The organism is Pseudoalteromonas sp. 20-92 (genome assembly GCF_030847595.1).
GTDB classification, from domain to species: Bacteria; Pseudomonadota; Gammaproteobacteria; order Enterobacterales; family Alteromonadaceae; genus Pseudoalteromonas; species Pseudoalteromonas fuliginea.
On the sequence record NZ_JANJGQ010000011.1, the window covers coordinates 57,672 to 115,342 of the forward strand.

Consider the following 57,671-nt stretch of genomic DNA (forward strand, 5'->3'; position numbering starts at 1 on the left):
ATTGAGTGCCCATTTTGTCAGTAACAAAATCGATCTCGGCTTCTTCTAAAAATGGCGCACTTTCTGCATCTACAACAGCATCAAAACCATTGAAATTTAGACGAATATCGCTGGCTTCAACAGCGTCTTCTGGACAATAAGACACACCACATTCCGCTTGTGATGAACCAGGGTTTACAACAAAAACACGAATATTGGTTTGTTGTGATTGATCTGCTAATAGTTTAGCAAAATGCGCTTGCGCTGTTTCGGAAATAGAAATCATAAAAACGGCTTTATACCTGACTAAATTACTCGGATACTGCATATCATACTCCGCTCATCGTGTTGCGGCTAGTGTTGAGCGTAAAAAGTTGGCATCTATTTTAAGCAATGGTAGCGTGCAATTAACAAACATTTTTAGAGTGATTTATATGCGGTTCATGTTAACAATAATGGTGGTACTACTGAGTTTTTCAAGTATGGCAAAGCCACTATCTTATTATTTTGAGCAAGATGTTCAATTTGACCCTACCATTCCCACCCCTGAAGCAGTGCTAGGTTATCAAGTGGGGGAGTGGCATGTAAGACACGACCAGTTAGTGCGCTATATGGAAGTACTTGCGAAAAAAAGTGACCGCATAAACTTTGAAATTATTGGCCGTACACATGAGCAACGCCCGCTTGTGATGCTAACAATTACTGCCGCCAACAAGTTGCCAAACATAGAGCAAACTCGCCAAGCTCATTTGGCGCGTTTAAGTAACAACAGTGACAAAACTAAAGACCAACCTGCTGTTGTCTGGATGGGTTATAGTGTACACGGCAATGAATCATCGGGCAGCAACGCTTCATTATTGGTAGCCTATTATTTAGCAGCTGCTCAAGGTGCTGAAATAGATGAGCTATTAAATAATACGGTTATTTTACTCGACCCTTCACTTAATCCTGATGGGCTTGCTCGTTTTGCTAATTGGGCCAACAGTAACCGAGGTATGAACTTATCGTCTGATCCTAAGACCCGTGAACATGTTGAAAATTGGCCAAGTAGCCGTACTAACCATTATTGGTTTGATTTAAATCGTGACTGGTTATTACTACAGCATCCTGAATCGCGCGCGCGAATTGCCAAATTTCATCAGTGGAAACCAAATATTTTAACTGACTTTCATGAAATGGGGCCAAATAGCAGTTACTTTTTTCAGCCAGGTATCCCAAGTCGTAAACACCCAATAACACCAGATGAAAATGTAACTTTAACGAAAGCGATTGCCAACTATCATGCAAAAACGTTAGATGAAAACAACGCACTTTATTTTACAGAAGAAAGTTTTGACGATTTTTACTACGGAAAAGGCTCGACCTACCCGGATGTAAATGGTGGTGTAGGCATTTTATTCGAGCAAGCGAGTTCTCGTGGGCATATTCAAGAAACTATAAACGGACCTTTAAGCTTTGCATTTACTATTAAAAATCAGCTATTAACGAGCTTATCAACCTTTAAAGCAGCCATTGATAATCGCCAGGCGTTACTAGATTACCAAGCGAAGTTTTATAATCAGGCAGCTGATTTAGCCAGTGACGAGAGCTTTGAAGGTTATGTTGTTGAAGGCGCGAGCGACAACACCCGTATTAAGCACTTTTTAGAATTACTAAAACAGCATCAAATTAACGCTTACCCACTTACTAAACCATTAAAAGCAAATGGAAAAAGTTTTAGTACTCATAGTTATTTTGTGCCATTAGCGCAACCGCAATACCGTTTAGTAAAAGCTATTTTTAGTGAGCAAAAAAACTTTGCTGATAATACATTCTATGATGTTTCGGGTTGGACTCTAGCGCATGCTTTTAATTTACCGTTTGCAAAAGTTAAAAGCAATTGGGGCTTAGATGTTGCAGATACTGCTTGGAATAAAGCGGTAAAAACATCTTTTTCCGATTTAAAAAATGGTTATGCCTTTGGTTTTGCATGGGACGATTATTTAGCCCCTAAAATGCTCAATACTTTACTTAAACAAGGTATTAAAGCGCGCGTTGCATTGAGCTCATTAACTGCTAAATCAACATCGGGGGAGGTAAACTTCGAACCAGGTAGTATTATTATTCCAGCAGGCCTACAAACAAATATCGATTGGGTTGCCCAGCTTAGTAAAGCACAAAGTGAATTTGGTATTGCAATTAAACCAATTACATCAGGTTTAACAAGTAAAGGCGCTGATTTAGGTTCACGATCAATGGCCGTTGTTAGTGCGCCAAAGGTACTGCTTATTGGTGGGCAGGGCGCGAGCCAGTACGAAGTAGGCGAAGTGTGGTATTACCTAGATCGCTTTGTTGGCGCAGCGCCAACAATTGTTGAAATGAACCGCTTTAGCTCACTTGAGCTAAGTGATTACAGCCATATTGTACTTGCTCATGGCAATTACAATAGCTTATCTGATGCCGACAAAGTGGCAATTAAAAGCTGGGTAAGAAAAGGTGGTGTTATTTGGGGTCACAAAGGCGGCGCTAAATTTTTAGTTGATCAGCAAATTCTTAAAGCAAGTTATCTATCACGACAAGATGTAGCGAGCGCATTTAATACGACAGGTTTAAGTTATGGCGACAAAGATCATTTAGCTGGACGTCAGCGCATTGCAGGTGCCATTTTTAATACCAACGTAGATTTGACTCACCCACTTAGCTTTTCACTTAATCGTAATACATTACCGGTATTTAAAAACAGCACATGGTTACTTGAAGCTTCCGATGCGCCGTTCGTAAATGTACTTACCTACACTAAAAAACCTTTATTGGCAGGTTTTACTGATGCCGTTAATGTTGAGCAAGTTGCTGGTGGTGCTGGCTTAATTGCGCACTCATACGGGCGAGGCACTGTGATTGGTATGACCGACGATCCTGTATTTAGAGGTTACTGGTATGGTACAAGCCGTTTACTTAGTAACGCTTTATTTTTTGGTCATACCTTTAGAGTGAATGGTGGGTAAAATTATTTTGTACTTTAATATGACATTTGCATGAATTTACAATGCAGGCGCATTTTAGTTCGTCATTTTAATTTACTATCTACCCTCTTTTAAAAGCATTATCGCTATAGGTTTAATTATGGTTTCCAGAAGACAGTTTCTTTTAAGTGCAGGTACGCTCGCATTTATCGGCCTTTCTAAAAGCGCATTTGGTAAAGTTACTTTAGCTAACTTAGCAGATAGCGTATATGCATACGGTGGTTTAATTCCTGATACAAAAAAACTACTCGATTTACCTGCTGGTTTTAGCTACAAGGTTATTTCCCAATTGGGCGATACTATGGATGATGGTTTAAATGTACCGGATAAAGCCGACGGCATGGGCTGTATTGCACTTGACGGCGACACTGTAGCGTTAGTTCGTAACCATGAACTTTCACCTAAAAATATTAAGCACGCAGCAACGAGCATTAAGTTGCATAAAACGCCTTTAGCTTACGATATATTTGATGATGGCGTAGCGCTCCCAGGTGGTACAAGTCACATAATTTACAACATTAAAGAGCATAAAAAAGAACAAGAATTTCTATCGCTCTGCGGAACAATAAGAAATTGCTCTGGTGGTATTACACCATGGGGAAGCTGGCTTACCTGTGAAGAAACCGTGGCTAATCAGGCTGATGGATTAGGTAAATCTCACGGCTATATATTCGAAATACCCGCTACTGCAAAAGGTTTGGTAAAACCAGAACCACTTGTTGCAATGGGACGATTTAACCATGAAGCAGCTGCAATAGATCCACGCACAGGCATTGTTTATCTTACTGAGGATAGAGGCGATAGCTTATTTTATCGATTTATTCCCAATGAATTTGGCAAGCTTAGTAAAGGTGGCAAGCTACAAGCAATGGTTATTAAAAAACACTCGCAATTTGATACCCGCAATTGGAGTGAATCAACAATGCTTAAACATACACCGATGGATGTTGAATGGATTGACTTAGATGAGCCACAGAGCCCAAAAGATGATTTAAGAATTAGAGGTTATAAACAAGGGGCTGCACTGTTTGCTCGTGGCGAAGGTGTACACTGGGGCGAAAACGAGCTTTATTTTTGCTGCACGAATGGTGGTAAAGAACAGCTTGGTCAAGTTATGAAATACCAGCCATCAGAGTTTGAGGGTAGAGAAAGTGAAGGCTCTGCCCCAGGTAAGATAGAGTTGTTTGTAGAAAGTGAAGATGAATCATTATTTAATTTTGGTGATAATTTAACAGTCGCACCGAATGGCCATCTTATTGTTTGTGAAGATCAGTATACCGATATTGTTGATAACCATTTGCGTGGAGTAACGCCAAATGGAGATGTTTATACATTTGCTCGCTTAACCGAACAAACAGAGCTTGCAGGCGCGTGTTTCTCTCCTGATGGTAATACACTATTTGTAAACGTATATTCACCAACTAAAACATTAGCAATAACGGGCCCGTGGAATAGCTTTAAAGGATAAAAGGTTAAACCTGTTGAGTTGATAATTTTAGAATCGATTAACAGGTTTAATGTACATGATAGATAAAAAGTAAATTAATTTATCGACATAAACACCTGTAACGTTATAGTATATCTATTATGCCGAGATTTACATTACATTCACTTCGAAATCAAACAACACTAATAAAATATGCATTAGTGCTTGTTGTGCTATTCAGTGTTTTTTCTGCTTGGCACGATACTTCTCACGTATTAAAGACAGATCAAGAATGTGAACTCTGTTTAAGCTCTATTGATTTAGAGCATTCAATACCTGCTAAAGTGACTCTGTTTGAGTCAGACTTTCATTCTTTTTCTTCAATAAAATTAAATAGCCAGCACTTTCACAGCGTGTTTGTTGCTATTACAGGTAATAGAGATCCACCGTTCGTTATTTTTAATTAATCAGTTAAACGTATTTTAAACGCTCGTTATTTAACAATAGTGAGTGAGTTTTATTGTGTATTTTTAGAGATAACAACATGAAAAATAACTATTCACCTTTAGTGCTAGCCTTATTAACGGCAATGAGCAGCACCGCGTATGCAGCCGACAAAAACCTTCAAAAAGATGAAACCGATATAGAAAGAGTCTTAATTACAGCGTCGCCAATAAAGCGTACGGTGCTTGAGTCAAGCACCCCTGTAACAATTTTAAGTGGCGAAGAGTTAGATCAAAATCAAGCTGCAACGTTAGGCGATACTTTGAAAAATGTACCCGGCGTACATAGCTCTTATTTTGGACCGGTTGCGAGTAGCCCAATAATCCGTGGCTTAGACGGGCCACGAGTCAAAGTTGTCCAAAACGGTTTAGGTGCTTCTGATGCTTCGCGTGTAGGGCCTGATCATCAAGTTTCAACCGAGACCTCTACCGCCACTCAAATTGAGGTATTAAGAGGCCCAGCTACACTTCTCTACGGAAGCGGCGCTATTGGTGGAGTGGTAAATGTGGTTGATAACCGCTTACCCTCACAAAGGCAAGAAGGCGTAAGTGGTGAAGTATTTGCACAGTACGATAATGTTGCAGATGCTAAAACTGTTTCAACAGATTTAAATGCAGGCTCAGGTGACTTTGCTTTCCATGTTGATGGATATACTCGTAAAACCGACGATTATAAAATTCCGCTACCCGCAAATATAGATGAAGAGGGCGGTAGTACAACTCTTGCAAACTCAGACATTGATGCCAGTGGCTATAACTTTGGTGCGGGTTGGATAACAGATGATACGCGAGTTGCTTTTTCGTATGGTCATATGGACTCTGAATACGGTTTACCGGGCGAAGAAGGCGTATTTATAAAGCTAAACCAAGATCGCTACCAAGGCGTAGTTGACTGGAATAATTTGGATGGTTTTATAAAAGCCGTGCATTGGCAAAATGCCTATACAGATTATGAGCATTCTGAAATTGAAGGTGTTGAAATTGGCACTACGTTTAAAAACGAAAGCATAGAATCGAGATTATGGGCTGAGCATGCACCTGTATATGGCTGGAAGGGTGTTGCTGGCTTACATTATAATAAAAGTGATTTTGAAGCGATTGGTGAAGAAGCATTTACCCCGCCTACTAAGACAGACAGTATTGCTGCATTTTTAATGGAAGAAAAAGAAGTTGGTCCACTTTTATGGCAATTTGGTGCACGTGTTGAGCAATTAACGCATGATGTAAATAATGACTTTTTCACAGGATTAAGCGGTTCAAATAGTGTTTCGTTTGATAACAAAGATTACACTGCGGTATCAGGGTCAGCTGGGGTTGTTTGGAGTATTGATGATAGAAACTCTTTAGCTTTTAATTACGCGTATTCACAGCGTGCACCATCGGCTTCAGAGATATACGCATACGGCCCTCATATTGGGTCGGGCACTTATGAAATTGGCGGTGGTTTTGAGCTTGACGACGACAATGGGCAATATAATGTTGTTCAAACTGATGAAAGCGTAGAAAAAGAGATCTCAAACAATATAGATATTACTTATCGTTATAACGCGGATACATGGAATGCGAGTGTTAGCGTATTTAATAATGAAGTAGATAACTATATTTTTGAAGATTTTACCGATTTAGTTATCAGCGATGGGGCTTTTATTACATCAGCTGATTTTGAGGATCAAGTTGCTATATCAGGAGGGTCGGATGAAGAAAGTGACGGCTTGCCAGTCGTTTTGTTTTCACAGCAAAACGCGCGTTTATATGGCTACGAAGCACAAGTTGATTGGCATTTAAACGATGACTGGCGCTTAGAGGTATTTACTGATTATACCCGCGCTAAATTAGATTCAGGCGGTAATGTACCAAGAATGCCACCAATGAGATTTGGATCATCTGTTCACTACGAGTATGGAAATTGGCATACCGAAGTCGAAGTTATTCGTAACGCTAAGCAAGACAAAGTAGCCGAGAACGAAACGCAAACAGATGGCTATACAATGCTATCTGCCTCAGCTAATTATTACCTTGATTTAGGTGATGTCGATATGACAATTTATATTAAAGGCGATAACTTAACGGACCAAGAAGGTCGAGTGCATTCGTCATACTTAAAAGATGAAGCACCTCTACCTGGTCGTTCAGTTAGCCTAGGTATAAGAGCTCGTTTTTAATCGTTAAAACTAAATAGGTGTTAAACACGTTGTAAAAGCCCAAACGTGTTTAGCGCCGGCTTGCTTTAAGGCGTATGTAGCTGCATTAAGTGTTGCACCTGTTGTCATTACATCATCAACAATAGCGACGGTTTTACCGCGCATATCCTCTGTACAAATAAAGGCATTTTTTAAGTTTTTAATACGCTTTTTTTTTGATAGTTTTGACTGAGCCTGTGTTTTTTTGTCGCGAATAAGTACGTTACTCAATGGTAAGTAATTAGTTAAACATGGATACCATACTTGGCTGACTTGATTAAATCCACGGTCCAAAAAACGATTTTTATGCAGTGGTAAAATAACAAAAGCATCAGGTAAGTTTTGGCTCTGAGCAAACAGTTGTACAAGCTGTTTTTTAATGACTTGCTGCAATGCCTTTTTATAATGAATTTGGTTATTAAATTTAAGTTGTTTAAGCCAGTGCTCAAATGGAGGTTGATAAAATGCGCATGCAAATAACATATCAAACTCACAATTGGGAAACATTTCAACAATATCGGGTCGGTGCAGTAAATTAGTATGCTTACTAAAATCAAATAACGGTAAATCTTCAAGGCAATAATCACACAGCCCTAAATTAGCTGTAATCGGGCTTTGGCATTGCACGCAATAAGAGGGAAATAACCAATTTAAAATGGCTTGTTTCATTGATTCACTCCGTGCATTACAACCACCTATTTAAACGTTATGATAAGCCTAAGTTTGGTAAAGGTTAGGCAAATATGCAAAACGAATTAGTGTTATTACATGGTTGGGGAATGAATCAGGGGGTATGGCAGTTGGTTCAGCCAGAGCTTGAATTTTTATATTCAGGGAATGTACGCAGCCTTGACCTACCTGGGTTTGGTAATAGTATTGCTTGTCCAAGCCCTTATACACTCCATGATGCAGCCGCACTTTTGAGTGAACAACTAAAACCACAATCAATTTTAATGGGCTGGTCATTAGGTGGCTTATTTGCACTGTATATTGCTAAGCATTGGCCTGAAAAAGTGTCAAAAGTAATATTGGTTGCATCAACGCCATTTTTTGCAGAGCAAATAGATTGGCCTGGTATTAATTCCAAAGTATTAGAACAATTTAAAGACCAACTAGTTAATCATAGAGAAAAAACGATAGAGCGATTTTTAGCAATTCAAGCGATGGGAAGTGAGTCGGCAAGGGATGATATAAAGCAACTTAAACTATTACTAAATCAGTACAGCGCACCAAATACTGAAGCGCTTATGGCAGGTTTGGATATTTTAAAAAGCGAAGACCTGCGTGAGTTATTTACTCGTTGCCCGGTCTCTATTAAAGGTATATTCGGGCGTTTAGATGCACTTGTACCTTATAAAGCGATTGCGGAAATATCAGCACTAAATACTGAGTTTGAATATGAAGTGCTTGATAAAGCATCGCACGCCCCATTTATTTCTCATAAGAGAGAGTTTTTATCTGTCGTTAAATCAATGCTTTAAAATTGAGCTGAAAATAGCGCAGTTTAAAGCTTTATTTTGTGCATAAACTGAGCGATAATTAAGCAATGTTAATTTGGTGGAGGTTTTAATATGCCAATCGGATCTGTATTTAATAACGGTGTTGAAGGATTTAATCGTGCTAGCCAAGGTATCGAAAAGGCCAGTGCTGAGATTAATCGTGCCAATATTGAACAGCAAGACGACGCGCAGTTAGCGCAGCAACGTCAGCTTACGGCAGCACGCCCTGAAGAAGCTATTACAGCACCAGTAGCACAACCAGCCCGTGTTGATGAAGCACTTGTTAATTTAAAAGTTGAAGAGTTTAACGCTAAGGCAAACACGCAGTCAATCCAAACCGCCGATGATGTACTTGGCACGTTAATCGATATTAAAGTTTAATATTATGAATATTGTCACGCCATTTCCATCTATTAATATAAACACAGCAAATGTTTATACGGAAACTGCACGACGTGACAACCAACTACGCGAAGTCATTCCTGCACCAGCATCAAGTAGCGCAAGTAATACCGAAACTAAAGCCCAAAGTGACGCTGAAAAAGCGAAGTTGCCAGGTGGAAGTGATAGCGTAACATATGATGCAACGGGAAAAACAACAGACGAAAAATCAGTTCAACAACGCGATGAAAACTCAGAAAACCCTGAAGGCTCTGAACAAGAAAACGAAGCAAGTGAGCAACAAGAATTAGAGCAAGAAGAGCTGCAATTAGAGCAAGAACAGCTACAAATTAAAGAGCTAAAGGCTCGAGATACCGAAGTCAGAATACACGAACAAGCGCATGCCTCTGTAGGTGGACAACATGCAGGTTCGCCAAGTTATGAATATCAACGCGGGCCCGATGGTACTAATTACGCAGTTGGCGGAGAAGTACAAATTGATGTATCAGAAATACCCGGCGACCCACAAGCGACGATTGATAAAATGCAAACGGTGCGCGCTGCTGCATTAGCACCTGCTGAGCCTTCGGGAGCTGATCGCTCTATTGCTGCAGATGCTACGCAAAAGCTAGCAGCGGCTCAGGCTGAGCTTGCACAACCTGAAAAAGAAGATGACGAAGACGCAAAAAGTAAACTTGAAGCTTCATTCTCTAGCGATGAAAGCAGCGATACAAAAACAGCTAAAAGTGACGAGCAAACACGTGATGCCGATGTTGAGGCACGTGCAGGGCGTATTGCTAACTTTTATCAAATGGCGACATCGCCAGCGAGCCAAAGTAGTTTTTCAGCGTTAAGTTAATAATCTAGCAAAACATAACCACAAAAAAACCGCTTACGCGGTTTTTTTCGTTTTAGCTTAGCTGTACAACTATTATTTTTTTACTTTAGCATTAGCGAACGCATCGGCAAATGCATTACCCATTAACGCATTACCATTGTCACGTTTAGGCTTTGCAGCACGAGTTTGTGGCTTTTGCGTAGCTGGAGCTGCTGACTTATTACTTGTGTCAATTTCGTCATCTAAGCGCATAGTAAAGCTTATGCGCTTACGTGCAGCGTCTACCTCAACTACTTTAACCTTTACAATATCACCAGCTTTAACAACTTCACGCGGATCTGATATAAATTTATTCGTGATTGCTGAAATATGCACTAAACCATCTTGGTGAACACCTACATCAACAAACGCACCAAAATTAGCAACGTTTGAAACCACGCCTTCTAAAATCATACCTGGTTTTAAATCACTAATTTTTTCAACACCGGCTTTAAACTCAGCTGTTTTAAATTCAGGACGAGGATCTCGACCTGGTTTATCAAGCTCAGTAATAATGTCGGTAACGGTTGGTAAGCCAAATTTTTCGTCAGTGTAATCGTTAGCAGCAAGTTTAGTTAAAAAGTCGCTGTTACCAATTAGGTTACTGACATCGACGCTATTGCGTTCACAAATACGTTTAACAACAGGATAAGCTTCAGGGTGAACTGATGAGTTATCTAGCGGATCGCTACCATTGTTAATACGTAAAAAACCAGCCGCTTGTTCAAATGCTTTTGGCCCTAAACGCTCAACCTTTTTAAGCTCACTACGTTTAGTAAATGTGCCGTTAGCATCGCGATAATTAACGATATTTTGCGCTAATGTTTTGTTCAAACCAGATACGCGTGTAAGTAGCGGTACCGATGCCATGTTTAAATCTACGCCTACTGAATTTACACAGTCTTCAACAACGGAGATAAGGCTTTGGCCTAATTGGCTTTGCGATACATCGTGTTGGTATTGGCCAACACCAATTGATTTTGGCTCAATTTTAACAAGTTCAGCAAGAGGATCTTGTAGGCGGCGCGCAATAGAAACAGCGCCTCGTATAGAAACATCTAAATCTGGAAATTCATTAGCTGCAAATTCAGAAGCTGAGTAAACCGATGCACCCGCTTCGCTAACCATAATTTTACTAAGTTTAAGTTCGCTGTTTGCTTTGATAATTTCAGCAACTAACTTATCTGACTCGCGTGATGCAGTACCGTTACCAATCGCAATTAGCTCAACTTTATGCTGACGACAAAGTTGCTCTAACGTACGCACTGATTTATCCCAATGATTTTGTGGTGCATGAGGGAAAATAGTTTGTGTAGCTAGTAATTTACCTGTGCTATCAACAACGGCAATCTTACAGCCAGTTCGAAGGCCTGGATCAAGACCTAAAGTAGTACGAGGGCCTGCAGGTGCTGCCATTAATAAATCTTTTAAGTTTTTAGCAAATACGTCGATTGCACCAGCTTCTGCTTTTTCGCGCATGGCTGCAAAAAATTCGTTTTCTAAATGCAGCCCTAATTTAATTTTCCACGCCCATTGCACAACGTTTAATAACCAAGGACTTGCCGCTTTATATTTAATATCTAAACGGTAATGCTCAGCAATCATGTTGGCACAAAGTTGCGCTGAATTTTCAGCACTAGGCTCAGGGTTAACATTTAACTGAAGTACACCTTCATTTCGAGCTCTCAGCATTGCAAGTGCGCGATGCGAAGGTACTTTTTTTAGAAGCTCTTGGTGTTCAAAGTAATCACGGTATTTAGTGCCAGCTTGTTCTTGGCCTTTAATAACGGTACTTTGAATTGCGCCATTTTGGCTAATGTGGCTTCTAAATTTAGCAAGTAGTTTTGCGTCTTCAGCAAAGCGCTCCATTAAAATAAACTTAGCACCTTCAAGCACTGCCTTTATATCAGCAAAGCCTTTTTCGATATTTATAAACTGTTCAGCTTGTTGTTCAGGATCAAGGTTAGCATTTTTAAACAGTGCATCAGCAAGTGGCTCTAATCCGGCCTCAATTGCTATTTGGCCTTTAGTACGGCGCTTCGCTTTATACGGGAGATATAAATCTTCAAGTTCAGTTTTGCTTTGCGCAGTACTAATATCTGCCTTTAACTCTGCTGTTAATTTATTTTGAGATTCGATGGTTGATAAAATAAAGCTGCGGCGTTCTTCTAGTTCACGTAAATATGATAAACGCTGTTCTAAAAGGCGTAATTGGGTGTCATCTAAGCCACCGGTTACTTCCTTTCTATAACGAGCAATAAAAGGCACAGTTGCACCTTCATCAAGTAACTTTGTTGCAGCAACAACTTGCTGTTGTTGTGCATTTAGCTCACCGGCTAAACGTGCAGAGATATCGCTCATGCAAAAACCTTTTTAAACAAAAATAAGACCAGTTAGTAAGTTAACTGATACGACTAATTGCTTGAATAATATCACACGAGGTTGTAATAAAAAGCTCTTAAAGCAAGCTATTTTCCTTGCTTTAAGATGGTTGGCTTGATTGGGTAATTATAGCCTTAAAAGAGCCCCTAGTGAGGGTGCTCTATGTTTTCTAATACTTCACTGAATGAATTAGCTATGGGGGTAATATGCAGAGGGATATGTAGCGCTTTAGTAATTTGACGTGCTGAGATTAAACCGCAAATTTCATTGTCAGTTGTAGTCACTAATAAAAACATCACCCCTTGATGCTCCATTGTTTGCAACGCATCACCAATACATGCGTAGCTTAAGCTTTGCATACTTACACTCATTAACTGACTTATTGGTGTCATTATGTGGCGTAAGCTAACTTCATTACGCGGTGTATTTAAACGCTGGGCAATAATCGTGATTTTTGAGCTTTGTAAATCAGCACTTGAAACTATTCCAATTAATTTTTGGTTGTCGTCCGTTACTAAGACAAAATCAGATTGTTGAGCGCTAATCTGTTTTAGTGCTGCTTCAATTGTTGTTTCATACTGGGCGCGGACAGGTGTTTTTTGAGTGAAATTATTTACCACTTTTAATGCCGGAGAGGCTAAATCAATTAATGGTTGGTCATCTGCAAATGTGCTTGCAATAACGCCGTGAGAAATGCTTTGAGTACGTAATTCTTTAAAGTTAGACATAGTAGTCACCTTAGTCGTTATAAAATTTAATTAAGTTGTAAAATAATGAATTAAATTAAATAGCTAGGTGGTCCGCGTTGGTACGCAGTGCTAAAAGGTCTGTTTAGATTAGTGCTCTTATAAAAAGAATCTACGACATTAGGAAGTGGTTGAGGCGACCTAAAGGTAATAGTATTAACGTGAGAGTCTACGTCAAAATCGAGGTTTGCCTGGTCAGGAATATCACAAGCAATAAAGTGATTAGATAGTTTAGCGTTATCAAGGTTTACTTCAGTGTTATTGGCATGCAGAGTCAAACTTACACTCATTAAAAGTGCAAACAATACGGCATTATTTAATATGCGCTGTACTATGTTTGACATACCCACGACCTTAATTAACTGCTTTCAAATTAAACAAATCAACTTGAATAATTCATTTATAGCTTATTGACCTAATTTACACAATCAAAAGTTAACATGATCTGAATCAAAACTTTTTATTTCTTTTTTTGGTAATCAATACTGTTTACATACCATTGCTTTTTACCCTGAGGAGTAGGTACTTCAAAGTCGTCATCTACTTGCTTTTTAATCAATGCACGCGCCATAGGTGAGTCTATTGATATGTAATCTTTTCGGTCGTAAATTTCATCAGGTCCGACAATTCTGAATTTTTTAGTTTCACCTTCTTCGTTTTCAATTTCGACCCATGCACCAAAAAACACTTTTCCATCTTGAACGGGAGAGTAGTCGATGATTTTTAAATCAGGTATGCGTTTGCGTAAATAGCGTACACGACGGTCAATTTGGCGTAGCAAACGCTTGTTATATTGATAGTCAGCGTTCTCAGAGCGATCTCCGAGACTGGCCGCCCAGCTGACTATTTTTGTTACTTCTGGGCGTTTAACGTTCCATAGTTGGTCGTGTTCTTGTTGTAATTGTAAGTAACCTTCGCGGGTAACTAAATTTGTTTTCATGGTGAATTCTTTATTAACTCTAATGGTGTGCACGTTATTAAATTTGCCAAAACTTGTCGAGCGTAAAATGTAATAAAGTACGAGCAAGTAAGCTTTGAAATGTTCAGTAACAATCTAAGCAAGTAATTAGTTTTTGATTATTCAGTTTTTCATTTATATTAACTAATAATTGGATATAAAAATAAGAAAGAGATTATGGGACACGAGACCACAAAAGTATTAGTTGTTGATGACGATATGCGCTTACGCAGTTTGCTCGAACGTTACTTAGTAGAGCAAGGCTTTATTGTTAGAACCGCAGGAAATTCGGAGCAAATGGACAGACTCCTTGAGCGTGAAAATTTTCATCTAATGGTTCTCGATTTAATGCTTCCAGGTGAAGATGGATTGTCAATTTGTCGTAGGTTACGCCAAAAAGAAAACGAAATCCCTATTGTTATGCTCACCGCTAAAGGCGATGAAGTAGATCGAATTATAGGTTTAGAGCTCGGTGCTGACGATTACATCCCAAAACCATTTAATCCACGGGAATTACTTGCGCGTATTAAAGCTATTTTACGCCGCCGCGCAAAAGAAGTGCCAGGCGCCCCTGCTGCTGAAGAAAACTTGATCGCATTTGGTAAATTCACCCTTAATTTAGCAACGCGCGAAATGAGTGAAGGGGACAAAACAATATCGCTTACCAGTGGTGAGTTTGCAGTGCTTAAAGCGCTTGTTTCGCATCCACGAGAGCCACTTAGCCGCGATAAGCTAATGAACTTAGCGCGTGGGCGTGATTACAGTGCGCTTGAGCGAAGTATTGATGTGCAAGTGTCGCGACTTCGACGCATGATTGAAATTGATGCTGCCAATCCGCGTTATATTCAAACCGTATGGGGTTTGGGGTATGTATTTGTTCCTGATGGTGAAAAGTAATTTATATGGGATTTTTTCCGCGTAGTGCGTTTGGACAAACGGTTTTTTTGGTAGCCGCATTATTACTAATAAACCAAATAGTGTCTTACGTTACAGTAAGCTTATATGTTGTAAAGCCTACAATTGAGCAAGTAAATTTAATGCTCGCAAAGCAAATAAAAACTGTATTTATAGATTGGGAAGACGGCATTGAGATAAACGACGAGGTTTCAGAAAAGTTTTTTGAAATCACTGGAATTGAAGTAATGACTCAACGTGAGGCAATGCGTAATGGGTTAGGGCAAACTCGTGAGTATTCGGGGTTATCGCGCAGTATGACGAAACAGTTAAATGGCTTCTCGCGTGTGCGCATTAGCCAAACTGGTCCACTCATATATTGGGTCGAAGCCCCCCAAGCTCCAGGTTACTGGGTTAAAGTACCGTTAACTGGTTTCCAAGAGAATAATTTAGAATTTTTAACTTTTTATTTATCAAGCATCGGATTTTTAAGTGTGTTAGGTGGGTGGTTGTTTGCAAGGCACCTCAATAGGCCGCTTAAAGCGTTACAGCAAGCTGCAATAAAAGTTGGTAAAGGTGATTTTACTACTAAGTTAGCAGAGGAAGGTTCAACAGAAGTGATAGAAGTAACGCGCGCGTTTAATCAGATGTCGCGGGGTATTGCTGCACTAGAGAATGACCGCCGTTTATTAATGGCTGGTGTGTCACATGATTTACGCACGCCGCTTACACGCATTCGTTTAGCGACTGAAATGATGGCTGAAGCTGATGAGTACTTACGCGAAGGTATTATTTACGATATTGAAGACATGAACGGTATTATCGACCAATTTATCGAGTACTTACGCCATCATAAGCGTGAAGAACTAACCTGTGAAAATATAAATGCACTGGTGGCTGAAGTTATTCATTCGGAGCTAAAGCATCAACGTGTAATTACGTTTAAAGAGAACCCAAGTATTGGCAATATACCGCTAAGCTCTGTGGCTATTAAGCGTGTAATAACAAACATGATTGGTAATGCGCTGCGTTATTCACAAGATGATATAGAAGTACTTAGTTATTTTAGTCCAAATAAAAAATATGTCGTTATTGCAGTAAACGATAATGGCCCCGGCATTCCTGAAAGTGAGTTAGAGTCCGTGTTCGAACCATTTAAGCAAGGTGATGCTGCTCGAGGGAGCGAAGGCAGTGGTTTAGGGCTGGCAATTATCAAGCGTATAGTAGATATGCACGATGGAAAAGTGATGCTTGAAAATCGTCCCGAAGGCGGGCTAAGTGCGCAAATATACTTGCCTATAAAAGTAACTAACCAAGCTGTTTAAAGCGAATAGCTGTGTAGTTACTAACTGTAAACTAAGTGTTTAATACCAAATAGACTTACAAGGTATAAGCCATATGATTACCTCCACATATTTCAAAATACATGTGCTATGTACGGTCAGGCATTAATCGTTTTTATTAGGGTATTGTATACAGCTTTTTCGTAGTGTTTTTTATAATGGAGCAAAATAGAGTGTTTGTATCGCTTCTTAGCATGCTTTTGAGCTGTTACATCATTAATACATTAATACCAATTCGTAATAATCTTTGAGCAATTTGAGAGCTTAAACTTGACGCTAACTGTGTTAAATATTTCTTATATAGAACAACTAAATAACGAATTTTTGCCTTATTATCGACACTGTTTTCTTACCTCAAAATAGCTTACTTAATTAAGCAGATTGGTATTACGAAGATTAAATAGTGACCTTACTTTTTATAGCTACTTGATTTGTAATTATTCGAGTAGTTAGAAAAATTATTAGCATTGGATAGCTAATATATATTTTTACTCCCCATAAATGCCAAACATGCTCAGCCCTTTGGGTTTGCCCTAGAGACGGTTTACTTTTACTTAGCCCACTAGGTTGCAAACTTCCTGCGATAACTAAATCACCCCTAGCTAAAGTAGCTTTAGTCATGAAAGATCAACACTCTAGCGTAAAAATAATCATGGTTATGCTTTATATTGATGTCTGCGTTGCCAAAAAGGCATTTTAGACCAGCGCTGTTCTTGGTTATAAAAGAAATGTTGATGGTGTAAATAATGACGCCATATTTGCTCTATTTGCTGTTGGTAAGTTTTGTTAAAGTGCTGTTGTATATCATTGTCGATAATGTTTAGTATATTTGATTTTTTAAGCAGTAATGCGAGTTGCATCGCATTTGCCATTGCGTTAAAAATTCCTTGTGATGACAAGGGATCAAAGCTTATAGCTGCATCACCTAATGCGGCCCATTGTTGACCTGAAAAGTTGTTCAAACGTGTTGAGTTAGCACTTACAATGCCCTGTAAATTTAGCGTTTTTTGATTGTCATTTAGTAATTTTGCGAGTGATGAGTGTTGTTGAGCATACTTAATAAAGTATGCTGGATCGCGATGCAGCCCCTTAGGCATTAGGTCTGAATCAGTTTGGAAGGCTAAAACACGCCGCTGGTTTGGAAGTGGAGCACTGTACCACCAACCATTATTAGTTGAGTGAATATTGCCCAGTTTATTTTCGCTATTGTCATCTAAAGTTGCCCAGCATGATATGAGGCGATCACTTTGCTGGCGATCGGTATACTTTTTGGCAAAATGTGCTTGGCGACCAGTTGCATCAATAACGAATGGACATACTATGCTTACTTCCTGATCTTCATTTAAGTCTGAATTTATAAGTGTAATATGCCAAGAGTTTTCTTTGTATTGACTGTTAATTAATTTAGCGGGCCAAATGCATTCTACGCCTCGCTGTTGGGCTTTTTCACGTAAAAACAACTCAAACCTTTTTCGGTCTAGTCGCCAGCCGAAACCATCAGGGTTATTGAGGTTATCTGCAATGTGCAGGGCTTCTTGACCCCAACTTATTTGCATTCCGGCATTAGGCAAATGATGAGGAAGTGCAATATCCGTTTCTAATCGGCTTTCAAATTCAGTTAGTAAGTTGAGTTGTTTTAAAATTCGTCTTGCTGCGGGTGCTAAGCACTCTCCAATACGTTCTTCAGGAGATGCTGATTTATCGATAAGCGTCACCTTATAAGAATCGCACAAAGCAAGCGCGGCAATACATCCAGCCACGCCAGCACCAATGATCACAACACTGTTTTTTGCGTCCTCATTTTTAATCATTGGCATAGCGATTTCAACGTCCTTTGATGCGATGAAAACGGTTGGCTTTTTCGGTCACGCCTAAATCTACTTTGCTTCGATTATGAGTCAAATCTACAGAGAGAGTAACGTTACTATGTTGTATTGCTTTACTGGCTAAGTTAACTAAACCTTCGCCTGCTTTATTATGAGGTAGCATGCCTACCTGCATAGTGTTGGGGAATTGTTCGTCGTTAATAGCACCAGTATGTGTTTGTACAATAGCAAGTTCTGCAAAGTGCTCAACCATACTATTTATTTGGTTGGTATAGGTTGCAGGGTTACCATGTAGGGGCAAGTCATCAAGCCAATCTGTTCTATATGCAAACGCTTGCTGGCGGGTACTATCAGATAATGATGTATCAAGAACCTGTTGATAGCGTCGTTGATTCATTATTTGATTGGGAACACGAGCTGGCCAAAATGTGGGTAAAAATGGGTCATACTCAGAGCTATAACCATCGCGACAACTGGCCGTGTCAGTTTGCCATGGAATAGCCATCCAACGTGTGATCCCTCCTGCTACTTGGCCACCAAACAAAGGGCCTTTTGCTAAAGTATAAATATCATGATTCATAATAGGCCCATAATAACAATGATCACTTTGTGTATCAGGTAATGCATGTTTTAGTCGAAATGGAGACATATACATTCCGGCCGTTCGCATTGGCCAAGTCATCTCACAGCCTGGATGAAATGCATCAGCAAGGCAAAACTCCATTGCACCACGCGTTAGCTGTTCAGGCTGTTCGGCAACAGGGTAGTCATCAATAGTTGGTGGCTGAGTTGGCACAGGGCAGCGTGATTGTGGTTTGTAATCATTAATGAAATCACCTTTTACCCACTGGTCTAAAAACGACAATTGTAAATTAGACAAAGTCGCATGCTGGCGTACTGAGCCTGTTGGAGGGATGCTAATAGCGTCACCATATAACCAAGGCCATAGTTGAGGTGCTTGTGCACCTGATACATCAGTTCGACGAAAGTTATTAGATAAAGTCCGGCGGAGCTCTTGATATGCAGGTGATGGGTCACTAAGTTTTGCCAACCATTCTGGAGTCGTATAATCAAATTGACCACCCCAGCCGAATGCACCAGCAAAGCCGCTATTAACCCACTGTAAATTGGTCATCCTAGAAAATATAGGTTGAATATCCTCTGTGAATGATGGGCGTTGTGGCCGTGCTAGCATGCTACTATTAACAGCAACATCGCGCATTAAATCCCACATAGTACGAACTGATTTTTGCATAGGCGCATAATCAGGCGGCGCACAAATGACCCAAGCTGGTTCAACTCTTAATGCAACACCATTATGAGCAACCTCGGCAGTAATTGGGCCATCGGATATATCGTCATACCAACCTTCGTTGTTGGCGAAAGTTACCGCAATATCGCCTTTTAAATTACGGGCAACACCATGTCCTCCTAACATTATTAATCGACCGTGGTTATCGCTGCGCATCTCGCCTAAGTAGACATCTTCGTCCATAAACTTACCAATAAAGTTATGTTCGTTTTTGCTATTTACGTTTTTACCACTTAGCTTGCGCTGACCACCATTAATATGAAGTTTATCTCGGTCTGCTACATTATTATTACGCAGTAGCGAAGGTGGAGCGTCTGCGGCTTCAGGAATATCTAAAGCAATTTGAAACTCGTACCAAGATGATTTTTGATTGGCGAGTTGGGCGTGCCATGTGATATCTGCATTATCTAGTGTAAGCTCTTTTATAGCCTTACCTGCAGCGTTAAAACCATAAATTCTAAACTCTGCAGCTTGGCGTTTAAGTGCACCGCTTTTATCGCGATACGCATATTCGTCACTATTGGGAACTGGTTGAGGTTGCTGCGGACCAATAAAATAATCGTCCTTGCTGTTGCCAACGCGCATTACGCCAATAGGAGGGTAAATTCCGGCATAAACAATACATTCAGAATCCGCTTCTTGTGCTTGTTCTGGATTGAAGTTAGTTAATTTAGTTGGCTCTTGTAGCTGTTGTCCGTTAGCTGTGTGACGTGCTTTTGCACTGGCTGCATAGGCTGACTTTCGTGCAAGTGCGATACTGCCAAGTGGTTCATGGGCGGCTAAAGTACGCCAAATATTAAATGCCAAGTTACTACCAAGTTCGGCTTGGCCAATTGCTGTAATATTTTGTTGTGCTAGATGTAGACGAGCAATACACACATAAGGACTTTGTTGAGTGCTCCATACTGCTTGAGCGTCATCGAGTGGCATTGTTTCTGGATTTGTACGTAGTTGTACCTCAAATCGGAATTTAGCACTCCCTTCTCGTAATCGTCGCTGTAAATCTAAAGCAAGGTAATTGTTATCAACGCATGGCGCGCCGACTTCACTCTCTTCAGGAACTAAGCGATATTTAACAATTTGTTGATCACCTAGCTTGAATGGCAAAATAGCCCAATATTTGGCACTTAAGCAGCTCGATTCAACTTTTTGCATGTCGTTTAGGATGTTAGCAACGTCACTATTTTTAGGGTCATTTAGGTAAGCATCATAATCTTTATCAATCACACCTGCTGTTGTAAATTGGCACATCTGTTGCGCATTTTTAGTGAAAAAACGATCCATATTTTGAAAAATAAAATCAGCGGTATTGCTTTCACCAATTAATTTATCTCCATTGACCGCAAACAACTTCATTGCTAAACCAAGTGTGCTGTGTAAATCGGGGGAGGAAGGAGTGGTATCACTCGAAAAACGTATGGCGCATTCATATTCACTTTTAGAAAAAATACCAATTTTGAATTGCGGGTCTATGTCTGGATTAATTTTAAACTTACCGTATGCGATGCCATGTTGCTTTCTAAAAACGGCACGTTGCGCAGGTTGTTGACCTTTATCAATACGTGGTACTTGGCCGAGGCCAACAAACATCTCAGTTAAACGTCTACAGGCTTGTTCAACACTTTCATTATCTGACCAACAAGGTATGTTGTTAGCTGATGGTTTTGTTGGATTTTCTTTTTTAGCCATTGTAAGTATTCCTTTTAAGCTATTGAGATATAATTTGGTTTTGAGAAAATATTGTATTTTTATTAATTTCAGCTGCGTGATTTTTACGAAAAAAAGAATAAAACTACCGTTGTTATTTGTTTTCAATATTGCATTCGGAATGCTGTGAGATTGGCAATCGAGATTGCAAGAAATAGGTATTAAATGCCTAAGCTGTATGAGTAACCACTTTTTATGTTTTTCTTCGTTTTAGCTGCAACTTAGGATTATTGTTATCCAATACTAATTTTTTTATGTGGAATTATTGATAAAGGTAGATGATGCAGCTAAAGAAATCTATTACAGAGTATTACAGCAAATAGCATATCTAAAAAAGAATAGGTGAGGCTGACAAAGGGTTATTTAAAAAGTGTGTGTTTGGTTTGTAGGCAAGGCTGCGCCTAATGTACATGGTTATCCCTCATAAATACCAAGTAAGTGCACGCTGCCATTTAAGTTACAAGCTTCGCACCGCGATTAAATAGCATCTGGGTTGAATTTCAATCTTGAAAAGCCAATAGCCCAGGTTACTTGGTATATTTTTTGTGTTATTTAAAGTGCTTTAAAGCGAATTGCTGTACCACCACTTGTTGCTAGTTTTAAAGTAAGCTTATCGTTTGCAGTTACAATACGTTTCTCGATAGTTAAATCGTATGGGTTATTTTTCCACTCGGCATTTTCACCGTCTTTATAAATTTGTGCTTCAAATTTTTTGCCTTGCTCTAAAAAATCGAGTTTTACTTTAATCGTACGGGCTTTTTCATCGGTAACGGCACCCAAGTACCAATCGTTTCCTGAGTATTTACCACTTTTACGCTCTTTGCGGGCAAATACAATAAAGTCTCCTACTTCGCCATCTAGGGCAATACTTTGCTGCCAATCGGTGGGAACATCTTGGATAAATTGAAATGCGTCGGGCTTCGCTAAGTAATTTTTAGGTAAGTCGGCCGCCATTTGAATTGGGCTATACAAAACAACATAAAGCGCCAGCTGTTTGGCAAGTGTAGTTTGTGGGCGATTTGTGTCATCACCTAAGCCATTAAAGCTCATATCAAAAATACCAGGTGTAAAGTCCATTGGGCCTGCAAGCATGCGGGTAAAGGCAAGCATTGGTATGTGTTCAGGTGGGTTAGGCGGGGAGCCCCATGCGTTAAATTCTTGTCCACGTGCGCCTTCACGCGCAATCCAATTGGGGTAGGTACGGCGCAGGCCCGTATCTTTAATCGGCTCGTGGGTATTTATACTAATTTTATGCTTTGCGGCAAGTTTTATGTTGTAAAGATACTCGTTAACCATAAACTGGCCGTCGTGCCATTCATGACGAGCTATGCCGTTTTCATCTATGCGTTTAATATTCCCGCCATCAGCTACGTAACCTGTTTTTACCTGGCTTACGTTTAATTTTTCGTAAAGAGCAAAGGCGTCTTCCATTTGATCACGATAGTTGCTCACATTACCTGACGTTTCGTGATGACCAATGAGCTGAACGCCTTTTTCTTTGCCATATTGTGCAAGTGTTGCAATATCAAAATCGTCATAAGGTTTTGTAAAATTAAATACATCGCCATTAAAATACCAATCACCATCCCAGCCAATATTCCAGCCTTCAACTAATACGCCATCAAAACCGTGTTGTGCTGCAAAATCCATATAGTATTTAGTTGTTTTTGTGGTTGCTCCGTGTTTTTCGCCGCTCCCCCACGTTTGTGTTTCTATGTGCATTCCCCACCAAATACCGACGTATTTACCAGGTTTAATCCACGATACATCGTCGAGCTTATTTGGCTCGTTTAAATTTAAAATAATATCCGAATTAACTAAATCAACAGCATGTTCGCCCATTTGGATTGTACGCCACGGGGTATTGAATGCGCCTTGTTTTTTAACTGCAATACCGTCTGACCAAGGTGTTAAATCTGCCTGAAATGTACCAGGGCGACGCTGATTAAGCACCATGGCGGCGTAATCAACAAGTGCAGCTTCGTGAATACTTAAATGTATGCCATCTTTATTTTTAAAGGTAAATGGAGTGTGCACTAAAGCTGCGTCATTAAGCGGGGTGGTGTTATAAACATACTCATAACGGTTCCAACCACGAGCAGGTATCCACCATGCTGTTGCATTGCTACTGTCGGCTATTGCAAACTCGGTAAGCTCTTTGGTTATTTCTGTTTTTTCGAAACCTATTTGTTCAGGCACTTCGTACCTAAAGCCAATACCATTATTAAAGGCTCTAAATTTTACGGTGAAAGTACCACCTTGAGGCTGTGATTTATTAAATGTTACGGCAACTTCATTATGCTTATCAGTCACTGTTTGGCGCTCACCCCAAGGCAGCTGCCATTGAGTATTAACGGTTTGTTTTTGGGTTTTTGCTATTTTAAAGCCTTCGCTAAAAGGTGCTTGTTGTTTAAATTCAAACCCTAGAGCGGAGCTTGTTATTACTGGTCTGTTTTTAAAATCAATAGAATATGTTGGAGTATTTAGTTCGTCTGATATAGTTATTTTTATATTGCCATTAGGAGATTGCAACGTCGCTGTTTGAGCAAAACAACTGCTCGAAAAAGCTAAAAGTAAAAGTGTTGATGTTCTCATTATGAGATCCTTGGTATGCCAGTATGAATTAACCAGCATAAAGGCAGTTATTAAGGAATACGAACTTCTACATACGTATTCAATGTTATAAAAAATAGAAAGAAATAAGTAATCTAACCGGTCTATAATATAAATAAGTTGAAAATAAGAATGGTAAGCGAATGATTAAGTATTTAATTTTTATAATATCAATGGTTTTAAGTTGGCAAGCAGCGGCAATTCAAATAACAATTAAAAATACAAAAGATGAACCAATGGCGAATGCCGTCGTGTGGCTAACTGCAAAAAACACTTCAGAAGCAATCATTGCACCGGATGCGCCTTATGCAATGAGTCAAAAAAACAGAGAGTTTACACCACGCATTTTAGTTGTACCGCAAAACGCTAAAGTGGAGTTTCCAAATGCAGATTCTATTATGCATCATGTGTATTCGTTTTCTAAGGCTAAAACATTCGAATTAAAGCTATATAAAGAACAACCTAAAGCGCCCTTGGTGTTTGAGCAAACCGGTGTTGTAGAGCTTGGGTGTAATATTCATGATTGGATGCTGGGTTATATCGTTGTGGTTGATAGCACTATTTTTGCTATTACCGATATAACAGGAAAGGTTGATTTAGCAGCACCTTTAGGAGAATACACTCTCAATGTATGGCATTCAGGATTTGGTGATATTAGTAATGTTGAATCAGAGAGTGTAACTGTAAATTCAGCCCCACTTACTTATAAAATAAAGCAAACTATAACCGAACAGATTGATTTTGCCACGGACGAATTCGATGATTACTAATAACTTACTAAAGCTGACACTGCTGTATTGTATTGTATTTTTTAGTGGTGCGCTAAGTGCACAGGTAAAAGGCTTAATACAAGTTAGAGCAGTGCAAGGTGATGATACGCTTAGTTTTCAAGAGGGCGGTATTGGATTGTATCGGCACGATGCTAAAAGCGATGAGCTTATTTTATCACAAGGTATTTTAGATTTTAATGTTGATTTAGCATCTAGTTGGTCGGCTCATGGTGTACTGAATATAAATCAAGACCCTGATGTGGCTTTAGGTTTAACGCAAGCTTACATAAAGTACCAACCGTTATCTAACAGTAACTATAAATGGCATGTACGTGTAGGTGGCTTTTATCCATTAATGTCTTTAGAAAACCCAGATATTGGCTGGACGTCGCCATATAATTATACAAATTCAGCAATTAATAGTTGGATTGGTGAAGAACTACGTACTGTCGGAGTTGAGGTTACTATAAAGCGACCTGCAAAGCGTTTTAATAGTGCACATGGCTTTAGTGTTATAGGAGCTACATTTAAAGGAAATGACCCGGCAGGTACATTGCTCGCATGGCGTGGTTTTGCATTACATGACAGGCAAACAACATTTAACGAAGGCGTCAGGTTTGCACCTATAGCAGCATTAAATGAATCCCAATTACGTTGGCAAGCTAACCAAGTATTACCGTTTGAAGAGGTGGATGGTCGCTTTGGTTATTATGTGGGTATGCACTGGGATTACTTAAAACAATCACAATTTCGAATTTATTATTATGATAACAATGGCGATCCGACCAAACTTAATATTAGCTCAGGACAATATGCGTGGGATACTCGGTTTACCAGCGCCGCATGGCTCTATAAGTTAAATAAAAAAACACGCCTCATTGCGCAAGTATTAAGTGGTAAAACTGAAATGGGATATAATGCGTTAATAGACAATACATACTATAGTCATTATTTAATGATGAGTCATAAAGAAGGTAAGCACAGAGTATCGTTGCGTTATGATTATTTTAAAGTTACAGATAACGATACCACTGTATTTGACCCTAATGGCAGTCATGGTGAAGGTCTAACTGCAACATGGCGTTATCAGTTGAGCGAAAAGTTACAAATAGGTGTTGAAGGGGCTACTCTTAAAAGTGTAGTTGAAAATAGAGCTGCAATTGGCTTTAAACAGTCTATTTCACAACAGCAAGTAATGCTTAATATGCAATGGAAATTATAAATTTAATGCATGTGTTGCCTTTTTAAAATTTAGTTATAGTGTGTAATCCCGTCAGGAGTGATAAATGAATTTGCATAGTATTCGCGTTAAAGTTTCTTTTCCTATAGTGATTTTAGGAATTGCAGTATTGTCGTTAATTATTGGCTACACCCATTTAATTAATCTACAAAAAAATGCATTGGATGTGCAATCTGAAAAATTTATTAAGGCAACTTCACTCGCATTAAATGCGGATCGTGACTTATATCAAGCTAAGGTCGCAGAGCTAAATCTTGTTACGCATACTAATAATATTGAAAAATATAAGGCAGAACACAAAGAAAATGCAGCGCAAGTAATACAAAAATTAAAGCAGTATTTGGATCTTCTCACGGATTACCCAGAAATCAAAAATGAATTTAGAAGTTTTGATGCTACTTTTAATGCTTGGCATAATGCCTCTAACGCTCATATGGCTGATAAGAGTGAGGCAAAGCAGTTTGAATCGGAACAGACATTTGCTGATTTAAGAGTAAGGCTTGACCGCGCTGGAGAGTTAGCTGAAAAAACTTCCGAACAAGAAATTAATAAATTATCCGAAAAAATAGAGTCGACTAAGTTGATGATGTTAGTTTTCGTTATAATTATTTTATTAATAGCCGTTTGGTTTAGCTACATAATACCTAAACAGTTAACGCAACAAATTAATTATGTTACAGAACGTATTAATGATATTGCATCGGGGGATGGTGATTTAACGGGGCGTATACAAGTAACATCTCAAGATGAGTTTGCAGATCTTGCTACTAGTTTTAATGGCTTTTTAGATAATTTACAGCAGCTCATTCGCGATATTTTAGAGCAATCAAAAGAACTAAATACGCTAGGTGCAGAGCTAAGTAAGGTTGCGAATCAAAATAACAGTGTAAACCAAGCTTTAGGTCAGGCTTCTGAGTCTATAGTCAGTGCTGTACATGAAATGAGTGTAGCAAGTAGAGAAGTTGCAGGAGTTGCTCAACAATCTTCGAGTGAGGCTGATAACTCTTTAAATTTGGCGCAACAAGGTTTAACTGCCGTTGCTAATTCGAGCGCTCGTATTGTTTCTCTTTCACAAAATATGGATCAGGCGATGGCGCGCTCAACTGAACTACAACAAAGTTCAGATAACATAGCCAAAGTATTAGAGGTTATTCGTGCTATTGCGGAGCAAACCAATCTATTAGCATTAAACGCGGCAATTGAAGCAGCACGTGCTGGCGAATATGGCCGAGGGTTTGCTGTTGTTGCTGATGAAGTCAGAACGCTTGCAACACGTACACAGGTCAGCACTAACGATATTCAACAAATGATTGAGCACTTTGCGACAAGTGTTGAGCAATCTATAAAAGCAATTGATGAAGGAAAGCAGTTTGCTGATGATGCTGTGGGGTCATTTACTCAAACTAATGATGTACTTAATGCAATGCAAAGCTCGTCAACTAAAGTGAACGATATGGCAATGCAAACAGCGCAGGCTACAGAAGAGCAAACTACGGTCGCCGACGAAATAAGTCAAAATTTATCATCACTAAATGATCAAACTGTTGAAGGTGTTGCACTTGCACGAACAACTGAAGATGTATCTAAAAAAATGGAACAATTAACCGATGAGTTAAATCGTTTAGTGCATCGTTTTAAAGTTTAAACAGTGAGCTATTAAAACAATCAGGGGCCTATTAGGGCCCCTTTTTAATGCAATTTATATCTAAGTGAATGGGACTATTTTTTATCGAATGCGCGTTTCATGTAGTTAGGTGTAGCGAGTGCACCATGGTGAATACCGCTGTTGTAGTATTCACTTTGCTCAGCTATTTGTGCTGCGCCGTCTTCTCTGAAACCGTCAAATGCTTGTGATTTACGTGCAAGTGTTACCGACCATAAACCGCTTGGGTAAATTGGTTGTGGGAATGGCAGTGTTTGTAAATCGTTAAAGCCTACGCTTAGCATTGCTTCGCGCATTTCAACTAACAATGGCATATGCATAAGTGGCGATTCACTTTGTTGTACTAAAATACCACCTGGGCGCAGTGCATCTAAACAGCTTGTGTAAAACGCATGGTTAAATAAACCTTCACCTGGACCCACCGGATCGGTGCCATCAACAATAACCACGTCGATAGATTCGCCAGCGGCTTCGCGCATGTATTTAATACCGTCGTCAAACATAACCGTTGCACGGGCGTCGTTGTTAGATTCACAAAGCTCTGGGAAGTACTTTAACGACATTTGCGTAACTACTTCGTCTATATCTATTTGCGTTACAGTTTCTACGCCTGGGTGTTTTAATACTTCGCGTAAAGTACCGCAGTCGCCGCCGCCAATAATAACGACGTTTTTAGGGTTTGGGTGCGCTAAAAGTGCAGGGTGGCTGATCATCTCATGGTAAAAGAAGTTTTCGCGGGTTGTTACCATAGTACACCCGTCGATGATCATTAAATTACCAAAGTCTGTGGTTTCAAACATTTCTACCTTTTGAAAAGGAGACTGTTTTTCATCTAACTTTTTATTAATACGTAATGAAAATGCGCTGCCATCGCGGTCGCTAATTTCAGTAAACCACTTACTTTGATCTAAATTTGCCATAGTTACTATTACACTTTTTAGGTTGAGTATGAAAAAGGGGCAATTCTGCCAGTGCTTGGCGTTTTGCTCAATGACATTTTAACTGATTTGACGAATAAAGTTAGTTAGGAGTGAGTGAAAGTTCAATTTTTGTTAGCCTAGTGGATAGTGACGTATTAAAATGCGCCTTTATACCTAATTGACTAAAGAAGAGTTGCCATGACCTGGGGTTTAGAAACAGCACGCGCCACTTATAACGTTGCTCATTGGAGTGATGGTTATTTTGATATTAACGCACAAGGCGAACTGGTGGCTTACCCAGATGGCGACCAAGCAAAACCGGCCATTTCTTTAACGCAATTAACTGAGCAGTTTAAGCAACAAGGGTTAACGTTGCCGGTTTTAGTACGCTTTACCGATATTTTACAAAATCGTGTAGACACACTTACTAACGCGTTTACGCAAGCGCGAGCAAATCGTGAATATAACGGTAAATACACCTGTGTTTATCCAATTAAAGTAAATCAGCAGCGTTCTGTAGTAAGTAAACTATTAGCGCACCCAAGCGGACTTGTTGGCTTAGAAGCAGGCTCAAAGCCAGAACTTATGGCTATTTTGGGTGTAGCAAAAGAGCCAATCACAATAGTGTGTAACGGCTATAAAGACAGTGAGTTTTTACGCCTAGCGTGTATTGGTCAAGCAATGGGCCACAGCGTAAAAATTGTGGTAGAAAAGCTTTCAGAACTGACCACACTACTTGAAGAAATAGACAACCTAGGCATTGAACCGGCTATTGGTATTCGCATTCGCCTAAACTCAGTAGGCAAAGGCAAGTGGCAAAACACCGGTGGCGAAAAAGGCAAGTTTGGTTTAACGGCAGGCCAAGTATTAAGCGCTGTTGAAGTACTGAAAAAGCATAATAAGCTGCACTTAATGCAAATGGTGCATTTTCATATAGGCTCTCAAATTGCCAACATTCGTGATATTCACCGTGCTTTACGTGAATGCGCACGCCATTTTGCTGAGCTTACACAATTAAATGTACCGTTAAATACCGTTGATGTGGGCGGCGGCTTAGGCGTTGATTACGAGGGCTCTGGCTCGCGCAGTGCGTGTTCAATGAACTACACAGTAGAAGAGTACGCGCGTAATGTAGTGAATGCATTTGCAGAGGTGTGCGACCAACATAACCTTACGCATCCGGCTATTATCACCGAATCTGGGCGTGCTTTAACCGCTCACCATGCGGTATTAATTACCGATGTAATTGACGTAGAAAAAGCGCCAAATCATTTAAATCCAGAGCCACCGCTTGAAAATAGCGCATTAGTGCTTGATGAAATGTGGCAGTGTTTACAGCGTTTAAACCCGCGTATGGCATTAGAGATTTATCACGACGCTATGCACTTATTTAGCGAAGCGCACGATCAGTACGTGCATGGCTTAGTAAGCATGCTAGAGTGGGCAAAAATAGAGCAGCTTTATTTTACTATTTTACATCGTGTACGTGCATCGCTTAGTAATAACGCGCGCGCGCACCGTGAAGTGCTCGACGATTTAAACGAAAAGTTGGCTGATAAACTCTTTGTTAACTTTTCATTATTTCAGTCATTGCCTGATGTATGGGGTATTCAGCAGTTGTTTCCGGTTATGCCAATCGAAAATTTAACTCAGCCATTGACTCAACGTGCGATTATTCAAGATATTACCTGTGACTCTGATGGGCAAATCCGTGAATACGTTGAAGGTGCTGGTATCGAAACTAGCTTACCCATTCCAGAATATAAACATGGCGAGCAATACCATATTGCGATGTTTATGGTGGGCGCATATCAAGAGATTTTAGGTGATTTACATAACCTATTTGGTGATACCGATTCGGTGCATGTAGAGCTTAACGACGAAGGTTATGTGTTAACCAATGCCATAAAAGGTGATAGCGTTAAGGATGTATTAAAGTTTGTTGACTATGATAGCGCTATTTTAGCTGACAACTTTGCGTACCAAGTTAATAAACTTGATGTATCGACGCAGTGTAAACAAGGTTATTTAGCTGAGCTTAATGCAGGCCTTGAAGGTTATACCTATTTTGAAGATTAATTTGTAAGCAACTGAAAGCGCAGTATTAGTTGCTGCGCCATGTTTAAAGGAAGTAGAAGTAATGTCAGTTATTCGCGGTGTACTTAGTATTATTTTGTACGCAATAAACACACTCTTTTGGTTTGTGCCTATTTTTATTTGTGGGCTTATAAAGCTTATCCCTATTAAGCCACTGCAAAAATTAATGAGCTGGGTTGCTAAACAATGTGCAACTATTTGGGTGACTTTTAATAGCTTAAATCAAATGTTATTTACGCCAACAAAACTTAACGTAACTGGCCTTGAAGAACTAAAACTAAAAGATTGGTACCTAGTAATAGCAAACCACCAAAGCTGGGTCGATATTTTAGTATTACAGCGCGTGTTTAATCGTAAAATTCCATTTTTAAACTTCTTTTTAAAAAAGGAGCTTATTTATGTGCCCATTTTAGGCTTGTGTTGGTGGGCGCTTGATTTCCCGTTTATGACGCGCACGAGTAAAAGCCAATTAAAAAAGAATCCAAAGCTGCGTGGTAAAGATTTAGAAACTACGCGTAAAGCCTGCGAAAAATTCAAAGAGATGCCAGTAAGTGTGGTTAACTTTGTTGAAGGCACTCGTTTTACTACGCAAAAGCATGCGCGCCAAAATAGCCCGTTCCCACATTTATTAAAACCAAAAGCGGGCGGTATTGCTTTTGTAATGCAAGCAATGGGCGAGCAAATTACTAAAGTGGTTAACATCACAATTCATTACCCCGATGGCATCCCTACTTTTATGGATTTTGCTGGTGGTAAGGTAAAAAATATCAACGTACACGTGGAAGTAAGGCCGGTAAGCGAAGAGCTTATTGGTGACTACACCGGTGATTCTGAATTTAGAATTCGCTTTCAAAGTGAGTTAAATCGTTTATGGGAAAATAAAGAGCAAACATTGCAATCGCTCGAAAAACCATAAAGAAAAGGTAAAAAATATGAGCTTACAGTTATGCTAAAAAAGTGGTTACCAAATTGGCTTAACGGCTTAATTGTAGGCTGCGTGTTGTTTTCTAATGTCATACTTTTTGGCTCGCTGGTATTAATGCTGGGTCTTATTAAGTTATTGCTTCCTTTACCTATTGTTAATTCTATATTGCACAGCGCTTATCGTGGTTGGTGTAACGGCAATCGTTTAGGGCTTTGGTTAGGTTGCCCTAATATTGTGGTTGATATAAGTGGCGACTTAAACTCAAAACGTTGGTATTTACTGATTTGTAATCACGCGAGTTGGTTAGATATAACCGTACTTAGCTCATTACATGCTTTGCCTGCCCCTAAGTTCTTTTTAAAAGATGAATTAAAATACGTTCCTTTTATTGGCTCTGGTGCGTGGGCTATGGGTATGCCGTTTATGAAACGGGTAAGCAAAGCGCAGCTTGTTAAAAACCCTAAACTCAAAGGGCTTGATGTAGAGCGAACTAAACATAGCTGTCGTAATTTCCGTCATCATCCTACTACCATCATTAATTTTGTTGAAGGTACACGCTATACGCCAGCCAAACATAATCTGCAACAAAGTCCTTTTAAGCATTTATTAAAACCCAAAGCGGGCGGCATTGCTTTTGCGCTTGAAGTATTAGCCGATCAATTTGATGCCATGCTTAATACAAGTTTAGTATATAGCGGCAAAACAGATCATGTTTGCCGTAACTTGTTAAAAGGTGAGTTAGATTCTATTTATGTTTCAATAAACGTAATGCCCATTAATGACAATATGCAGGGCAGCTATCAAAGCGATGACGTATTTAAAGTTAATTTTCAACATTATGTGAATGAGCTATGGGTTGCCAAAGATCAGCAGCTTGCCGATATTTATGCTCAACAAGATTTACCTGAACCACAAATCAGTAAGGAAATTGAAACACTATGACCAACACCCACCTACAGGAGTTAATTACTCCTTGGTTTGATAAAGTGCCCGATGCAGATTTCCTGAGCTCAATTACAGCTACTGCGATTGGCGTATGTTCTCTATTAGTACTGTATTTATTTACGCGTCGTTTAATGTTGCCAGGCATTCAAAAAATAGTAACTAAGCTTTCTCCCGAGCGGATTGGTGCACTTTCTCCAATGTTAACCAAGCTCAACAAACGTATTGCAGGGTTGCTTTGTTGTGTTTTATTTTTAGCGACCTTCGACAGTGTTTATCCGGTTAACGAATTGGCCGCCGAAATATTAAAAACGGTGGGGCAGGCTTTATTAATTATCTACGTCGGCTTTATTATAAGCAGCATAGTGAGTATTGCTGGCGCTATTTATAACCAACTTGAATTTGCTCGTGAAGTACCTATTCAGGGCTTAATTCAGGTTGTTAAGCTAATCACCTTTATTGTGTGTGCAATTTTAATTGTGAGCATTTTTCTTGAGAAGTCACCCACTTATATTCTCTCTGGTTTTGGTGCTATTGCTGCGGTTACATTATTAGTATTTAAAGACACCATATTAGGCTTTGTAGCGAGCATTCAAATAGCTGCAAATCGTTTAGTAACGTATGGTGATTGGATCCAAGTAGAAAACTACGGCGCCGATGGCGAAGTGATTGATTTGGGTTTAAACACTGTGAAAGTGCGTAACTGGGATAACACCATCACAACTATTCCAACTTATATGCTAGTTGCGGGTTCGTTTAAAAACTGGCGCGGGATGCAAGAGTCGGGCGGTAGGCGTATTAAGCGCTCACTCAATATTGATATGCACAGTATTTGTTTAGTAAGTGATGAGTTTAGAAAGCAAATTGATGCGGCTATTCCGCTACATGACTATATCCGAGTAACGACACTACCTGCGCAAGTTTCTAATTTAGGGCTGTTTCGTCGCTATGCTGAAGGCTATTTAAAACAGCACAGTAAAATTAATACGTCGCTTACGTTAATGGTACGGGAGCTGCAACCACTAAACCATGGTTTACCTATTGAGTTTTATTGCTTTAGTGAAGATAAGCGCTGGATTTCGTACGAGCATTTACAAGCCGAAATAATGGATCATTTACTTGCGGTATTACCCGTGTTTGGGCTTAGAGCGTATCAAAGTGTAAGTGGACAATTAAGCCCACCGAGTGAGCAACAAACAGATAAGCCAACATTTAGAGTGATGGCAAATAGTGCTGCAAAAGACCCACAGCAATAAATAAAGCTAAGAGCCTCCAAATAGGTGGCTTTTTAAATCGCAGCCATGCAAATGTAATTATTACTAACGCAACTTGCCAAAAGTTATGCACAGCCGATGTCCAAATTGGCGAATACAGTGCAGCCGCTAAAAAACCGACTACCGCGGCATTAAGCGCCGCTATTGAGCTTGCAAAACGTGGCTTACTTGCCAAATTAATCCAACTCTTTTGGAATGCGAGTATAAGTAAAAAACCAGGCATAAATATAAGCAGTGTAGCTACAAGGGCACCCACTAAAGGTTGCTCAGTAGTAAGTTGTGCGCCTAAGTAAGTAGCAATAGTAAACATAGGCCCGGGCACTGCCTGCGCGCTCGCGTAAGCACTTAAAAACTGATCACCACTCAATGCTGGTACGCCAGCTTGAAGTACCGGCAGTACTACGTGTCCGCCGCCAAACACCATTGCACCCGCTTGGTAAAAAGGGGTAAACAAAGCAAACTCATGCCCTAGTGGAATAAAGCTAACACCAAGTAAGAGCGCAAATAACCCCAGTGCAATCCAATTAATATTACTTTTTGTACTGCTAGCATCTTTTGCTACTGTGCCAAGTTTTAATAAAGGCCATATAGCACCTATTATGGCAGCGGTGATTAAAATTGCTATTTGAGTTCCCATCATTGGAAATAACACCAAAGCAAGTGTACTCATTACCGCAAGTAACTTAAGCGCAGCACTTGTACAAAAGCTTTTAGCCATACTAAGTGTTGCATCAGCGACTATAACAACGGCAAATAACTTTAAGCCTGCAATAATAGCAAAGTAAACAGCGTCAAACTGATGGGCACTAACCGCAAGCAGCACCATTATTAAAAACGAAGGCAGAGTAAAGCCTACAAAAGCAGCTATACCACCAAGTACCCCAGCCCGCTCAACACCAATCGCAAAACTAACTTGGCTAGAGCCAGGCCCTGGCAGTGCTTGGCTTAAACTAATAAGTTGTGCGTAACGCGTGTTAGTTAACCAATTTAATGTATCTACAAAGTGGCGTTTAAAATAACCTAAATGCGCAGCAGGGCCGCCAAAGCTCATGCACCCTAGTAAAAAAAACTGTCTAAAAATAGCAATTAACATTGCGCTCATATCCTTTGTGAAATTCATTAAATTGTCACAAGGGAGTATGACATTTTTATTAAAACGGCACATTAGTTTGAGGTCTGTTTAACAATCAAGCAAGATGCGCTGCTTTTAACACTCTCTTCATAGTTTGTTCATACGTGTATTTGCATACTCCTGCTAAATTCTTATTGAATAGGTAACATCATGACTTTAACTAAATCACTTTTAAGCGTAACCGTATTAGCTGTATTGCTTTCAGGTTGTGAAATGAATAACGCAGGTAAAGGCGCAGCAATTGGCGCTGCCGCAGGTGGCGTATTAGGTAAAGCTACGAGTAACCATAAAGATAAACGCTTTTTTATTGGTGCAGCAATAGGGGCACTTGCGGGCGCTGCTGTTGGCGACTACATGGATAAACAAGAAGAAGCATTTCGTGATGAACTTGCAGGCTCTGGGGTTGAAGTTGTGCGTGAAGGCGACAACTTACGTTTGGTTATGCCATCAAATATTACCTTTGCGACGGATCAATCGTATATTTCATCAGGTTTTAACGACACGTTAAATGCGATTGCAAAAGTAATGAATAAGTACGAAAAAACTTACCTTAGTGTAGAAGGGCATACTGATAGCACAGGTAAAGATAGCTACAACATGAACTTGTCGCGCGAGCGTGCACAAAGTGTAAAAGACTATTTAGTGAATCAACAAATTATGGCTGCACGAGTTAGCACTAAAGGCTATGGCGAAACTCGTCCAATTGCGACTAATGAGAGTGCAAATGGTCGTGCTCAAAACCGCCGCGTAGAAATTCAGATAGTGCCTAATACGCAAGGTTAATTTGTAATTTATCAGATGGCTTCCTACTGTAAGCAAACTCAACGTAGTTAACGTTGAAAATAGTGACTTGAGATAGTTTATTATTCTCAGTTGAAGTTGGTTATAAACCGCGCTAATGCGCGGTTTATTTGTTTACTTAATGGCACTTTTAAACCTGTTAGCTGTCATAATTAGTTCTTTCACAGGGACATATTTATGGCAAAGTGGCGTTCGACAATTATTTTATCAATACTTTTACATGGATTATTGTTGTTTTTTTTAGCAACTTTAAAGGTACCTGAAATAAAGCAGCCGCAATCACCGCCAATTAAAGCCTATATGGTAAGTGTGCCAGCCAAAATTAAAGCAACACAGCAAGCGCTTCAACAGAGTGTTAATAAAAGTGTGCGCATAGAAAAAAAGCCAAGTGAGCCGGTAAATAAAACAGTATTAAAATCAGTAAGCTCTTCTAGTAAAAAAGCAGAAAAAACGGCTGAACCGGTAAACTCCACTATAACAAGCTCGACCAAAATAAATGCCCACTCTGCAGCATTAACGCCATATAAAAAAATCGACTTACAAAAAGGCCTTAATAGCATTTTACAGCAACAAATAGGATCTTTACCTGCTAGTACAACCTCTACTGGTACAACAGCTGATGAATACGCAACGGTAAAGAGGATCACAGTTCCAAAAGTACACTCTGCAACGGTAAAACCACTATTACAAATAGAGCAGCAAAGTATGCAATCTACTACCTATCGTAAAGGTGATACCTGTTTTAAAAAGGTGTCTATTGGCGCAGGCGTTATGACAAAAAATGAATTACCAGATAGTTATTTAACCGCAGGGCAATTGTGCGGTAAAACTAAGTTAACAGAGGCTTATGATGCGGCTATGAACAAATGGTTTAGCAAAAAGTAGCAGCAAAGCCGCGGCTACTTTAATTTATTTAACCTGAACTCTGGTTAAGGGATTTACTAACATATTGAACCATAATGATATTTAAATTTATTTTTCTCTAGCTAGTGATTCTCAGTGAAAACAAGGCGAATTTACGCGTCAATAGCTAGCCTATTGCAAGTAAATTCAACGCAGTTAGCGCTGATAATAGCTGCTCGAGATAGATTTATTATCCAGAGTTCAGGTTAATTAATTACTTGTACCAGCTCAATCTTTATTAAACTGTAATTCACATAGTTTTTGATACAGCGGATTGCTGGCTAATAACGCTTGGTGAGAACCCGTTGCTATTATTTCCCCATTTTCCATTACCACAATCACATCAGCATGTTTTACCGTGGCCAGCCTATGGGCAATTATTAACGTTGTTCTGTTTTGCATTAGGTGTTCAAGTGCCGCTTGTACGTGGTGCTCACTTTGTGCATCTAGTGCGCTGGTGGCTTCATCGAGAAGGAGTATTTCTGGGTCTTTTAATATAGCGCGGGCAAGCACAATACGTTGCTTTTGCCCACCAGATAACCTAACGCCTTGCTCGCCTAAAAAACTGTGATAGCCTTGTGGCAACTGTTTTATAAACTCATCGGCGTGGGCGTGTTTTGCAGCGGTATACACTTGCTCATCGGTTGCATTTGGGTTGCCGTAGCGGATGTTATGCATTACGTCGGAGCTAAATAAAATAGGGTTTTGCGCTACCATGCCCATTTTATTACGCAGAGTATTAAGTGATAGGTCTTTAATATTTATATCTTTAAACTTAATAGCTCCGCTGGCCGGATCGTAAAAACGTTGTAGTAATTCAAATAATGTAGTTTTACCAGCGCCGGAAGGGCCAACAATAGCCACAGTTTGGCCTTGCTCGATATTTAGGCTTATTTTATTAAGAGCACTTACGTCGGGGCGAGAAGGATAGTTAAAGCTAATGTTTTCAAGCGCAATTGCAGGGCTGCTACTTTCTTGCAGTAAATTACTATCTTGTGGGTTTAACGGGTTTTCTATTTCACTTTTAACAGCAAGTAACTCAAGTAATCTTGCAGCCGCGCCTGCTGCTCGTTGTAGTTCGCCATACACTTCAGCAACGGTAGCCACCGACATTGCCACCATAATAGCGTAAAACACAAATGCACCTAACTCGCCGCCGGTCATAGTACCCGCAAGTACATCGTTACCACCCACCCAAAGCATTGCGCTAATGGCACTAAAGGTTAAAAAAATCACTACGGCTATTAAAAACGAACGTTGTTTGATACGTTTTTTAGCCACGTTAAAGGCTTTTTCGGTCTCGAGTGCAAAGGCATGTTGCTCTTGTTCTTCGTGGCTATAGCTTTGCACTACTTTAATATTTTGTATGATTTCGCCTGCATAGGTACTTATGTCGGCAATAGCATCTTGGCTAGAACTTGCTAGTTTTCGTACCTTGCGACCAAATATCATCATTGGGACAAGTACTAGCGGCACACAGGCCACAACCACTAAGGTGAGCTTTAAATTAGTAAATAACAGCATAGCAAGCCCACCAATCAGCATAAGTACACTGCGCAACGCCATTGAAAATGATGAGCCAATAATTGATTGTAGTAATGTGGTGTCGGTGGTTAAACGCGACATAAGCTCGCCACTGCGGTTTTCTTCAAAGTAGCTAGGGTGTAGCGTTACAATACGATTAAACACGGCTTTTCGAATATCGTTACTTACTCGTTCGCCAATCCACGACATTAAATAAAAACGGCTAAAAGTGCCTACTGCTAATAAGCTGATTAAACCAATAAGTACTAATACGGCCTGCTGTAATTGGTCCTTTGATCCTGCAATAAAGCCATGATCAATAACAAATTTAACACCTTGCCCTAATGACAAGTTAACGCCTGCGGTAACTAATAACGCAGCTAGGGCGGCGACTACCATCCATTTGTACGGTTTAATAAACGCAAAAACAGGTAATAAACTGCTAAATGCAGCTTTTTCGGCTATAGATGTTTCTTTTGACATAGTGGATTCTTTTTGAAGGTTAAGGTATAGATATGGCATCATCGAATTAAAAATCAATAGTATTAAATATCATCAATAAGGATTCGTTATGACTACAAATATAATAAACGGTGAATTTACAGTCACTTTAGCGCCCATTGAAGGTTATGCCAAAGGGCAGCAAGGCATTAACTTAGGACGCATGTCGATAGATAAAACATTTAAAGGTAGCTTAAATGCCACCAGCCAAGGCGAAATGCTTAGCGCCATGACGCCTACGCAAGGCAGTGCCGGTTATGTTGCCATAGAGCAAGTGTTAGGTGAGCTTGACGGCAAAAAAGGCAGTTTTGTATTACAGCATTTTGGCACTATGGATAAAGGCCAAGACAGCCTAATTTTAAATGTAATTCCCGATTCAGGCACTGGCGAACTTGAAGGCTTAAGCGGCAGTATGAAAATTCGTATAGAGCAAGGTATTCATTACTATGACTTTGAATACACTTTCGATAGTAAATAACCTCAATTCTGGATAATAAATCTATCTTGAGCAGCTATTTTCAGCGCTAACTGCGTTGAATTTACTTGCAATAGGCCCGCTATTGACGCGTAAATTCGCCTTGTTTTCACTGAAAATCTCTGGCTAGAGAAAATAAATTTCAATATCATTATGATTCAATACGTTAGTAAATCTCTTAACCAGAGTTCAGGTTAAATAAAAAAGCATAGGTAAATACTTATGCGGATTAGCTATTGAAAACCATAAGTTATAAGGGATATAAATGGCTTTATCCGTTTGGTTGAGTTTAGCATTGGTATGCATGATGGGCGCGATGTCGCCAGGGCCAAGCCTTGCAGTGGTGTTAAAGCACACGCTTAGTGGTGGCATGAAAAACGGTATGCTTGCCGCGCTCAGCCATGGTATTGGCGTTGGACTTTATGCTGCAGCCTCATTACTTGGCTTAGGTGCATTAATGGCTCAATTTCCAACACTATACCAAATATTGGTGTATTTAGGCGCTGCGTATTTAGCCTATTTAGGTTTAAAAATATTGCTAGCAAAACCAAGTAATAACGAGCTGCAAGTACAAAAGAGTGAAGTAAGTGCGAGTAAAGCGCTACAAGATGGATTTGCGATTGCTTTTTTAAACCCTAAACTCGCGATTTTCTTTTTAGCGTTGTTCTCACAATTTATAGATCCGCAAAATCTCACTTTAAGCATTGGTATTATTATGTGCTTAACCGTGTTTGTAATTGATACTGGTTGGTATTTATTAGTTGCAGTGCTAACTGAGGTATCTAAAAACCGTTTTGGTTTTACCAAGCAAAATCCATGGTTAGACAAAATACTGGGTGTTGTGTTTATTGCCCTAGCCATAAGGGTGGTAATTGGTTTGTAGTTTTATAATCAGTTGTTGCTGAATTATTTGTACAAAATAGCTACAGCCAAAGCCCTCTATGATGCATACGTATTCATCACAATTTGATTACCTTTTAGTTACACTTTGTTGGTTATGTTTTAACTGCACTGACTGACATAACGCATAACAATAACTAAAAGGTACGCACACATGAAAAAATTCAAATTAAGCGCGCTAATGCTGGCATTATTTGCTGCAAATAGCGCAATAGCGAATGAAAGCCAAACTAAGGACGAAAGTAAACCTGAAAAAGTTCAAGCAGACTTAGAAGTAATTGAAGTGAGCGGCTTTAGCCGCAGCTTAATACAGTCTTTGAATCAAAAGCGCTTTAGCGATACGGTATCGGAGCAAATATCAGCGGATGACTTAGGTGCTTTACCTGATATATCAATGGCTGATGCACTGACGCGTTTACCTGGTATATCGGCGGTAAGAACCGGCGGCCAAGCTGCACAAATTAACATCCGTGGGCTTTCGGGCGGCTTTGTTTTTTCGACATTAAATGGTCGCGAGCAAGTATCGACCAGTGGTAGTCGTAGTATTGAGTTTGACCAATACCCTTCTGAACTTATTAGTTCTGCTGCGGTATATAAATCACCCAAAGCATCCTTAATTGAAGGCGGTGTAGCGGGCACTGTTGAACTTGAAACAGCGAGCCCATTAAATAATTCACAACAGCATAAATTTGTAGCCAATGTGCGAGGCATGTATAACGACCGTGCGTCAGAGGTATTTGATGCAACGGAGTTTGGCGACCGGATTAGTTTTTCATATCAAGGTAAATACCTCGATGACACACTTGGCGTAGCACTTGGTTATGCGCGATTATTTCAGCCAAGCGTCGCAACTCAGTTTATTGGCCTTGCTTACAATGATACTAAAGATGTTGATGGGCTCGCTAACGACACTAATGGGCCAACGCAAAATCCAGCAAACGAATACATAAGTGAAGGCTTTGAACTACAGCACTCAGGTGGAGAAGAAACTCGAAATGGTTATTTAGCCGCAATAGAGTGGGCACCTGTTGATAACTTTAAACTTAAAGGGGATGCGTTTTTATCTCGATTTGATAAAAAGTCATTTGCTCGTGGTTTTAGGGTGAAGTTAGGTGGCCCTTCTGCAGCATATGCAAATCCTCAGCTTGATGGAAATACAGTTATTGGCGCTGCTGTAAATCGAACTTCACAAAGCTATACTCGCGTTGAAATAGTAAATGATGATAACCAAGATTTTGACGAAGTAGATAGCTTTGGTGTTAACGCTGATTGGCAAGTGAATGATCGTTTAAGCGTTAATGCAGACGTGTCATTATCACGCGCTAAAAGTAACTTTAGAAATGGTTTGTTATGGAGCTTAGTAGCTGAAGATGCCAACGCAGAAGCCCCTGTGTTTGATACGAACGTTGCGATTAACTATCAATTAAATGGCCTAAGTTTACCCGATGTTGGCTTTAATCAAGCCGCTGCATTTAGCGATATAAACCGCGTTATGGTTAGTAAATACGGTATTTACCCGGATCAAACCGAAGATGAAGTAACCGCATTTAGGCTCGACTTTAAATACGAATTAGAAAACGATATATTTAGCTCTGTTGAGTTTGGTGCACGCTATTCTGATAGAGAATATAGCCGTAAGCGTTCGGTATTTGAATACGGAAATGATGGCGCATTTTCATCAACACAGCCTCCAATGCGTTTAACAGACGAGATGACCTCAATTGTTGATTGGCAAGGTGAGTTTAGTTATTTTCCCTCTTATTTAGCCATTGATTTAGACAAAGCGCTAAACGCATGGTTTCCAGATGGTACACCACAACCAGTGCAAACATGGGGTAATGCAGACGGTGTTGATGACGCCCAAGGATATACTAGTAATTACTCCTGGACATTATTGCAAAGTGGTTCAGTGTTTGAAGATGTATTGGCCGCTTACGTGATGGTGAATATAAATACTGAAGTTGCTGGTTTAGCGTTGTTAGGTAACGTGGGTGTACGTCGAATTGAGACAGACCAGTCGGCAACCGTACTTGAAAACGTAAATGGTGATGCCCGCTTGGGAGCACAAAATATTGTCGACGAAAACGGGATTATTAACGACCTTTATGCACCCAATGTACTAGGGACAAAGTACACCGATTATTTACCATCACTTAATTTAAACCTGCAATTGAATGACAATTCTCAATTGCGGTTTGCTGCCGCTAAAGTGATGTCGCGAGCACCAATAAACCGCCTTGCCGGTGATGCCAGTGCTAACGTAAGTGATGATGGGGTCATTAATGGTTCGAGCAATAACAACCCATTTTTAAAGCCATTTTATGCTGACCAATATGACTTATCTTACGAATATTATTTTGAAGAGAGTAACGGGTCTGTAGCCGCAGCCCTATTTTATAAAAACATAGACTCGTTTGTTGAAACCTTATCAATCGAAAACTTCGACTTTAAAGGCAATGGTTTTAACGTACCTGATTTTATTGAAGACCCAATAAGTGGTGAACAAGTTGCCACAACCAATGGGATTTACACCACCGCCGTTAACAATGGCAAGGGCGGTTATATTAGAGGGTTAGAGTTAGCTTATACCCATGTATTTACGTTTTTACCCGAGCCATTTAATGGGTTAGGGATCAACGGTAGTTACTCTTACACCGAGAGCGAAATCTCGTCTATTACCAGTTTAGGAGGCGATACCGTATCGCAATCTTTACCTGGGCTTTCAAATAATGTAGTTAACGCGACTTTGTTTTATTCAAATAACAACTTCGAAACACGTTTAAATGCACGTTATCGTGATGAATTTGTATCTGAGCAAGTTGCTATCAACGAACAAGTTGTTAATTTTGACTCTGAAACGGTGATAGATTTTCAAACGTCATACAAACTTACTGATTCCCTCACAATGCTTTTGCAAGTTAATAACCTGACAGACGAACCGACCCAAAGCTACTTTGGCACAAAGCAACGCACCGGTACGACTCAGTACTTTGGTCGTCAGCTTTATCTTGGTTTTACTTATAGTCATTAATTTAGCAAGTTGGAGCGTTTAAAAATGAAAAAAATTAAAAAATATAGTTACTTCTTAGTCGCCTTAAACTTAATGCTATTAGTTGGATGTGGCAGTGGTGATGATGTGAAATCGGGGCAAGTGTTACTCACTTGTAATGTACCTCAAGTACCAAACGAAACTGGCACACAGTGTGTCGATCCTGAGCCGATTGAATGCGCAGCGCCAACGGTTCCCGACGAAAAAAATGAAAGCTGTATTGTTGGCGCTGATCCAACGTTACCTGATCCTGTTGTATTTCCTGGCGATAATGAGGCAATTTTATTTTATAACCGCGTAACAGACGCTAACTATGAAGGTTACCGATTGCATTCGTGGAATAACGATGTGTGCGATGCTTTTGCACCGCCTTTTGATACGAGCGATTGGGAAAACGGCCATGTGCATGATGGGATAGATCCGAATTATGGTGCTTATTGGATTATAAAGCTCAAAGCCGATTACAACGAGTGCGCTAATTTTATTATTCATATAGGCACAGAAGGTGATGGTAAGGCATTTGGTGATGTTGATTTAACAATGCCATTAATGCAAGACGACGAAAAATTTCAGCGTATGAACTTTACTTTACATGGTGAGCCGTCTGTTTTTGAGTTTCCTATTTTAAATTTAGGTGAGCGTCCGGTTGCTATTGCAGGGGCTTCTGCACATTGGATAGATTTAAATACAGTATTATACAAACCGAGTAATGAACTGAGTCAAATCATTAAATTATATAGCTCTGCAAGCGCAGATTTAAAGGTTGATGAAGAGACTGGATTAAATGGTCAAAGCATTGAGTTGATACAAACCAACTTAACCGATGAGCAAGCACTAAAAGTACCGCACTTGAGTGATTGGACCGCTTATCAAGGTAACTGGGATGCAGAGGCCGCTAAGCAATTAATTAAACAACAACTGCTAGTGGCGGGTTTTGATGTTGATGGCAAACTTCTTGAAGCAAGTTACGTTCAAACAGCAAAAGCACTAGATGCGCTTTATACGCAAAATGAAAATGATGCTAACGAGGCGCTACTAGGCGTTAATTACAATAACAATGCAATTGATGTATCAGTATGGGCACCTACGGCCAATAATATGATACTTAATGTGTTTGATGCCGATAAAGCACAAGTGCATAGCAGTGCAATGTTATTTGATAGTAATACTGGCATTTGGTCTATCAGCTTAGATACTAAATACGATCGCCATTACTACCGTTTTGCGTTTGATGTATATCACCCAATCACTAAAGCGATTGAAAGTTTATGGAGTACAGACCCCTATTCACTCAATGTATCAAGCAATGGTTTGTATTCGCAGCTAATCAACCTAAATGACGATGACACCAAACCACAGGGCTGGGATGAACGCAGCATACCGACCGTTACCAATCCAGAAGATGCGATTATTTATGAAGGGCATGTACGTGACTTTAGTGTGCGCGATACCAGTGTTAGTGCACCAAATCGCGGTAAATACCTTGCATTTACAGAGCGCGAAAGCGTGCCAATGCAGCATCTTAAGCAGTTGGCTGATAAGGGTTTAACTCACTTTCATTTACTACCAGTGACAGACATTGGCACTATTGAAGAAAATGCCGCAGAGCGAGTTGAAATAACCGATACGTTAGGTAAGTTATGTGAACGTATAAATGATGAAGCAGACGCTTGTAAAACAGAAGACAAGAACAGCACTATTGTCCAGTTGCTGCAAAGTTATTTACCAGGCTCTGACGATGCCCAAGCACTTGCCAGTGCTATGCGTGACCTAGATGGTTTTAACTGGGGTTACGATCCGCATCATTTTATTGCCCCTGAAGGGTCTTATGCCTCAACGGCTGAGGGTATTGCTCGCGTAGTTGAAACGCGCGCTATGGTGCAGTCGTTACACGAAATTGGATTAAGAGTCGTGCTGGATGTTGTTTATAACCATACAACAGCATCAGGTATTTGGGATAAGTCGGTATTTGATAAATTAGTACCCGGCTATTATCACAGGTACAACGAAGTGAGTGGTGGCATTGAGCAATCAACATGTTGTGAAAACACCGCCACTGAGCATGTCATGATGGATAAGTTTGTCACTGATTCATTAGTGATTTTAGCCCGTGACTTTGGTTATGATAGTTTTCGCTTTGATGTGATGGGGCATATGCCTAAGTCATCTATTTTAGCAGCGCGTGAAGCGGTTCAAGCAATCGATGCAGATAACTATTTTTATGGCGAAGGTTGGGACTTTGGTGAAGTAGCTAATAACCGTTTATTTACGCAAGCAAAACAAGCCGATATGGCGGGTTCAGAGGTGGGTACCTTTAACGACCGTATCCGCGAGGCTATTCGAGGTGGAGCATTGTTTAGCAATAACCCAACCGATGGCAATTTAGCTGAGCAAGATACATTGCGTTTATCGCTTGCTGGGAATTTACAAAATTATATTCTAAAAGACTTTAAAGGTAATTCAGCCAAGGGCAATAGCTTTACGTGGAATACTCAGCCAACAGCATATGCACTTGACCCTGCCGATAGCATTAACTACGTCTCTAAACATGACAACGAAACGCTATGGGATCAATTACAATATAAACATGCTGCTAGTATGAATATTGAAGAGCGTGTACGTGCTCACAATATGGCGCTCGCTATGCCGCTTGTAAGCCAAGGCATACCATTTATGCAACTGGGCGCTGATTTACTGCGTTCAAAGTCAATGGATCGTGATAGTTACAATGCCGGAGATTGGTTTAATGCAGTTGATTTAACTAAGCAAAATAATAATTGGAATATTGGCTTACCTAATGCTGAGAAAAACCAAGAGAAATGGTCTGAAATAATGCCTATTTCGGGTAACCCTCAAGCTGCTGCACAACCGCAAAATATTGCTTATGCTGGTGGTGTTTTTCAAGAGTTTTTAGCTATTCGCAGTGCTAGCCCATTATTTAGATTAACCACAGAGCAAGATGTAATAGAACGTGTTGGTTTTCATAATGTGGGCAAAAACCAGCAACATGGCTTAATTGTTATGAGTATTGATGATGGCGAAGGATTAACCGACATTGATGCAAACAACGATGCGCTCGTTGTGGTTATTAATAGCACCGAGCAGTTGCTTACTCATAGCATACCAACGGCGAATGGCTTTGAGTTACACAGTATACTTAAAGATAGTGTTGATCCAATGATGGCTGCAGCTTCTTTTACTCAAGGAGATGGTGAAGGTAGCTTTAACGTACCAGCATACACAATGGCGGTATTTGTTAAGCCGCAAGACGATGGCCAAGGTGTAGGGTTAAGTGCTAATGCAACGGTGGGCGCCCCCGATGTAGTACCTTTTGCGAGTACTGCCGTTTATGTGCGCGGCTCGTTAAATGATTGGGGTACTCGTGATGTACTTGAATATGTTGGTAATGGAGAGTACCGCTTAGCTGTTACGCTTAGTGCGGGTGACTATGAATTTAAAATAGCCTCAGAAGATTGGTCTACTGTCGATTTTGGTGCGCTATCAGATGCTGATAAAGAAGTAATTGAAAGTCAAAGTGAGCCCCTAACAGCTAGTGGGTCTAACATGACTTTTACTGCCGCTATTGATGCCACTTATGTGTTTGTATTTGATGCTAGCGATAAGGAGAGCCCAACACTTAAAATTTATAACGAAGAGCCATTTGTTGGTAATGCCATTTTTGTGCGAGGTACATTAAATAATTGGGGAGTCACAGACGAACTGATTTACAAAGGAAAGGGTATTTATACTTTTACTAACACTCTCGCTGCAGGGAGTTACGAATTTAAAGTTGCCTCTGAAGACTGGAGTTCGGTTGATTATGGCTCTGCTGATAGCGATGTTAGTGCAACTTTAGGCAAAGCTAAACTATTAGCACTTGGTGGCGCAAATATGACTATAGATATTGCTAATGATGGCGAATATCAATTTGTATTGGATGCGAGCGATTTAAGCGCCGTTACATTAATCATTTTAAATGCGGAAATGTTTGCTGATACGCAAGTATTTATTCGAGGCAATTTAAATGAATGGAGTACGGATAACCCACTTATTTATCAGGGTAATGCTACTTATACAACGTCATTAGCTTTAGAAGCGGGTGATTATGAGTTTAAAGTGGCTTCTGAGGATTGGAGTACCGTTGATTACGGTGGTGTAGGTGAATCCCCAATTGTAAATATAGGTGAACTGACTTTACTGGAAGCGGTGGGTACTAATATAGCTTTGAGCGTTGCTGAGCAGGGTAATTATACATTTAGCGTTATTGGCCCTGATAGAAATAATATAAAGGTAATAATTAATCAACAATAGCATTTAGAGGCCGAGCATTATATATGCTCGGCTTCTATGTTTTAAATTAGAACTGATAGCTAACCGACATCATGGCAGTTGAGATACTCGACGTATCTATAATTGGCGAGTCTTCAATATCAGAGTCTAGTTGTGTGTAGTTAATCATAGCACTCACATTCCATTTTTTATTAAGCTGGTAGCTGAGTAGCATACCGGCATTATAATTCACTGTAGAGCCTAATTCGTATGCATCAAAAGTGTTTGATTCGCCCTTTGTAACACCGTAATAATAATTTGATACTTTGCTACTGCTTAGCTCAACTCCAAATGAAGGTATTAACATAATTTGTTTAGAAAGTTTGAATGGGTAGCTATAGCGAGCTTTTAATTTTGCGCCATCGCCATGGCCCAATATATCGTGTGACGCACTGGCACTTAAACTACCATACCCTGTGGTATAACTTACTTTAGAACCTGCATAGAGAGATATTTTGCGATCGTCGAGTGCTTTAATCTCGGCGAGATCAGAATCAGACGAATCAAAAAATTGACCGGGTTCCAGTATTACTGACCAATTAAATCCCTTATTTTCAACTAATTTGTAATCGAGTGCAAAGCCTCTAAAGGTTAATTTTTCACCTTCATAGTTGATCATAGGTAAGAGCAGTGTTCTATTATCTGTGCCCGCATAGGGAGATTCAGTTGAAATAAGCCCAGCACCAACCGACCACGGAGATTTATCTTGCGCTTGAGCCATTAGGCTTGATAAGGCTAATGTGCTAAGCAACAGTTGCAAACTCTTTTTCACATAAGTATTCATGATTACCTTCGCTATTAATGTAGTTATAAGATTCGTTATTGGTTTGACGCAGTGAGTGTAACGGTTATAAGTATTTTGAGTTGTAAGTTAGTGTGTGAAATTTTAAATATATGTAAGCAGCTGAAGTAAAGTGTTTAGTGGTTTTTTGGATTGCAATTTTTTATATGTATTACGAAATATAAATAACATATTTTTAGAATAACTTTATATTTTTATATTTGATGAAATTGCATTCAATTTTGTAATGGAGTACTTTGAATTTTTATGGTGATTAGAAATAATATGATTATGGCTGAAATTATTTTAAAAAGTGCATCATTCGATTTCAAAGTAAAACAATACTGGATGGTTACTGCATCACTCATTAGTTTTTTAGCATTGGTTACTATTCCACTCATCCCTTTGATTTTATTTATAGTGTGGTTGGCGGCTGGGCGAATATTAGCTGCGATGTCTGCTGAACTATTACCACAAAAGCTAGTAGTTAAACGTGGGGTATTATTTAAAGAGGAAAAGTCGATACCGCTTGAAAAAATAACTGATGTTGGGTTGAGCCAAGGCCCGTTAATGCGGCTCTTTGGGTTATATCGTTTAAGTTTTGAAACGGCAGGGCAATCAGGACACGGCGCTTTAGTATCTTTGCTCGGTGTAGTTAATGCGAGTGAGTTTAGAGAGGCGATACTTGAACAAAAAGATGTATTGGCTAATCAAGGTAAAACGTCGCAGCAGTCGACAGAGCAAAGTGAGAAAGAGCTACTAAGAGCGCTGACTTATAGTGTAAAAAATATAGAACAAATGCTACTTGTTTTACTGGATGAAAAACAACAAAAGTAATTTATCTTTAAGTATAGGTAGAGCGCTTACAAGGATATTTTTATGAATACGGATATAAAAAATATATTTAATAATTATCCTGAGATAGCAAAAAGTAAGCTTATAAAATTACGAGAGTTAATTTATACCGTAGCACAAGAGCAAAACTTAGGAGCTGTTGAAGAGTCTTTAAAGTGGGGAGAGCCAAGTTATAACGTAATAAATGGCAGCCCCATTCGCATAGGCTTTAAGGGCTCATCGTGTTATTTGTTTTTTCATTGCCAATCAAAGCTAGTCAGCACATTTAGAGAGTTGTATTCCCACAGTCTCACTTTAGAAGGTAACCGGGCAATTGTATTAAATAGTGAAAAGCCATTACCAGAACACCCAGTTAAAGAGTGTATTAAATTAGCACTGACTTATCACAAAGTTAAACGCCTACCTTTGTTAGGCGCATAATTATAAGTACTTAGTTGATGCTTAAAATACGCTACAAATTTGATTTGCATCACAGGTAATAACGCTAACGTTTTCATAACCAACACGCGTTAACGCTTCTGCTCCCAATGTTGCGCGAGCACCACTTGCACAGTGTAAGTATATTGGCCGTGCAGCATCTTTTTCTATTTCCATTAATTTCATTTCGAGTAACCCACGCGGAATGTTTATTGCTCCTATAGCGGCTTTTGTAGCGTGCTCTGCGGGTTCTCGCACATCAATAAGTAGGCCTTTATTTTGTTCGAGCTCTATTTTTGCTTGCGCTGCGTCAATACGCCGCTGGTTAGGTGTGATAACTTTTAGTAAGTCAGGAATTGAAGTAAGCATTAGTCTGTGAATCCTCTTTTGCGTAAAAAAGACATTAATGGGCACCACTTTGTGAAAGCTGACTGCACTAAGTTAATACCTATGAATAATGTTAGAAACTGGAAATTACTATGTACAAAATAGCTTAAAAGTACTGATATTGTTACTGCACTACCGCCGATTAAAAGTATCGCATCGCTTATTTTCATTATAATCTCAATTTTATATTAGTAATATCTAATGTTAATTTATATTAGAGTTATCTAATGTAAAAGTCTATACTTAAAATCATATTTATAAATGATGTGATTAAATGAATATTGAACAACTCGCTGTGAATGCAGAACAAGCCGAACAGTTTTTAAAATTAATGGCTAATAAAAATCGTTTAATGATTTTATGCAGTTTGCTACAAGGTGAGCAAAGTGTTGGTGAATTAAATAAAAATGTGCCCTTGGCTCAATCTGCACTATCTCAACATTTAGCCAGTTTACGCAAGGCGGATATGGTTATGACCCGCCGAGATGGACACACTATTTATTACTCATTGACCGACCCAAAAGTTGAGTCGATCATTGCTTTGCTATATGAGTGGTTTTGCCGAGCAGAAAACACTAAATAAAAGTAGCTATTTCATCAATAGATTTTTTATCCAGTGCATGAGCAGGTATTGTTGCATCATCACTTGGGTAACCTGCAATAAGTAGCATGTATGGGCGTTCGTTATCCCTATCGCGGCCACATATGTCGGTTAAAAAACTCATTGGCTTTGGAGTATGAGTAAGGGTTGCCAAACCACTGCGATGCAAAGCCTGAATTAAAAAGCCGGTAGCTAGACCAACCGATTCGTGTACGTAGTAATTAGTATTTTTATCATCGGTGCTTACGCCCCCCTTTTTTTGACTAAATACAGCTATAAGCCAAGGTGCATGCTCTAAATAAGGCTTATTGGCGTCGGTGCCTAACGGTTTTAGCGCATCTAACCACTCTTCACCTGCTCTGCCTTCGTAAAAAGATCGCTCTAGTTTTTCGGCGGCTTCTCTTATTTGTTTTTTTACATCACTGCTGTTTATAGCCACAAAATGCCAAGGCTGATGATTCGCTCCACTTGGTGCTGTGCCAGCTGCTTTTATACATGCTTCAATAATATTTTTTGGTACTGGGCGATCGCTAAAGCTGCGAATGCTATGGCGGCGTTGGCTAGTGGTTAAAAACTCGTTAGCGCGATTTAGCATTTCGTCGTGTGGGTATTCTATAAAGTCGTTTAATGGCTGGCTTTGGTGATCTTGCATGGCTTTTCGCTTCTTATAAAAAGTATATGTGGTTTTTATACCGAGTGAATACAGTGCAAGCAAGTATTATGAGTTTAAACTATGTTTATTTGTTGTTACAAATTTAACCAGCAAGTAACTTATGTTCCTATTTTTCTTGTGGTATAAAACATTATAAAAATAATTACTTATATTCAAGGAAGTAAAAATGCTATCAATAACAGGGTTATCAAAAACCTACGATAACGGCGTACATGCACTACAAGGTGTTGATTTAAATATCCCTAAAGGGATGTTTGGTTTACTGGGTCCTAATGGTGCGGGTAAATCTTCATTAATGCGAACGATCGCTACACTGCAATCAGCCGATAGTGGCAGCGTTGTATTTGATGGTATTGATGTGTTAAGACACCCTAAAAGCTTGCGTGAGCGTTTAGGTTATTTACCGCAAGACTTTGGTGTTTATCAGCGTGTTAGTGCTTATGATTTACTTGATCATATGGCTATTTTAAAAGGTTTAAGTAATAAGGCTGAACGTAAAGAGGCCGTTGAAGGGTTGTTAGCGCAAACCAATTTATATGATCATCGAAAAAATGCGGTAAGTGGTTTCTCGGGCGGTATGCGCCAACGTTTTGGTATTGCACAAGCTTTATTAGGTGACCCTGATTTACTCATTGTAGATGAGCCAACGGCAGGTCTAGATCCTGAAGAGCGAAATCGTTTTCATAATTTGTTAGTGGGTTTAGGTGAAAGTAAAGTGGTGATTTTATCAACGCATATAGTTGAAGATGTGTCTGAGCTTTGCCCAAATATGGCCGTATTAGCTAATGGTCAAATTTTACTTGAAGGTAACCCAATTGAGCTTACGAATACGTTACAGGGAAAAATTTGGCACAAAGCAATGAGTCAAGCCGAAGCTGCAGAGCTGGAGCAATCATTACCGGTAATAGCGAAGCGTTTGTTTGCAGGACAAACATTACTCAGTGTGTTTGCTGACGATGCGCCAGAAGGGTTTGAGTCTAAGCCTGCTGATTTAGAAGATGTCTATTTTTCAACATTGCACCAACACCGCAATAAAGCAGCATAAGGATACTGATTATGTTGTTTAAAATGATGCAATTTGAGCTGCGCTATTTTATGCGTCAGCCCTCTTTCTATATCACGTCACTTATCTTGTTTTTTCTTACTTTTATGGCATCGGTTTCTGACTCGGTGCAAATAGGGGGAAGCAGCAATGTAAATATAAATTCTCCTTACGCAATTTTGCAAGTTATTGCGATTATGTCGGTGTTTGCTATTTTTTTAGTGGTCAACTTTGTTGGAAGCTCAGCCATTCGTGATGACGTGAGTAAACTCAACGAATTAGTTTTGAGCAAGCCACTGAACATAGTTCAGTATAAAGCTGGGAGATTCATCGGGGCTTATTTAGTCACGCTATTAGTGTTTTCAAGCACTATGTTGGGTGTGTGGGTTGGCAGTGGTTTTGGTAGCTTAATGGGTTGGTTAGACAGTGAAATGATAGGTGAAAACCAACTAAGTTATTATTTAGTGCCTTTCTTTTATATTGCAGCTCCTTCTTTGTTTGTTGTCTCATCGCTCATTAATGCTGTGGCAATGCGCTTTCGTAGCATGGTAACGCTCTATCTAGTTGCTGTTGCCCTACTTATTAGCTATTTGGTCGGATCTAATATTTTCTCTGATATCCAATATCGTGAAATCTCAGCTTACCTAGATATGTTTGGTATGTCGGCAATGAGAATGCAGATGGAATACTGGACAATAGCAGAGCGTAATGTAATGGAAATTACGTTAACTGATCAGTTATTACATAATAGGTTAATTTGGGTCGGTGTTGCCTTACTAGCATTGGCAATTGCAGCACTCAATACATCTCATCATTTGGCTCAAAAGCAAAAAGTGAAAGGCAAGGCGAGTAAAAATAATAATACTAATTTTGCAGCTGCACTTAAGTTTAATATAACGGCAAAAGCGACGGGAAATAATGCGTGGTCGCAATTTTTAACGCGTACTGTTTTTGAAGTCAAACAAATTATAAAAAGCTATTCGTTTGGTATTTTACTTATTTTATCTTTAGCGACATTAATTCCAGCGTTGGTAGGCTCAATGGGTCCATACGGAACTGATGTTTGGCCAGTCACATTTAGAATGGTTGAGCTTATTCAAGGTAGCTTTGGCATATTGATGATGATAGTACTTGTTTACTATTGTGGTGAACTTGTATGGCATGATCGTGAATCCAGAATGGCCGACATTATCGATGCGTACCCTGTTGCGAATTGGGTGTTCTGGGGCTCTAAATATGTAGCGCTGAGTGCTGTTTTATTATTGTTATGCGCATTTGGCTCCGTGGTGACATTGTTTTATCAAATGATGATGGGCATGGCGAACTTTGATATTGCACAATATGTAATTAGACTCGGTTATTTATTTGTACTCGGGCTTATCTTTCAAGGTGGTTTTGCCTTTTTACTACAAGTAATTAGCCCAAATAAATACGTAGGTATGGGATTATATGTGCTGTATTTTATCGCTACTTTGGTGATGAGTAACTATGGTTTTGAGCATAATATGTTTGTAATAGGTCGGACACCAGAGGCGCCTTATTCAGATATTAATGGTTATGGCCACTTTTTAACTGCGGTGCATTGGTATAATTTATACTGGCTAGGTTTTAGTATGATCATTGCTGCACTTAGCTATGCGCTTTGGCCTCGTGGAGCTGGGCAAAATTTAAAAGCACGCGTTCAGTTGTTAGGCTATCAGCTAGGCAATTCAGGTAAAGCGGTTATTGTATGTGGTGCCCTTATTTTTGGTGGTGTAGGAAGTTTTATTTACTACAACACAACGGTTCTCAATCAATTTATAACCAGTGAACAGTATGAAGACTTACAAGAGCAGTATGAGCGTGAGTTCGGTCAGTTTGTAGATGCGGCTTTACCTATTCCAACGGATGTTGTTGTTACTGCTGATATCTACCCTCAAGAACGTCGTATTACAGCTACCGTGATAATGCAGATAGAGAATAAATCGCAACAACCGATTACGCGAATATTAGTAAATAAGCCTGATAATACTCATAAATGGAGTGTTGAGGTGGATGGCGCGCAACTTGGGGAGTTAAACGAGCAGTATCGTCATGCTTGGTTAGATTTTACTAAACCCATGCAACCAAACGAAAGCCGCGAAATTACAATGAGTGTAGAGCGTTATACCGAAGGGTTTGAAGATAGAGGAAGCGATGAGCGACTTGTGTATAACGGTACTTTTATTGATAACACGGCACTGTTCCCGAGTTTTGGTTATTCCTTTGGTAAGCAAATACAAGATAAAAGTGAGCGTCGTCAAAGGGGTTTGCCAGAGTTAAAACGCGGCAATAAAATTGAAGAAACGCAGTATCATAATCAACCTTTGTTTGCAGATAACTATGTAAGTTTTGCTGCCACAATTTCCACTGATAAGTCGCAAATTGCGATGGTTCCAGGTTACTTGCAATCACAAAGTACTAAAAATGGCCGAACCACGTTTGTATACGAAATGGATGCACCTATGTTGCACTTTTACACTTTACTCTCAATGGAACTTGAGGTGAAAAAAGAGCAGCATCATGGCGTAAACATTGAAGTGTACCATCATAAAGATCATGCTTGGAATGTAGATGCAATGATTCAGTCGACTAAAGATTCTTTAGATTACTTCTCTAAAGAGTTTGGTCCTTATCAGCATAAGCAAATGCGTATTATTGAGTTTCCTCGCTATCGTAGTTTTGCGCAGAGTTTTGCTAATACAGTACCGTATTCTGAAAATATGGGGTTTATTACAGATACACGTGACCCAGATAATATTAATTTTCCTTACTATGTAACATCGCATGAATTGGCGCACCAGTGGTGGGCGCACCAAGTGATTGGCGCGAATGTCGAAGGCTCTAATATTTTATCTGAAATGCTATCGCAATATGCAGCTATCATGGTGATGAAGGAAAAGTATGGTGAAAACAACCTTCGTAAATTCTTAAAGTATGAACTTGATCGTTACTTATTAGGACGCACGACAGAGCTTTATGAGGAACGTACACTTGCACGCGCCGCAGGGCAGCAGTATATCCACTATAACAAAGGTGCCGTGGTAATGATGGCCATACATGATTTGTTAGGTGAGCAGCGCGTAAATGCCGCTTTGCGAGCGTTTTTGCGAGATTACCAATATGCGCAAGAGTTTTACCCAACCACGTTAGACTTTATTGCCTATCTAAAGCGAGGAGCGAGTGAGCAAGAACAAGCATTCATTGAAGATCAATTTAATGCCATTACGTTATATGATTTAAAAATCAGTGATGTTGATGTGCAAGAGGCTGAATCTGCTGATGGGGAACATATCATTACATTGACTATTGCTGCAGCGAAAAAACATGCCGATGGCGAAGGTAGTGAAGAAGATGTACCGCTAGCGCAAATGATAGATGTTGCTTTATTCAGCGCAGATCCGAATGAGATACATAGTGAAAGTGCTGTGATCTATATGCAAAAGCACGAGATAAAAACGGGTGTAAATACCATTATACTAAAGGTAACTGAATTACCTAAATTTGCAGGTGTGGATCCTTTTATTAAGTTAATTGACAAGAAAAGTGGCGATAATATTAAAGCACTGTAGCTTTTAAGTGCAGTATAAAAAATGCCAGTTGTTTTACTGACTGGCATTTTTATAGCTATTGAAAGAGGTTATTGATAGCTAACAGTAAAGTTATTTTTACTATATCTAAACTCATTTAGTAAGTAGCCCTCATCCTAAACTTTGTAGAAAATTGTATAAATTTTTGTATAAACCACTACATTTTCCCCACACCTTCTTACTAACTTAACTTTAGTTTTTTTGTACACTGCTGTCATTAAGAGTAAACAACAAGGGATAAGAATGAAGCAGCTAATGATAAGCGTTTTAATACTAAGTTTAACCGCTTGCTCTGCGGTGACAATTCAGCCACAGCAAGCAGCCAAAATAACAAGCAAAGCGAGTTATGAAGATAGTCGACCGTTCTTTTTATGGGGATTGGTTGGAGAAGAGCGCGTTGATGTGAAAAAAGTATGTGTAGATAAATCAGTAACTCAAATGCAGTCACAACAAACGTTTAGTGATGGAGCACTTAGTTTAATTACACTTGGTATATATGCACCTCACACTATTAAAGTATGGTGCGAAGATGAAATAGTAGGAGAGGCATTATGAGTATTAAGTTACTTATAACAAGTTGTATGCTGATTATATTAACGGGATGTACGAACATTTACTTTGATAATGGTGTACAAGACAACGTGAGCAATAAAACTCAAGATAGTTCACAATGGCATCATAATTTTGCTCTTGCATTATATGAAGGATCTAAGCCGTTAGATTTAAGTACTCATTGCCCACAAGGTGAATGGCAAAGTGTCCATACGTATAAATCGTTTACTAATGGTTTGGCAGAGGTGGCTGTTAATCAAATTGCTCCGGCTTGGTACCCTAAAACAGTTGAAGTAAGTTGTACTAAGGTGCCATTCAAGTAATATTATAAACGAGAAAAGGGCCAAAAGGCCCTTCGTGTTGCAGCAAGTAACACATTCTTTTTTATAAGTTAAAGTCTACAGAGTAAGCTACGTAGGCTTTAATATCTGAATCATCTATATCTGTATCAGACAAACCAAAAGTAAAACCGTCTTTTGAAATAGATATACCGTAATCTAAGATATTGTCGTCACCAATAAAATCACCAGAGTAATGACCTAAATGTAGTGCCATTTCAGTACCGTTACTACCGACAGCAAAGCCATAATCAGCAGTTAGGTAAAGTGAGTCGCCAAAGTCTGTACCGTCACCACTTGCAGCTGATGTTGCAAGTACAGAAGCGCCAAACGTGAAGCCTTCAACACTAATACTACCGTAAATTTCAGAGAAATCTGCGTCAGCTCCAGAAGCTGCGTCTGGGTAAGCGTAATAAATATAACCAACATCGTAACTAACACTTTCGTTAATGTCGCCACCAAAGCCTGCGTATAAGTCAAGCTCGTAGGTCATTTCGTCAGCCCAAGATGCATTTGAAGCCCAAGTGCCGGCATAAAAACCAGACTCATTAGCGTAGTCAATACCACCGGATATTGCCGCATCACCACCCGTTTGCTCTTGGCCGCGCCATAAGTAATTTGATGTTGCTGCCGCATTTGCTGTTACTTCAGCTTGAACCGATGTTGAGACTACCGATGTTGCAGCCATTAATGCGATGGTGCTAATCGCAATTGTTTTTTTTAGTTTGAGCATGTCCATTTCCCGTTATATGATTTTTGCATGCCAAGGTTTTATTATGTATTGCTTTAACCTTTTAACTGGATGCATTTTTATTGTTTAACTGGGGAGATAGTGCACTGTGTGTGCCAGCTTGGTTTTATTTATTTTAAAATGTATTTTTATATTTTAAAAATAATGACTTACAAAGGAGTAGTGTTTTTTATTGAGGTGATTTTAATAAGTGTTCGCACGCTGCTGGTGCATAAATTAACCTAGCCGCACCATTAAAGTACAGCTAGGTTAGATTTATTTAGCCGAAAATAGTACGCATTAGACTAATTGTTTCGTTAACGCCTCGACCTTTTTGTACTTCATTAATGATCGAGTCTCGTTTGCTGCGAATATGCTCAGGAATATCGTCAGCAGCAAGAGCACGGTCTACTAAAATTTCTGCAGACTCTTTGCCTCTACGTTGAGTTTTACCTGTCGTTGTTGTACTACGCTTAGGCTTGCTAAGTAACTTGATGTAGTTTGAACTGTCAGGTGTTTTAGTGTCTGCATAATAAAAGAAACATGGGATCAGTGCTTTAATAGAAACTAACTGTTCCTCTAGTTCGTTACTTGCATTAGCCATTTTATACCAC

47 protein-coding genes (2 of these 47 cut by a window edge) are annotated in these 57,671 nt (G+C 39.6%); 29 read left to right on the forward strand and 18 right to left on the reverse strand.

The features are described from left to right. Window positions 1–265: the start of a Fe-S biogenesis protein NfuA gene (nfuA, locus tag NRL14_RS11425; RefSeq protein ID WP_002959571.1), read on the reverse strand. The gene continues 311 nt to the left of window position 1, outside the view; 265 of the gene's 576 nt are visible here — the first part of the coding sequence; its start codon is at window positions 263–265; its stop codon lies beyond the left edge, outside the window. A 148-nt stretch (window positions 266–413) separates the two neighbouring features. Between nfuA and NRL14_RS11430 the strand changes: the two genes are divergently transcribed. The 4 genes from NRL14_RS11430 to NRL14_RS11445 all read left to right on the forward strand — a co-directional run bounded on the left by NRL14_RS11430 (window position 414) and on the right by NRL14_RS11445 (window position 7,072). Next, window positions 414–2,963: a M14 metallopeptidase family protein gene (locus NRL14_RS11430; protein ID WP_306724702.1), complete on the forward strand. Its 2,550-nt coding sequence runs from the start codon at window positions 414–416 to the stop codon at window positions 2,961–2,963. A gap of 118 nt (window positions 2,964–3,081) precedes the next feature. After that, window positions 3,082–4,449 carry an alkaline phosphatase PhoX gene (locus NRL14_RS11435; RefSeq protein WP_008138724.1) on the forward strand — a complete coding sequence of 456 codons (1,368 nt, stop codon included), beginning with the start codon at window positions 3,082–3,084 and terminating at the stop codon, window positions 4,447–4,449. A gap of 119 nt (window positions 4,450–4,568) precedes the next feature. Next, window positions 4,569–4,874, forward strand: coding sequence for a hypothetical protein (locus NRL14_RS11440; protein ID WP_008138725.1), 306 nt, complete (start codon window positions 4,569–4,571; stop codon window positions 4,872–4,874). A gap of 77 nt (window positions 4,875–4,951) precedes the next feature. Continuing rightward, entirely contained in the window at window positions 4,952–7,072 is a 2,121-nt protein-coding gene (locus NRL14_RS11445) for a TonB-dependent receptor (protein ID WP_306724703.1), read from the forward strand. A 9-nt stretch (window positions 7,073–7,081) separates the two neighbouring features. Here the strand turns inward: NRL14_RS11445 and NRL14_RS11450 are convergent, their stop codons facing one another. After that, on the reverse strand, window positions 7,082–7,759 hold the full coding sequence (locus NRL14_RS11450) for a ComF family protein (RefSeq protein ID WP_306724704.1): 678 nt from the start codon (window positions 7,757–7,759) through the stop codon (window positions 7,082–7,084). 74 nt (window positions 7,760–7,833) lie between these two features. On the opposite strand from NRL14_RS11450, the gene bioH reads away from it, so the two are divergent. The 3 genes from bioH to NRL14_RS11465 all read left to right on the forward strand — a co-directional run bounded on the left by bioH (window position 7,834) and on the right by NRL14_RS11465 (window position 9,829). After that, window positions 7,834–8,571, forward strand: coding sequence for a pimeloyl-ACP methyl ester esterase BioH (gene bioH, locus NRL14_RS11455; RefSeq protein WP_306724705.1), 738 nt, complete (start codon window positions 7,834–7,836; stop codon window positions 8,569–8,571). Window positions 8,572–8,661: 90 nt separating this feature from the next. Further along, on the forward strand, window positions 8,662–8,970 hold the full coding sequence (locus tag NRL14_RS11460) for a hypothetical protein (RefSeq protein WP_007376419.1): 309 nt from the start codon (window positions 8,662–8,664) through the stop codon (window positions 8,968–8,970). Between the two features lie 4 nt (window positions 8,971–8,974). Further along, window positions 8,975–9,829 (forward strand): putative metalloprotease CJM1_0395 family protein, encoded by an 855-nt coding sequence (locus NRL14_RS11465; RefSeq protein ID WP_007376420.1) that lies wholly within the window; start codon window positions 8,975–8,977, stop codon window positions 9,827–9,829. Between the two features lie 72 nt (window positions 9,830–9,901). Here the strand turns inward: NRL14_RS11465 and NRL14_RS11470 are convergent, their stop codons facing one another. The 4 genes from NRL14_RS11470 to greB form a co-directional block, all read right to left on the reverse strand. Beyond that, window positions 9,902–12,208, reverse strand: a complete 2,307-nt coding sequence (locus NRL14_RS11470) for a Tex family protein (RefSeq protein WP_306724706.1) — start codon at window positions 12,206–12,208, stop codon at window positions 9,902–9,904. A 167-nt stretch (window positions 12,209–12,375) separates the two neighbouring features. Continuing rightward, window positions 12,376–12,957, reverse strand: coding sequence for a CBS domain-containing protein (locus tag NRL14_RS11475; protein ID WP_007376422.1), 582 nt, complete (start codon window positions 12,955–12,957; stop codon window positions 12,376–12,378). Between the two features lie 50 nt (window positions 12,958–13,007). Beyond that, window positions 13,008–13,319: a hypothetical protein gene (locus NRL14_RS11480; RefSeq protein WP_007376423.1), complete on the reverse strand. Its 312-nt coding sequence runs from the start codon at window positions 13,317–13,319 to the stop codon at window positions 13,008–13,010. 116 nt (window positions 13,320–13,435) lie between these two features. Further along, window positions 13,436–13,915 (reverse strand): transcription elongation factor GreB, encoded by a 480-nt coding sequence (gene greB, locus NRL14_RS11485; RefSeq protein ID WP_007584978.1) that lies wholly within the window; start codon window positions 13,913–13,915, stop codon window positions 13,436–13,438. Between the two features lie 195 nt (window positions 13,916–14,110). Here greB and ompR point away from each other — a divergent pair, with 195 nt between their 5' ends. Then, window positions 14,111–14,830, forward strand: coding sequence for a two-component system response regulator OmpR (ompR, locus tag NRL14_RS11490; RefSeq protein WP_007376425.1), 720 nt, complete (start codon window positions 14,111–14,113; stop codon window positions 14,828–14,830). A 5-nt stretch (window positions 14,831–14,835) separates the two neighbouring features. Next, window positions 14,836–16,152 carry a two-component system sensor histidine kinase EnvZ gene (envZ, locus tag NRL14_RS11495; RefSeq protein ID WP_007376426.1) on the forward strand — a complete coding sequence of 439 codons (1,317 nt, stop codon included), beginning with the start codon at window positions 14,836–14,838 and terminating at the stop codon, window positions 16,150–16,152. Between the two features lie 674 nt (window positions 16,153–16,826). On the opposite strand, the gene NRL14_RS11500 is transcribed toward envZ, so the two are convergent. The 3 genes from NRL14_RS11500 to NRL14_RS11510 form a co-directional block, all read right to left on the reverse strand. Then, window positions 16,827–17,987, reverse strand: coding sequence for a tryptophan 7-halogenase (locus tag NRL14_RS11500; RefSeq protein WP_008138739.1), 1,161 nt, complete (start codon window positions 17,985–17,987; stop codon window positions 16,827–16,829). Window positions 17,988–17,994: 7 nt separating this feature from the next. Then, window positions 17,995–20,997 carry a LodA/GoxA family CTQ-dependent oxidase gene (locus NRL14_RS11505; RefSeq protein WP_306724707.1) on the reverse strand — a complete coding sequence of 1,001 codons (3,003 nt, stop codon included), beginning with the start codon at window positions 20,995–20,997 and terminating at the stop codon, window positions 17,995–17,997. 570 nt (window positions 20,998–21,567) lie between these two features. Next, a complete protein-coding gene (locus NRL14_RS11510) occupies window positions 21,568–23,610 on the reverse strand; it encodes a glycoside hydrolase family 97 protein (protein ID WP_007376429.1) in 2,043 nt (680 codons plus the stop codon). Between the two features lie 161 nt (window positions 23,611–23,771). Between NRL14_RS11510 and NRL14_RS11515 the strand changes: the two genes are divergently transcribed. The 3 genes from NRL14_RS11515 to NRL14_RS11525 all read left to right on the forward strand — a co-directional run bounded on the left by NRL14_RS11515 (window position 23,772) and on the right by NRL14_RS11525 (window position 27,283). Further along, a complete protein-coding gene (locus NRL14_RS11515) occupies window positions 23,772–24,398 on the forward strand; it encodes a methylamine utilization protein (RefSeq protein WP_306724708.1) in 627 nt (208 codons plus the stop codon). Continuing rightward, entirely contained in the window at window positions 24,388–25,620 is a 1,233-nt protein-coding gene (locus tag NRL14_RS11520; RefSeq protein ID WP_306724709.1) for a hypothetical protein, read from the forward strand. Before NRL14_RS11515 ends, NRL14_RS11520 begins: the two co-directional genes overlap by 11 nt. A gap of 64 nt (window positions 25,621–25,684) precedes the next feature. Then, window positions 25,685–27,283 carry a methyl-accepting chemotaxis protein gene (locus NRL14_RS11525; protein ID WP_306724710.1) on the forward strand — a complete coding sequence of 533 codons (1,599 nt, stop codon included), beginning with the start codon at window positions 25,685–25,687 and terminating at the stop codon, window positions 27,281–27,283. A 74-nt stretch (window positions 27,284–27,357) separates the two neighbouring features. Here NRL14_RS11525 and speE read toward each other — a convergent pair whose 3' ends face one another. Then, window positions 27,358–28,221 (reverse strand): polyamine aminopropyltransferase, encoded by an 864-nt coding sequence (gene speE / locus NRL14_RS11530; RefSeq protein ID WP_008138747.1) that lies wholly within the window; start codon window positions 28,219–28,221, stop codon window positions 27,358–27,360. A gap of 198 nt (window positions 28,222–28,419) precedes the next feature. Between speE and speA the strand changes: the two genes are divergently transcribed. The 4 genes from speA to NRL14_RS11550 all read left to right on the forward strand — a co-directional run bounded on the left by speA (window position 28,420) and on the right by NRL14_RS11550 (window position 33,441). Beyond that, a complete protein-coding gene (gene speA, locus NRL14_RS11535) occupies window positions 28,420–30,300 on the forward strand; it encodes a biosynthetic arginine decarboxylase (protein ID WP_306724711.1) in 1,881 nt (626 codons plus the stop codon). 61 nt (window positions 30,301–30,361) lie between these two features. After that, window positions 30,362–31,234, forward strand: a complete 873-nt coding sequence (locus NRL14_RS11540; RefSeq protein ID WP_149613387.1) for an acyltransferase — start codon at window positions 30,362–30,364, stop codon at window positions 31,232–31,234. Between the two features lie 30 nt (window positions 31,235–31,264). Continuing rightward, entirely contained in the window at window positions 31,265–32,185 is a 921-nt protein-coding gene (locus tag NRL14_RS11545) for an acetyltransferase (protein ID WP_306724712.1), read from the forward strand. After that, window positions 32,182–33,441 carry a mechanosensitive ion channel family protein gene (locus NRL14_RS11550; RefSeq protein ID WP_306724713.1) on the forward strand — a complete coding sequence of 420 codons (1,260 nt, stop codon included), beginning with the start codon at window positions 32,182–32,184 and terminating at the stop codon, window positions 33,439–33,441. The genes NRL14_RS11545 and NRL14_RS11550 overlap by 4 nt, the downstream gene beginning before the upstream one ends. Here the strand turns inward: NRL14_RS11550 and chrA are convergent. Continuing rightward, window positions 33,398–34,552: a chromate efflux transporter gene (gene chrA, locus NRL14_RS11555; protein WP_306724726.1), complete on the reverse strand. Its 1,155-nt coding sequence runs from the start codon at window positions 34,550–34,552 to the stop codon at window positions 33,398–33,400. The two genes, NRL14_RS11550 and chrA, sit on opposite strands and share 44 nt — an antisense overlap. Window positions 34,553–34,741: 189 nt before the next feature. Here chrA and NRL14_RS11560 point away from each other — a divergent pair, with 189 nt between their 5' ends. Together NRL14_RS11560 and NRL14_RS11565 are read left to right on the forward strand one after the other, a co-directional pair. After that, window positions 34,742–35,374 carry an OmpA family protein gene (locus NRL14_RS11560; protein WP_306724714.1) on the forward strand — a complete coding sequence of 211 codons (633 nt, stop codon included), beginning with the start codon at window positions 34,742–34,744 and terminating at the stop codon, window positions 35,372–35,374. A 195-nt stretch (window positions 35,375–35,569) separates the two neighbouring features. After that, window positions 35,570–36,277, forward strand: coding sequence for a hypothetical protein (locus NRL14_RS11565; RefSeq protein WP_306724715.1), 708 nt, complete (start codon window positions 35,570–35,572; stop codon window positions 36,275–36,277). A 246-nt stretch (window positions 36,278–36,523) separates the two neighbouring features. On the opposite strand, the gene NRL14_RS11570 is transcribed toward NRL14_RS11565, so the two are convergent. Next, entirely contained in the window at window positions 36,524–38,302 is a 1,779-nt protein-coding gene (locus NRL14_RS11570) for an ABC transporter transmembrane domain-containing protein (RefSeq protein WP_306724716.1), read from the reverse strand. A gap of 88 nt (window positions 38,303–38,390) precedes the next feature. On the opposite strand from NRL14_RS11570, the gene NRL14_RS11575 reads away from it, so the two are divergent. From NRL14_RS11575 to NRL14_RS11590, 4 genes are all read left to right on the forward strand, one after another. Further along, the gene (locus tag NRL14_RS11575; protein ID WP_033038281.1) at window positions 38,391–38,798 is read left to right on the forward strand and encodes a DUF3224 domain-containing protein; all 408 of its coding nucleotides are present in this window, start codon (window positions 38,391–38,393) and stop codon (window positions 38,796–38,798) included. Between the two features lie 262 nt (window positions 38,799–39,060). Next, window positions 39,061–39,678: a LysE family translocator gene (locus tag NRL14_RS11580; protein WP_096792286.1), complete on the forward strand. Its 618-nt coding sequence runs from the start codon at window positions 39,061–39,063 to the stop codon at window positions 39,676–39,678. A 171-nt stretch (window positions 39,679–39,849) separates the two neighbouring features. Further along, a complete protein-coding gene (locus tag NRL14_RS11585; protein ID WP_149613378.1) occupies window positions 39,850–42,726 on the forward strand; it encodes a TonB-dependent receptor in 2,877 nt (958 codons plus the stop codon). Window positions 42,727–42,750: 24 nt separating this feature from the next. Continuing rightward, entirely contained in the window at window positions 42,751–47,055 is a 4,305-nt protein-coding gene (locus tag NRL14_RS11590) for an alpha-1,6-glucosidase domain-containing protein (RefSeq protein WP_306724717.1), read from the forward strand. A 46-nt stretch (window positions 47,056–47,101) separates the two neighbouring features. On the opposite strand, the gene NRL14_RS11595 is transcribed toward NRL14_RS11590, so the two are convergent. Beyond that, a complete protein-coding gene (locus NRL14_RS11595; RefSeq protein ID WP_306724718.1) occupies window positions 47,102–47,857 on the reverse strand; it encodes a MipA/OmpV family protein in 756 nt (251 codons plus the stop codon). Between the two features lie 288 nt (window positions 47,858–48,145). Here NRL14_RS11595 and NRL14_RS11600 point away from each other — a divergent pair, with 288 nt between their 5' ends. Beyond that, window positions 48,146–48,691 (forward strand): PH domain-containing protein, encoded by a 546-nt coding sequence (locus NRL14_RS11600; protein WP_033016345.1) that lies wholly within the window; start codon window positions 48,146–48,148, stop codon window positions 48,689–48,691. A gap of 42 nt (window positions 48,692–48,733) precedes the next feature. Next, a complete protein-coding gene (locus NRL14_RS11605; RefSeq protein WP_306724719.1) occupies window positions 48,734–49,129 on the forward strand; it encodes a DUF1801 domain-containing protein in 396 nt (131 codons plus the stop codon). A gap of 21 nt (window positions 49,130–49,150) precedes the next feature. On the opposite strand, the gene NRL14_RS11610 is transcribed toward NRL14_RS11605, so the two are convergent. Beyond that, window positions 49,151–49,495, reverse strand: a complete 345-nt coding sequence (locus NRL14_RS11610) for a rhodanese-like domain-containing protein (RefSeq protein WP_007376450.1) — start codon at window positions 49,493–49,495, stop codon at window positions 49,151–49,153. Beyond that, window positions 49,495–49,683 carry a DUF2892 domain-containing protein gene (locus NRL14_RS11615; protein ID WP_033023357.1) on the reverse strand — a complete coding sequence of 63 codons (189 nt, stop codon included), beginning with the start codon at window positions 49,681–49,683 and terminating at the stop codon, window positions 49,495–49,497. Before NRL14_RS11615 ends, NRL14_RS11610 begins: the two co-directional genes overlap by 1 nt. 104 nt (window positions 49,684–49,787) lie before the next feature. On the opposite strand from NRL14_RS11615, the gene NRL14_RS11620 reads away from it, so the two are divergent. Next, the gene (locus NRL14_RS11620; RefSeq protein WP_096792289.1) at window positions 49,788–50,096 is read left to right on the forward strand and encodes a helix-turn-helix transcriptional regulator; all 309 of its coding nucleotides are present in this window, start codon (window positions 49,788–49,790) and stop codon (window positions 50,094–50,096) included. Here NRL14_RS11620 and NRL14_RS11625 read toward each other — a convergent pair. Continuing rightward, complete coding sequence (locus NRL14_RS11625) at window positions 50,089–50,766, reverse strand: nitroreductase family protein (RefSeq protein WP_306724720.1); 678 nt, start codon at window positions 50,764–50,766, stop codon at window positions 50,089–50,091. The genes NRL14_RS11620 and NRL14_RS11625 overlap by 8 nt on opposite strands. Before the next feature lie 187 nt (window positions 50,767–50,953). Between NRL14_RS11625 and NRL14_RS11630 the strand changes: the two genes are divergently transcribed. The 4 genes from NRL14_RS11630 (at window position 50,954) to NRL14_RS11645 (ending at window position 56,312) form a co-directional block, all read left to right on the forward strand. Continuing rightward, on the forward strand, window positions 50,954–51,832 hold the full coding sequence (locus NRL14_RS11630) for an ABC transporter ATP-binding protein (protein WP_306724721.1): 879 nt from the start codon (window positions 50,954–50,956) through the stop codon (window positions 51,830–51,832). A gap of 11 nt (window positions 51,833–51,843) precedes the next feature. Next, window positions 51,844–55,419: a M1 family aminopeptidase gene (locus NRL14_RS11635; protein ID WP_306724722.1), complete on the forward strand. Its 3,576-nt coding sequence runs from the start codon at window positions 51,844–51,846 to the stop codon at window positions 55,417–55,419. A gap of 261 nt (window positions 55,420–55,680) precedes the next feature. Next, window positions 55,681–55,992 (forward strand): Bor family protein, encoded by a 312-nt coding sequence (locus tag NRL14_RS11640; RefSeq protein ID WP_008138786.1) that lies wholly within the window; start codon window positions 55,681–55,683, stop codon window positions 55,990–55,992. Then, window positions 55,989–56,312, forward strand: coding sequence for a Bor/Iss family lipoprotein (locus NRL14_RS11645; RefSeq protein WP_149605804.1), 324 nt, complete (start codon window positions 55,989–55,991; stop codon window positions 56,310–56,312). Before NRL14_RS11640 ends, NRL14_RS11645 begins: the two co-directional genes overlap by 4 nt. Before the next feature lie 61 nt (window positions 56,313–56,373). Here the strand turns inward: NRL14_RS11645 and NRL14_RS11650 are convergent, their stop codons facing one another. Together NRL14_RS11650 and NRL14_RS11655 are read right to left on the reverse strand one after the other, a co-directional pair. Then, a complete protein-coding gene (locus tag NRL14_RS11650; protein WP_306724723.1) occupies window positions 56,374–57,060 on the reverse strand; it encodes a TorF family putative porin in 687 nt (228 codons plus the stop codon). A gap of 277 nt (window positions 57,061–57,337) precedes the next feature. Further along, window positions 57,338–57,671 carry the 3' portion of a hypothetical protein gene (locus tag NRL14_RS11655; protein WP_033016331.1) on the reverse strand. 830 nt of this gene lie beyond the right edge of the window, so only the last 334 of its 1,164 coding nucleotides appear in the window; its start codon lies beyond the right edge, outside the window — the gene reads right to left on this strand; the stop codon is at window positions 57,338–57,340.

What these genes read in the sequence shown, in the direction of transcription:
- greB (WP_007584978.1), bottom strand. Translation starts at nt 13,915, where the DNA reads ATGAAAACAAATTTAGTTACCCGCGAAGGTTACTTACAATTACAACAA.
- NRL14_RS11540 (WP_149613387.1), top strand. Translation starts at nt 30,362, where the DNA reads ATGTCAGTTATTCGCGGTGTACTTAGTATTATTTTGTACGCAATAAAC.
- NRL14_RS11580 (WP_096792286.1), top strand. Translation starts at nt 39,061, where the DNA reads ATGGCTTTATCCGTTTGGTTGAGTTTAGCATTGGTATGCATGATGGGC.
- NRL14_RS11590 (WP_306724717.1), top strand. Translation starts at nt 42,751, where the DNA reads ATGAAAAAAATTAAAAAATATAGTTACTTCTTAGTCGCCTTAAACTTA.
- NRL14_RS11515 (WP_306724708.1), top strand. Translation starts at nt 23,772, where the DNA reads ATGATTAAGTATTTAATTTTTATAATATCAATGGTTTTAAGTTGGCAA.
- NRL14_RS11625 (WP_306724720.1), bottom strand. Translation starts at nt 50,766, where the DNA reads ATGCAAGATCACCAAAGCCAGCCATTAAACGACTTTATAGAATACCCA.
- NRL14_RS11450 (WP_306724704.1), bottom strand. Translation starts at nt 7,759, where the DNA reads ATGAAACAAGCCATTTTAAATTGGTTATTTCCCTCTTATTGCGTGCAA.
- NRL14_RS11650 (WP_306724723.1), bottom strand. Translation starts at nt 57,060, where the DNA reads ATGCTCAAACTAAAAAAAACAATTGCGATTAGCACCATCGCATTAATG.
- NRL14_RS11615 (WP_033023357.1), bottom strand. Translation starts at nt 49,683, where the DNA reads ATGAAAATAAGCGATGCGATACTTTTAATCGGCGGTAGTGCAGTAACA.
- NRL14_RS11595 (WP_306724718.1), bottom strand. Translation starts at nt 47,857, where the DNA reads ATGAATACTTATGTGAAAAAGAGTTTGCAACTGTTGCTTAGCACATTA.
- NRL14_RS11430 (WP_306724702.1), top strand. Translation starts at nt 414, where the DNA reads ATGCGGTTCATGTTAACAATAATGGTGGTACTACTGAGTTTTTCAAGT.
- NRL14_RS11475 (WP_007376422.1), bottom strand. Translation starts at nt 12,957, where the DNA reads ATGTCTAACTTTAAAGAATTACGTACTCAAAGCATTTCTCACGGCGTT.
- NRL14_RS11470 (WP_306724706.1), bottom strand. Translation starts at nt 12,208, where the DNA reads ATGAGCGATATCTCTGCACGTTTAGCCGGTGAGCTAAATGCACAACAA.
- NRL14_RS11600 (WP_033016345.1), top strand. Translation starts at nt 48,146, where the DNA reads ATGGCTGAAATTATTTTAAAAAGTGCATCATTCGATTTCAAAGTAAAA.
- NRL14_RS11520 (WP_306724709.1), top strand. Translation starts at nt 24,388, where the DNA reads ATGATTACTAATAACTTACTAAAGCTGACACTGCTGTATTGTATTGTA.
- NRL14_RS11620 (WP_096792289.1), top strand. Translation starts at nt 49,788, where the DNA reads ATGAATATTGAACAACTCGCTGTGAATGCAGAACAAGCCGAACAGTTT.
- speE (WP_008138747.1), bottom strand. Translation starts at nt 28,221, where the DNA reads ATGGCAAATTTAGATCAAAGTAAGTGGTTTACTGAAATTAGCGACCGC.
- NRL14_RS11510 (WP_007376429.1), bottom strand. Translation starts at nt 23,610, where the DNA reads ATGAGAACATCAACACTTTTACTTTTAGCTTTTTCGAGCAGTTGTTTT.
- bioH (WP_306724705.1), top strand. Translation starts at nt 7,834, where the DNA reads ATGCAAAACGAATTAGTGTTATTACATGGTTGGGGAATGAATCAGGGG.
- NRL14_RS11435 (WP_008138724.1), top strand. Translation starts at nt 3,082, where the DNA reads ATGGTTTCCAGAAGACAGTTTCTTTTAAGTGCAGGTACGCTCGCATTT.
- NRL14_RS11525 (WP_306724710.1), top strand. Translation starts at nt 25,685, where the DNA reads ATGAATTTGCATAGTATTCGCGTTAAAGTTTCTTTTCCTATAGTGATT.
- NRL14_RS11575 (WP_033038281.1), top strand. Translation starts at nt 38,391, where the DNA reads ATGACTACAAATATAATAAACGGTGAATTTACAGTCACTTTAGCGCCC.
- NRL14_RS11605 (WP_306724719.1), top strand. Translation starts at nt 48,734, where the DNA reads ATGAATACGGATATAAAAAATATATTTAATAATTATCCTGAGATAGCA.
- NRL14_RS11545 (WP_306724712.1), top strand. Translation starts at nt 31,265, where the DNA reads ATGCTAAAAAAGTGGTTACCAAATTGGCTTAACGGCTTAATTGTAGGC.
- NRL14_RS11565 (WP_306724715.1), top strand. Translation starts at nt 35,570, where the DNA reads ATGGCAAAGTGGCGTTCGACAATTATTTTATCAATACTTTTACATGGA.
- ompR (WP_007376425.1), top strand. Translation starts at nt 14,111, where the DNA reads ATGGGACACGAGACCACAAAAGTATTAGTTGTTGATGACGATATGCGC.
- NRL14_RS11560 (WP_306724714.1), top strand. Translation starts at nt 34,742, where the DNA reads ATGACTTTAACTAAATCACTTTTAAGCGTAACCGTATTAGCTGTATTG.
- NRL14_RS11635 (WP_306724722.1), top strand. Translation starts at nt 51,844, where the DNA reads ATGTTGTTTAAAATGATGCAATTTGAGCTGCGCTATTTTATGCGTCAG.
- chrA (WP_306724726.1), bottom strand. Translation starts at nt 34,552, where the DNA reads ATGTTAATTGCTATTTTTAGACAGTTTTTTTTACTAGGGTGCATGAGC.
- speA (WP_306724711.1), top strand. Translation starts at nt 28,420, where the DNA reads ATGACCTGGGGTTTAGAAACAGCACGCGCCACTTATAACGTTGCTCAT.
- envZ (WP_007376426.1), top strand. Translation starts at nt 14,836, where the DNA reads ATGGGATTTTTTCCGCGTAGTGCGTTTGGACAAACGGTTTTTTTGGTA.
- NRL14_RS11460 (WP_007376419.1), top strand. Translation starts at nt 8,662, where the DNA reads ATGCCAATCGGATCTGTATTTAATAACGGTGTTGAAGGATTTAATCGT.
- NRL14_RS11465 (WP_007376420.1), top strand. Translation starts at nt 8,975, where the DNA reads ATGAATATTGTCACGCCATTTCCATCTATTAATATAAACACAGCAAAT.
- NRL14_RS11640 (WP_008138786.1), top strand. Translation starts at nt 55,681, where the DNA reads ATGAAGCAGCTAATGATAAGCGTTTTAATACTAAGTTTAACCGCTTGC.
- NRL14_RS11440 (WP_008138725.1), top strand. Translation starts at nt 4,569, where the DNA reads ATGCCGAGATTTACATTACATTCACTTCGAAATCAAACAACACTAATA.
- NRL14_RS11500 (WP_008138739.1), bottom strand. Translation starts at nt 17,987, where the DNA reads ATGCCAATGATTAAAAATGAGGACGCAAAAAACAGTGTTGTGATCATT.
- NRL14_RS11645 (WP_149605804.1), top strand. Translation starts at nt 55,989, where the DNA reads ATGAGTATTAAGTTACTTATAACAAGTTGTATGCTGATTATATTAACG.
- NRL14_RS11445 (WP_306724703.1), top strand. Translation starts at nt 4,952, where the DNA reads ATGAAAAATAACTATTCACCTTTAGTGCTAGCCTTATTAACGGCAATG.
- NRL14_RS11480 (WP_007376423.1), bottom strand. Translation starts at nt 13,319, where the DNA reads ATGTCAAACATAGTACAGCGCATATTAAATAATGCCGTATTGTTTGCA.
- NRL14_RS11585 (WP_149613378.1), top strand. Translation starts at nt 39,850, where the DNA reads ATGAAAAAATTCAAATTAAGCGCGCTAATGCTGGCATTATTTGCTGCA.
- NRL14_RS11610 (WP_007376450.1), bottom strand. Translation starts at nt 49,495, where the DNA reads ATGCTTACTTCAATTCCTGACTTACTAAAAGTTATCACACCTAACCAG.
- NRL14_RS11570 (WP_306724716.1), bottom strand. Translation starts at nt 38,302, where the DNA reads ATGTCAAAAGAAACATCTATAGCCGAAAAAGCTGCATTTAGCAGTTTA.
- NRL14_RS11505 (WP_306724707.1), bottom strand. Translation starts at nt 20,997, where the DNA reads ATGGCTAAAAAAGAAAATCCAACAAAACCATCAGCTAACAACATACCT.
- NRL14_RS11550 (WP_306724713.1), top strand. Translation starts at nt 32,182, where the DNA reads ATGACCAACACCCACCTACAGGAGTTAATTACTCCTTGGTTTGATAAA.
- NRL14_RS11630 (WP_306724721.1), top strand. Translation starts at nt 50,954, where the DNA reads ATGCTATCAATAACAGGGTTATCAAAAACCTACGATAACGGCGTACAT.